Origin of the sequence: Delftia sp. ASV31, from assembly GCF_016428765.1 — a bacterium.
Classification (GTDB): domain Bacteria; phylum Pseudomonadota; class Gammaproteobacteria; order Burkholderiales; family Burkholderiaceae_C; genus Comamonas; species Comamonas acidovorans.
The window spans coordinates 1-51820 of the sequence record NZ_JAELTK010000041.1 but is presented as its reverse complement, the minus strand read 5'-3'; the positions used below and the strand labels follow the sequence as shown (position 1 = coordinate 51820).

General features: G+C 67.5%; 42 protein-coding genes. 25 read left to right on the top strand and 17 right to left on the bottom strand.

All coding sequences use genetic code 11. The annotated features are described in order from the left end of the window. From JHD82_RS16030 to rsmA, 3 genes are all read left to right on the top strand, one after another. Window positions 1-2241, top strand: a 2241-nt coding sequence (locus tag JHD82_RS16030) for an LPS-assembly protein LptD (RefSeq protein WP_199137391.1), incomplete at its 5' end; no start/stop codon positions are given. A gap of 41 nt (window positions 2242-2282) precedes the next feature. Next, the gene (locus JHD82_RS16025) at window positions 2283-3710 is read left to right on the top strand and encodes a peptidylprolyl isomerase (protein ID WP_199137389.1); all 1428 of its coding nucleotides are present in this window, start codon (window positions 2283-2285) and stop codon (window positions 3708-3710) included. A gap of 76 nt (window positions 3711-3786) precedes the next feature. Further along, on the top strand, window positions 3787-4554 hold the full coding sequence (gene rsmA, locus JHD82_RS16020) for a 16S rRNA (adenine(1518)-N(6)/adenine(1519)-N(6))-dimethyltransferase RsmA (RefSeq protein ID WP_034397468.1): 768 nt from the start codon (window positions 3787-3789) through the stop codon (window positions 4552-4554). A gap of 86 nt (window positions 4555-4640) precedes the next feature. Here rsmA and JHD82_RS16015 read toward each other — a convergent pair whose 3' ends face one another. The 10 genes from JHD82_RS16015 to JHD82_RS15970 form a co-directional block, all read right to left on the bottom strand. Continuing rightward, window positions 4641-5066 carry a barstar family protein gene (locus tag JHD82_RS16015; protein WP_013804792.1) on the bottom strand — a complete coding sequence of 142 codons (426 nt, stop codon included), beginning with the start codon at window positions 5064-5066 and terminating at the stop codon, window positions 4641-4643. 149 nt (window positions 5067-5215) lie between these two features. After that, window positions 5216-5635 carry a ribonuclease domain-containing protein gene (locus JHD82_RS16010; RefSeq protein WP_192368507.1) on the bottom strand — a complete coding sequence of 140 codons (420 nt, stop codon included), beginning with the start codon at window positions 5633-5635 and terminating at the stop codon, window positions 5216-5218. Window positions 5636-5951: 316 nt separating this feature from the next. Next, on the bottom strand, window positions 5952-8261 hold the full coding sequence (locus JHD82_RS16005; protein ID WP_012207827.1) for an NADP-dependent malic enzyme: 2310 nt from the start codon (window positions 8259-8261) through the stop codon (window positions 5952-5954). Window positions 8262-8455: 194 nt separating this feature from the next. Then, on the bottom strand, window positions 8456-9922 hold the full coding sequence (locus JHD82_RS16000) for a M81 family metallopeptidase (protein WP_199137387.1): 1467 nt from the start codon (window positions 9920-9922) through the stop codon (window positions 8456-8458). Continuing rightward, window positions 9919-11214, bottom strand: coding sequence for a Zn-dependent hydrolase (locus tag JHD82_RS15995; RefSeq protein WP_012207825.1), 1296 nt, complete (start codon window positions 11212-11214; stop codon window positions 9919-9921). The genes JHD82_RS16000 and JHD82_RS15995 overlap by 4 nt, the downstream gene beginning before the upstream one ends. A gap of 32 nt (window positions 11215-11246) precedes the next feature. Then, window positions 11247-11957 (bottom strand): ABC transporter ATP-binding protein, encoded by a 711-nt coding sequence (locus tag JHD82_RS15990; protein WP_013804788.1) that lies wholly within the window; start codon window positions 11955-11957, stop codon window positions 11247-11249. Next, window positions 11954-12733, bottom strand: coding sequence for an ABC transporter ATP-binding protein (locus JHD82_RS15985; protein WP_012207823.1), 780 nt, complete (start codon window positions 12731-12733; stop codon window positions 11954-11956). Before JHD82_RS15985 ends, JHD82_RS15990 begins: the two co-directional genes overlap by 4 nt. After that, window positions 12730-13722, bottom strand: coding sequence for a branched-chain amino acid ABC transporter permease (locus JHD82_RS15980; RefSeq protein ID WP_199137385.1), 993 nt, complete (start codon window positions 13720-13722; stop codon window positions 12730-12732). Before JHD82_RS15980 ends, JHD82_RS15985 begins: the two co-directional genes overlap by 4 nt. A gap of 5 nt (window positions 13723-13727) precedes the next feature. Then, a complete protein-coding gene (locus JHD82_RS15975) occupies window positions 13728-14588 on the bottom strand; it encodes a branched-chain amino acid ABC transporter permease (RefSeq protein ID WP_012207821.1) in 861 nt (286 codons plus the stop codon). Window positions 14589-14787: 199 nt separating this feature from the next. Then, entirely contained in the window at window positions 14788-15993 is a 1206-nt protein-coding gene (locus tag JHD82_RS15970; protein WP_096914536.1) for an ABC transporter substrate-binding protein, read from the bottom strand. A gap of 244 nt (window positions 15994-16237) precedes the next feature. On the opposite strand from JHD82_RS15970, the gene JHD82_RS15965 reads away from it, so the two are divergent. Together JHD82_RS15965 and JHD82_RS15960 are read left to right on the top strand one after the other, a co-directional pair. Next, the gene (locus JHD82_RS15965; RefSeq protein ID WP_199137383.1) at window positions 16238-17254 is read left to right on the top strand and encodes a FadR/GntR family transcriptional regulator; all 1017 of its coding nucleotides are present in this window, start codon (window positions 16238-16240) and stop codon (window positions 17252-17254) included. 112 nt (window positions 17255-17366) lie between these two features. Continuing rightward, on the top strand, window positions 17367-18383 hold the full coding sequence (locus JHD82_RS15960; RefSeq protein ID WP_012207818.1) for a tripartite tricarboxylate transporter substrate binding protein: 1017 nt from the start codon (window positions 17367-17369) through the stop codon (window positions 18381-18383). An 80-nt stretch (window positions 18384-18463) separates the two neighbouring features. On the opposite strand, the gene JHD82_RS15955 is transcribed toward JHD82_RS15960, so the two are convergent. Continuing rightward, on the bottom strand, window positions 18464-19822 hold the full coding sequence (locus JHD82_RS15955) for an aspartate aminotransferase family protein (protein ID WP_199137381.1): 1359 nt from the start codon (window positions 19820-19822) through the stop codon (window positions 18464-18466). 245 nt (window positions 19823-20067) lie between these two features. Between JHD82_RS15955 and JHD82_RS15950 the strand changes: the two genes are divergently transcribed. Next, the gene (locus JHD82_RS15950; RefSeq protein ID WP_199137379.1) at window positions 20068-21036 is read left to right on the top strand and encodes a LysR family transcriptional regulator; all 969 of its coding nucleotides are present in this window, start codon (window positions 20068-20070) and stop codon (window positions 21034-21036) included. Between the two features lie 427 nt (window positions 21037-21463). On the opposite strand, the gene JHD82_RS15945 is transcribed toward JHD82_RS15950, so the two are convergent. Next, window positions 21464-21724, bottom strand: a complete 261-nt coding sequence (locus JHD82_RS15945; RefSeq protein WP_013804781.1) for a DUF2061 domain-containing protein — start codon at window positions 21722-21724, stop codon at window positions 21464-21466. 150 nt (window positions 21725-21874) lie between these two features. On the opposite strand from JHD82_RS15945, the gene JHD82_RS15940 reads away from it, so the two are divergent. The 5 genes from JHD82_RS15940 to sigJ all read left to right on the top strand — a co-directional run bounded on the left by JHD82_RS15940 (window position 21875) and on the right by sigJ (window position 28872). Further along, window positions 21875-25645 (top strand): PAS domain S-box protein, encoded by a 3771-nt coding sequence (locus tag JHD82_RS15940; RefSeq protein ID WP_199137377.1) that lies wholly within the window; start codon window positions 21875-21877, stop codon window positions 25643-25645. Continuing rightward, the gene (locus tag JHD82_RS15935; RefSeq protein WP_012207812.1) at window positions 25642-26643 is read left to right on the top strand and encodes an HD-GYP domain-containing protein; all 1002 of its coding nucleotides are present in this window, start codon (window positions 25642-25644) and stop codon (window positions 26641-26643) included. The genes JHD82_RS15940 and JHD82_RS15935 overlap by 4 nt, the downstream gene beginning before the upstream one ends. Before the next feature lie 94 nt (window positions 26644-26737). Continuing rightward, window positions 26738-27262 (top strand): GNAT family N-acetyltransferase, encoded by a 525-nt coding sequence (locus JHD82_RS15930; RefSeq protein WP_013804779.1) that lies wholly within the window; start codon window positions 26738-26740, stop codon window positions 27260-27262. 88 nt (window positions 27263-27350) lie between these two features. After that, window positions 27351-27851 carry an NUDIX hydrolase gene (locus JHD82_RS15925; protein ID WP_012207810.1) on the top strand — a complete coding sequence of 167 codons (501 nt, stop codon included), beginning with the start codon at window positions 27351-27353 and terminating at the stop codon, window positions 27849-27851. A gap of 70 nt (window positions 27852-27921) precedes the next feature. After that, window positions 27922-28872: an RNA polymerase sigma factor SigJ gene (gene sigJ / locus JHD82_RS15920; RefSeq protein ID WP_199137375.1), complete on the top strand. Its 951-nt coding sequence runs from the start codon at window positions 27922-27924 to the stop codon at window positions 28870-28872. Window positions 28873-28880: 8 nt separating this feature from the next. On the opposite strand, the gene JHD82_RS15915 is transcribed toward sigJ, so the two are convergent. The 3 genes from JHD82_RS15915 to fur form a co-directional block, all read right to left on the bottom strand. After that, entirely contained in the window at window positions 28881-30095 is a 1215-nt protein-coding gene (locus tag JHD82_RS15915) for a DUF1501 domain-containing protein (RefSeq protein WP_199137373.1), read from the bottom strand. Between the two features lie 17 nt (window positions 30096-30112). Further along, window positions 30113-31690 (bottom strand): DUF1800 domain-containing protein, encoded by a 1578-nt coding sequence (locus JHD82_RS15910; protein WP_199137371.1) that lies wholly within the window; start codon window positions 31688-31690, stop codon window positions 30113-30115. Between the two features lie 143 nt (window positions 31691-31833). Next, window positions 31834-32259, bottom strand: a complete 426-nt coding sequence (fur, locus tag JHD82_RS15905) for a ferric iron uptake transcriptional regulator (protein ID WP_043783043.1) — start codon at window positions 32257-32259, stop codon at window positions 31834-31836. A 156-nt stretch (window positions 32260-32415) separates the two neighbouring features. Here fur and JHD82_RS15900 point away from each other — a divergent pair, with 156 nt between their 5' ends. The 4 genes from JHD82_RS15900 (at window position 32416) to JHD82_RS15885 (ending at window position 35228) form a co-directional block, all read left to right on the top strand. Beyond that, on the top strand, window positions 32416-32964 hold the full coding sequence (locus JHD82_RS15900; RefSeq protein ID WP_065345015.1) for an outer membrane protein assembly factor BamE: 549 nt from the start codon (window positions 32416-32418) through the stop codon (window positions 32962-32964). 124 nt (window positions 32965-33088) lie between these two features. After that, entirely contained in the window at window positions 33089-33925 is an 837-nt protein-coding gene (gene dapB / locus JHD82_RS15895; protein ID WP_199137369.1) for a 4-hydroxy-tetrahydrodipicolinate reductase, read from the top strand. A gap of 64 nt (window positions 33926-33989) precedes the next feature. Continuing rightward, window positions 33990-34724, top strand: a complete 735-nt coding sequence (locus JHD82_RS15890) for a MotA/TolQ/ExbB proton channel family protein (protein WP_199137367.1) — start codon at window positions 33990-33992, stop codon at window positions 34722-34724. Window positions 34725-34748: 24 nt separating this feature from the next. Then, window positions 34749-35228 carry a biopolymer transporter ExbD gene (locus JHD82_RS15885; RefSeq protein ID WP_199137365.1) on the top strand — a complete coding sequence of 160 codons (480 nt, stop codon included), beginning with the start codon at window positions 34749-34751 and terminating at the stop codon, window positions 35226-35228. Window positions 35229-35255: 27 nt separating this feature from the next. Here JHD82_RS15885 and JHD82_RS15880 read toward each other — a convergent pair whose 3' ends face one another. Continuing rightward, window positions 35256-36470, bottom strand: coding sequence for a mechanosensitive ion channel family protein (locus JHD82_RS15880; protein ID WP_043783749.1), 1215 nt, complete (start codon window positions 36468-36470; stop codon window positions 35256-35258). Between the two features lie 362 nt (window positions 36471-36832). Here JHD82_RS15880 and leuS point away from each other — a divergent pair, with 362 nt between their 5' ends. Genes leuS through holA form a run of 3 tightly spaced genes read left to right on the top strand, consistent with a single transcriptional unit; the run spans window position 36833 to window position 41177 of the window. Further along, entirely contained in the window at window positions 36833-39568 is a 2736-nt protein-coding gene (leuS, locus tag JHD82_RS15875) for a leucine--tRNA ligase (RefSeq protein ID WP_199137363.1), read from the top strand. Between the two features lie 44 nt (window positions 39569-39612). Continuing rightward, entirely contained in the window at window positions 39613-40119 is a 507-nt protein-coding gene (gene lptE / locus JHD82_RS15870) for an LPS assembly lipoprotein LptE (protein WP_012207799.1), read from the top strand. A 5-nt stretch (window positions 40120-40124) separates the two neighbouring features. Beyond that, entirely contained in the window at window positions 40125-41177 is a 1053-nt protein-coding gene (gene holA / locus JHD82_RS15865; protein WP_012207798.1) for a DNA polymerase III subunit delta, read from the top strand. Window positions 41178-41187: 10 nt separating this feature from the next. Here the strand turns inward: holA and JHD82_RS15860 are convergent, their stop codons facing one another. After that, entirely contained in the window at window positions 41188-41490 is a 303-nt protein-coding gene (locus tag JHD82_RS15860) for a hypothetical protein (RefSeq protein WP_013804767.1), read from the bottom strand. Between the two features lie 188 nt (window positions 41491-41678). Between JHD82_RS15860 and JHD82_RS15855 the strand changes: the two genes are divergently transcribed. From JHD82_RS15855 to gshB, 7 genes are all read left to right on the top strand, one after another. Beyond that, on the top strand, window positions 41679-42959 hold the full coding sequence (locus tag JHD82_RS15855) for a glutamate-5-semialdehyde dehydrogenase (RefSeq protein ID WP_199137362.1): 1281 nt from the start codon (window positions 41679-41681) through the stop codon (window positions 42957-42959). 74 nt (window positions 42960-43033) lie between these two features. Continuing rightward, on the top strand, window positions 43034-44491 hold the full coding sequence (gene trkA, locus JHD82_RS15850) for a Trk system potassium transporter TrkA (RefSeq protein WP_012207796.1): 1458 nt from the start codon (window positions 43034-43036) through the stop codon (window positions 44489-44491). 10 nt (window positions 44492-44501) lie between these two features. After that, window positions 44502-45968 carry a TrkH family potassium uptake protein gene (locus JHD82_RS15845; RefSeq protein ID WP_012207795.1) on the top strand — a complete coding sequence of 489 codons (1467 nt, stop codon included), beginning with the start codon at window positions 44502-44504 and terminating at the stop codon, window positions 45966-45968. Between the two features lie 81 nt (window positions 45969-46049). Continuing rightward, complete coding sequence (gene gshA, locus JHD82_RS15840; RefSeq protein ID WP_199137361.1) at window positions 46050-47345, top strand: glutamate--cysteine ligase; 1296 nt, start codon at window positions 46050-46052, stop codon at window positions 47343-47345. A 97-nt stretch (window positions 47346-47442) separates the two neighbouring features. Continuing rightward, window positions 47443-49311 (top strand): potassium transporter Kup, encoded by a 1869-nt coding sequence (locus JHD82_RS15835; protein ID WP_043783034.1) that lies wholly within the window; start codon window positions 47443-47445, stop codon window positions 49309-49311. Between the two features lie 50 nt (window positions 49312-49361). After that, window positions 49362-50543, top strand: coding sequence for a benzoate/H(+) symporter BenE family transporter (locus JHD82_RS15830; RefSeq protein ID WP_013804763.1), 1182 nt, complete (start codon window positions 49362-49364; stop codon window positions 50541-50543). 80 nt (window positions 50544-50623) lie between these two features. Then, a complete protein-coding gene (gene gshB, locus JHD82_RS15825) occupies window positions 50624-51574 on the top strand; it encodes a glutathione synthase (RefSeq protein ID WP_034397425.1) in 951 nt (316 codons plus the stop codon). The last annotated feature ends 246 nt before the right edge of the window (window positions 51575-51820 follow it).

Below are 51820 nucleotides of genomic sequence, written 5' to 3'. Positions count from 1 at the left end.
ACCTATCCCGAGGCGGTGCGCTCCCAGCAGCCCGTCTATGTGCGAGGTGACGCGCTCAGCGGCCAGCCGGACATCAACTCGGTGGTCGAGGGCAATGCCGAACTGCGCCGCGGCGACACCATGATCCGCGCCGACCGGCTCGAATACCAGGTGCCTGACGACCGCGTCAATGCCTCGGGCGCGGTGCACATCAACCAGGCCGGCAATGTCTACGAGGGCACGCAGCTGGACCTGGAGGTCGATGCCTTCAAGGGCTTTTTCGACAACGCCGGATATCGCTTCCTGGCCAATGGCGCCTACGGCAAATCCTCGCGCGTGGACTTCATCGACCGCGACCATGCCGTGGTCCACGATGCCACCTACACCACCTGCCAGCGCGACGACGAGGCCAGCTGGGAGCCGGCCTGGATGCTGCGCGCCCGGACCCTGCACATCGATATGGCCGAGGAAGTGGGCGTGGCCGAGGGCGCGGCCCTGCAGTTCAAGGGCGTGACCGTGCTGCCCGTGCCGCGCATGAGCTTTCCGCTGTCGGACAAGCGCAAGTCGGGCCTGCTGCCTCCCACCATGGGCCTGGACAAGCTCAGCGGCATCGAATACACGCAGCCCTACTACTGGAACCTTGCGCCCAACCGTGACATGACCCTGTATCCCTCGGTCATGAGCAAGCGCGGCGTCAACCTGGGCGCCCAGTTCCGCTACCTGGAGCCGACCTATTCGGGCGAGGCCTATGCGGCCTACATGCCCGGCGACCGCCAGCGCGACCGGGACCGCTGGGCCTACTCGCTGCAGCACCGGGGTGTCATCGACTCGCCCATCGGTGGCCTGGGGTTGAACATGAACCTCAACCGCGTCAGCGACGACAACTACTGGCGCGACTTCCCGCTGGCCGCGAAATCGCTGCGCGAGCGCCTGCTGCCCAACGATGTGAACCTGTCCTGGGCGCGGGGCGACAATGTGCTGACCTTGCGCACCCTGTACTGGCAGACCATGCAGGATGCATCGGCGCCCATTGCCCCGCCCTACGGCATGAAGCCGCAGCTGCAATGGCGCTACACGCCGCTGGACCTGCCGCACGGCCTGGACTTCAGCTTTGTGGCCGACACCACGCGCTTCGAGATCGACAAGCCGCTGGCCGGCATGACCTACAACAACGGCCAGCGCAGCTACATGCTGGCCCAGGTGAGCCGCCCCTTCCTGTCGCCGGGCGCCTTCATCACGCCCAAGATCCAGCTGCACACCAGCAACTACCAGGTGGACAGTCTGATGAGCAACGGCAGCCGCAATGCCTCGCGCACGCTGCCCACGGTCAGCGTGGACAGCGGGCTGGTGTTCGAGCGCGACACTACGCTGTTCGGCCGCCAGCTGCTGCAGACCTTTGAGCCGCGCGCCTTCTACACCTACACGCCCTACCGCGACCAGAGCTTTCTGCCGCTGTATGACACGGCGCGCAACGACTTCAACTTCGCGAGCATCTACTCCGAGAACGACTACAACGGCCAGGACCGCATTGCCGACAACCACCTGCTGACCCTGGGTGCGACCACGCGCCTGATCGACGGGACCACGGGTGCGGAAAAGGCGCGCTTCGGCATTGCGCAGCGCGTGCGTTTCTCCGACCAGAAGGTCATCCTGCCCGGCGAGGTGCCGGCCACCAGCCGCCTGTCCGACGTGCTGCTGGGCGCGGCCATCAACTGGACCGATGCCTGGTCCACCGAAGGCACGACCCAGTACAACCGCGACCTCAACCGCTCGGTGCGTACCACCTTTGGTGCGCGCTACAGCCCCAGCTCCTACCGCACGGTGAACGTGGCCTACCGTACCCAGTACGACACCGTGGCGCGTACCGACGCCAGCAAGCTGGTCGATGTGGGCTGGCAATGGCCCATCAACGACCTGTGGGGCGACAAGGGGCGCGATCTGGGCGCTGGCCGTGGCCAGGGCGGCGGGCGCTGGTACACGGTGGGCCGGCTGAACTACAGCCTGAAGGACCGCAAACTCGTCGATACCGTGGTCGGGCTGGAGTACGACGGCTGCTGCTGGATTGGCCGCGTGGTGCTGGAGCGCCTGCAAAGCTCCATCACCCAGTCCAACACCCGGCTGCTGTTCCAGATCGAGTTCGTCGGCTTCTCGCGGCTGAGCCTGGGTGCAGACCCGCAGCGCAGCCTCAAGCAGAATGTGCCGCGCTACCAGTACCTGCGCGAGTCCGTGACGCCTCCCAGCCGCTTCACCAACTACGATTAGAGCCAAGGCTCCAAACACGCTTTTTGCAAGGCATCTCTCCCATGCGTTTTCTTTCCCAGACCCATTGCTGCGCAGCTGCCGCTGTGGCGCTGGCCTTGCTGGCCACCACAGCCCAGGCGCAAGGCCTGCGTGTTCCGGGCCAGTCCAGGGCGCCCCAGGCCGGCGATGCCTCCGTCTCGCGTGCGCTGGACGCCACCAACCTGCCCTCGTCGCGCGATCGCGGCGCCAAGGCAGGCGTGCGCTCGGCCGACTACATCGTCGCCGTGGTCAACTCCGAACCGGTGACCAACAACGAAGTGCGTGCCCGCATGGCGCGCGTGGCGCAGAACATTGCCGAGCAGGGCGGCCAGATGCCGCCCGAGGCGCTGCTGGCCCGCGAGGTGCTCGAGCGCCTGATCGTCGAAAAGGCCCAGCTGCAGGAAGCCAAGGACACGGGCCTGCGCGTGGATGACTACGCCGTGGACCAGGCGCTGACCAATGTGGCGCGGCAAAACGGCCTGGACAAGGCTGGCCTGCAGTCCCGCCTGCGGGCCGAAGGCGTGAACGAAAAGCAGTTCCGCGAAGAGCTGCGCCGCCAGATCACGCTGCAACGACTGCGCGAGCGCGATGTGGACGGCCGCGTGCGCGTCACCGATGCCGACATCGATCGCTACCTGGCTGAGCAGCGCAGCGGCGGTGCCGACAAGGCACCGGCCGCCGTGAACCTGGGCCACATCCTGATTTCCGTGCCCGAGAACGCCAGCCCCGCCGAAGTGGCCGAGCGCGAGGCCCGCGCCAAGCAGGCCGCCGAGGCCGCCCGCACGCAAGGCGACTTCCTGGCCGTGGTCAAGGAGTTCTCCGATGTGCCCGACGGCCAGGGCGGCGGCGCCATGGGCATGCGCCCGCTGGACCGCTATCCCGAGCTGTTCACCAAGGCCGTGGGCCAGACGGCGCAGGGCGGCATCGTCGGCCCCTTCCGTTCGGGCGCGGGCTTTCACGTGCTCAAGGTGCTGGAGAAGTCGCAGACCGGCATGCCGTCCGTGGTCACGCAAAACCATGCGCGCCACATCCTGCTGCGCATTGGCGACCAGATGACCGAGGCCGATGCCGCCAAGCGCTTGGCCGACTACAAGCGCCGCGTGGACAGCGGCCAGGCCAGCTTCGAATCGCTGGCCCGCGAGTTCTCGCAGGACGGCAGCGCGCGCAACGGCGGCGACCTGGGCTGGGCCTCGCCCGGCCAGTTCGTGCCCGAGTTCGAGCAGGTGCTCAATGCGCTGCAGCCCGGCCAGGTCAGCGACCCGCTGGTCTCGCGCTTCGGTGTGCACCTGATCCAGCTCATCGAGCGCCGCCAGGCTGCGCTGACCCCCCGCGAGCAGCGCGACATGGTGCGCAACGTGGTGCGCGAGCGCAAGCTCGAAACCGACTACCAGGCCTGGCTTCAGGAGCTGCGTGGCCGCGCCTACGTCGAGTACCGCGAGCCTCCGCAATAAGACACCCCCCGAGCAGCTGCGGCTGCGGCAGTCCACAATGGAAGGCGGTGCCATGGCGCACCGCCTTGCTTTTTCTATGAAACACATTCCTCGCAAACGCTTCGGCCAGAACTTCCTGACCGATGACGGCATCATCGACGGCATCGTGAGCGCCATCGACCCCCGGCCGGGCCAGTCCATGGTCGAGATCGGGCCGGGCCTGATGGCCCTGACCCAGCCCCTGGTCGAACGCCTGGGTCGGCTCACCGTGATCGAGCTGGACCGCGACCTGGCCGTGCGCCTGCGCCTGCACGAGCAGCTCGACGTGGTCGAGTCCGACGTGCTCAAGGTGGACTTCCGTGCCATTGCCGCGCGCCTGGGCGTGCCCAAGCTGCGCATTGCGGGCAACCTGCCCTACAACATCTCCAGCCCCATCCTCTTTCACCTGCTCGAGCAGGTGGACGTGGTCGAGGACCAGCACTTCATGCTGCAAAAGGAGGTCATCGACCGCATGGTGGCGTCGCCCTCCACGGCCGCCTATGGGCGGCTGACGGTCATGCTGCAGTGGCGCTATGCGATGGAGAGCGTGCTGTACGTGCCGCCCGAGAGCTTCAATCCGCCGCCCAAGGTGGACAGCGCCGTCGTGCGCATGGTCCCGCGCGAGGCGCCGGCGGCCCTGGACGCGAAGCTGCTGGAGGAGATGGTGCAGGTGGCCTTCAGCCAGCGGCGCAAGATCCTGCGCAACACGCTGGGGCGCTGGCTGGAAGCCAAGGGCTTTGACGGGGAATTCGACCTGCAGCGCCGCGCCGAGGAAGTACCGGTGTCCGAATACGAGGCACTCGCCGCCCGGTTCACGCGCGCCTAGGCACAGGCGCCCAGCGACTGCAGCGCCGACAGAGCGCACAGCACCCGATTGGGCGCTGTGCGCTCTGGGCCATCAATGTCCTGCGCTTACAGGAACGAGTAGAAGCAGCGGAACGGAATCTTGCGCTCGGCCCAGTACTCGGCCGCGTCGCGGAAGCTGTCCAGCAGCTGCTCGCGCACTTCCTTGTCGAACTTGGGCGTGGTCGGGATCTGGTCGAGCACGAGCACGAAGCCCGGCTGCGGGCCGGCCTTGTGGATGGGGTCGGTCAGGCAGTCGTAGAGCGCGTCGAAGTTCTTGCCGAAATGCGCGGGGAAGAAGAACTGCGTGGCCAGCAGTTCCAGGATATCGGCCTTGGTCTGCGCATGGGCCAGGTTGGCATACAGAAAATGGCACCCCAGCGTCTCGGCCGCCTGTTGCAGATCCTCCACCCTGTAGGCGCGGATCGACTGCACGATGTTGGCGCGCACGTTCCGCAAAGGGGTGTCGGGGATCTTACGAAGTGGTGCATCCATCTCCGTGGCTCTTTCTCTAACGTGGATGTGGCCTGCGGGGACGGGCTCATGGCCTTCGGCATCCCTGGGCTGTGGATGAAATGCAGACCCCTGCCAGCGCACTGCGTCGGACACGGAGGGTCGAACTGGCTGTAGAGACTGGGTCGAGGTCATTCGATGATCTTGCGAAAGCTGCTGTAGTGGTCGCTGGTGTAGTAGCAGGCATCGGGCTGCTGGGGCTCTCCGCCGCAGACGATGCGGCGGGCTCCACGGTCACGCGAACCGGGCGTGCGCACCGTGTACTCACGGTAATAGCCGCGCGACTGGCGCGGCAGGATGCGCTCGCGGTTGCCGAACACCGTGCCGTCCTTGTCGTGGGCAAAAGGCCCGCCGCGCAGGATCAGCGTATACGTGGAACGGCCTTCGCGCGGTAACTCGGACAGGGGGACGGTGGCCACGGCCGCCGTCGTCTCCACGCTCTCGGGCGCCGAGCGGCGCGCATCAGCGAGCGAGGGCGACAGCACAAAGGCGGCCCCGACGATGAGCGCTAGACCGGACTGGTACGCCTTGGCGGCGGCTGCCTTCAGCATCAACTACACCTTTCAGAAATCCAGGGAAGCCCTGAAATCTCGACCCGCTAGTGTGACGGAACACCCCTCAAAATGCAAGTTCTGCCCAAAAAACAGGCAGCTTGACCAAGGAAATGTCTGGGGATTGAACAGTGAGAAGGCAACTCTGCGCCTGAGTTGCCTGCTATTCAATGCAAATGCCGCCCGTTGTCAAAAAAGCGCGCGCGGCTAAAAAACCAGGGGCGCCGAGCAAGAGCCGCCTCGCGGCGAGGGCGCCGTCCCCCTCCCCCGCGAAGCGGGTAGAGAGGGGGAAGCCGCGAAGCGGCTCAGGGGGTGCTTAACGGTTAGCGTTAGCGTCCGCCACCGTCAGCGCCGTCATGTTGACGATGCGGCGCACCGTCGTGCTCGGCGTGAGGATGTGCACGGGACGGGCGGCGCCCAGCAGCACGGGGCCGATGGCGATGCCGCCGCCAGCGGCCTGCTTGAGCAGGTTGTAGCTGATGTTGGCCGCGTCGATGTTGGGCATGACCAGCAGGTTGGCGTTGCCCAGCAGCGTGCTGTTGGGCATGAGCTGGGCGCGGGCCTTGCCGTCCAGGGCCACGTCGCCGTGCATCTCGCCGTCCACTTCCAGCCACGGGGCCTGCTCGCGCAGCAGCTCCAGGGTCTGGCGCATCTTGACGGCGCTGGGCTGGTTGCTGGAGCCGTAGTTGGAGTGCGACAGCAGGGCAGCCTTGGGCTTGACGCCGAAACGCATCATTTCCTCGGCGGCCATGATGGTGATCTCGGCCAGCTGCTCGGCCGTGGGGTCGTAGTTGACGTGGGTGTCCACCAGGAAGACCTGGCGGTCGGGCAGCAGCAGGCCGTTCATGCAGGCATAGGTCTGCACGCCGGCGCGGCGGCCGATCACCTGGTCCACATACTGCAGGTGGTGCGATGTCTGGCCCCAGGTGCCGGTGATCAGGCCATCGACTTCGCCCTTGTGCAGCAGCATGGAGCCGATCAGGGTCAGGCGGCGGCGCATCTCGATCCGGGCGATGGGCACGGTGATGCCCTTGCGCTCGGTCATGCGGTGGTAGGTCTGCCAGAAGTCGCGGTAGCGCTCGTCGTGCTCGACGTTGACCACGTCGTAGTCCGTGCCTTCCTTCAGGCGCAGGCCGAATTTCTCGATGCGCTGGGCAATGATGGCCGGGCGGCCGATCAGCGTGGGGCGCGCAATGCGCTCGTCCACCACGATCTGCGTGGCGCGCAGGATGCGCTCTTCCTCGCCCTCGGCGTAGGCCACGCGCTTCTTGGCGGCCTTCTTGGCCGCGGCGAACAGCGGCTTCATCATCGTGCCCGAGGCGTAGACGAAGGTCTGCAGGTGGGCGCGGTAGGCATCCATGTCCTGGATCGGGCGCTGGGCCACGCCGCACTCGGCGGCGGCCTGGGCCACGGCCGATGCGATCTTCATCATCAGGCGCGGATCGAAGGGCTTGGGGATCAGGTACTCAGGGCCGAAAGTCAGTTGCTCGCCCACGTAGGCGGCCGCCACTTCCTCGCTTTGCTCGGCCTGGGCCAGCTCGGCGATGGCGTGGACGGTGGCGATTTCCATCTCGGTGGTGATGGTGGTCGCGCCGCAGTCCAGGGCACCGCGGAAGATGTACGGGAAGCACAGGACGTTGTTGACCTGGTTGGGGTAGTCCGAGCGGCCCGTGGCGATGATGGCGTCGCTGCGCACGGCCTTCACGTCTTCGGGAATGATCTCGGGGTTGGGGTTGGCCAGCGCGAAGATCACCGGACGCGCGGCCATCTTGACCACCATGTCCTGCTTGAGCACGCCGCCGGCCGACAGGCCCAGGAAGACGTCGGCGCCTTCGATGACCTGGCCCAGCGTGCGCAGCTCGGTGGCGCGCGCGAACTGGGCCTTGTCCTCGTCCATCAGCTCGGTGCGGCCCTCGTAGACCACGCCGGCCAGGTCGGTGACGAACACGTTCTCGCGGCGCAGGCCGACCTTGAGCAGCAGGTTCAGGCAGGCCAGGGCGGCGGCGCCTGCGCCCGAGGCCACGAGACGGACCTCCTCGATCTTCTTGCCGGCCACCTTGAGCGCGTTGACCATGGCCGCTGCCACGGTGATGGCCGTGCCGTGCTGGTCATCGTGGAAGACGGGGATCTTCAGGCGGCGGCGCAGCTCGCGCTCCACGAAGAAGCACTCGGGTGCCTTGATGTCTTCCAGGTTGATGGCGCCGAAGGTGGGCTCCAGCGCGGCGATCACATCGACCAGCTTTTGCGGGTCCTTCTCGTTGATCTCGATGTCGAAGACGTCCACGCCCGCGAACTTCTTGAACAGGACGGCCTTGCCTTCCATCACCGGCTTGGAGGCCAGCGCGCCGATGTCGCCCAGGCCCAGAACGGCGGTGCCGTTGGAGATCACGGCCACCAGGTTGCCGCGCGCCGTGTACTTGAAGGCGGCGGCCGGGTCCTTGACGATCTCTTCGCAGGGCGCTGCCACGCCGGGCGAGTAGGCCAGGGCCAGATCATGCTGGTTGGCCATGGGCTTGGTCGGCACGATGGTCAACTTGCCGGGCTTGGGAAACTCGTGGTATTCGAGTGCGGCACGGCGCAGCTGGGCACGTTTATCGGAAGGGGTCGGGGCCGTGTTGTCGGACATCAAGCGTCTCCAGCGAAGGCATGGCCAACGCACGCGCGGATCAGCCCGCGTGCCGTCGGCCGAGGTAGGGGGGAACCGATTGTAGGCCGACAGGCAATAGCCGGGCCCTGCTGTGAAACTGTTGTGATGCCTGGTTGCCCAATGCCCCGCAGCGGCGGCGGTCTTTGCTTGCGCGCCGCCGCAAAGCCGGGCAATCAGATGGCGTCCAGCGGAAACACCGGGCGGCCGACCCGGGCGAACGGAAAGCGCGAATAGTCCGAGGTGGTCACGCCGGGGCTGTCGCACTCGACCAGGCCGGCGGACAGCGGCACGAAGACGGGTCGGCAGTACATGCGCGACTTGAGCAGCACGAAGCGAAAGCGCGTCGGGTCCATGCCCACGCAGTGGAACACGCCCAGGTCCCAGGGCTCGTGCGTCTGCTCGGTGATCACGATCTGCGCTGCGCCCGTGTCCAGGCAGACCGTGCGGCCCATGTGGCAGCGCTGGCCAGTGTAGATGGGGCCGCTGACCGTGTAGGCGCCGTCGCTGACGGCACGCACCGTGCCGCGCAGCCGCAGCGGCTGCTTGTGCAGGCCTATGCGCTCCAGCGATACCTTGTTGCCCAGCGCGATCTCCACCTCGGCGCCTTCGCCCGCCGCCGTGAGCGAGGCAACCGCTTCGGGGTCGCACAGCGGGCCTACGGCAATGCCTGACAGGCCCAGCTCCAGCGCGGTCTGCAGCACGTCCATGGTGTCGCAGGTGCCGCCGGACATGCAGTTGTCGCCGTGGTCGAGCAGCAGCACGGGGCGGTCGGCGCCTTCGGCCAGGGTTTGGGCGCGGCGCAGCGAATCGGCCAGCGGCTCGCTGCGGTAGATGAAGTCGGCGCGCCGCTGCCAGATCCGGGCGGCCAGCGCGTCCACGCTCGCCTGGGTGGCCGCGCGCTCCTCGGTGCGACAGGTGGCGACCACGCTCACGCAGGGCGCGGCGATGTCGGCCAGCGAGAAGCCGCCGAACACCGAGACCGCCGGCAGGCCCTCCGCTTCCAGGGCGCGCGCTGCGTTCACGGCGTCCAGCATGGGGCCGTCCAGCGTGGTGCTGCGCAGCGTGTGGCTCATCAGGGGCAGGCGGTGCCAGCACACGGCGTAGCGCGCGCGGCCTGCCAGCATGTCCAGCAGCAGGCGGCCCGCGTGCTCGCCGGTCTCGTACATGTCGATGTGCGGATAGGTCTTGAAGCCCACCATCACGTCGGCATTGCCCACCATTTTTTCGGTGATGTTGCCGTGCAGGTCCAGCGCCACGCCAACGGGCACGCCGGGCGCGGCGGCGCGCACGCGTTCGAGCAGGTCGCCTTCGCCATCGGCACTGTTCTCGGCCACCATGGCGCCGTGCAGGTCCAGCAAGATGGCATCGCAGCCCGGCGCGGCCGCCACGATGCGGTGCGTGAGTTCGTCGTAGGCGGCCGCATGCACGGGGCCGCTGGGATTGGAGGTGGCCGATACCGGCGTGACCAGGGTGGCGCCCGCCGCCTCGGCCAGGTCGATGAAGGCGGCCATGGCCGTGCGCATGCCCTTGTTGGCTGCGTAGGCCGCCTCGCCATAGGTGGGTGCAAACGCCTCGATGGGCGTGGGCACGGGCGAGAAGGTATTGGTCTCGTGGTTGAGCCGGGCGATCAGGATCTTCATGCCGGCACCCCGCCGTCCGCTGCCTGCACCACGCCCGCGGCCGCCAGCATGGCGCGCAGCAGCACGTTGCAGCCGGCCTCCAGGTGGGCGGGCTCGGCGTCCTCGATCTCGTTGTGGCTGATGCCGTCGGCGCAGGGCACGAAGATCATGGCCGCAGGCGCCACGCGGGCCAGGTAGACGGCATCGTGGCCCGCGCCGCTGACCACGTCCATGGCGCTGTAGCCCAGGTCGGCGGCATTGGTACGCACGGCCTCCACTAGGTGCGGCGTGAAGGGCTGGGGCGGGAAGTAGACGACCTGCTCCACGCCAATGGTCACGCCACGCGCGGCGGCAATGCGCTCGCAGGCCGCGCGCAGTGCGGCGTCCATGTCCAGCAACTGGCCGTCGTCCGGCGCACGCAGGTCCACGCTGAGCTTGACGCCGCCCGGGATCACGTTGCGCGAGTTGGGAAACACCTCCAGCGATCCCACGGTGCCGCGCGCATGCGGCAGGCGGTCCAGGGCGATGCGGTTGACCTCGGCCACGATGCAGCTGGCGGCCAGCAGGGCGTCGTGGCGCAGCTCCATGGGCGTGGGGCCGGCATGGGCCTCCATGCCCTGCACGCTGACGTCGTACCAGCGCTGGCCCAGCGCGGCGCTGACCACGCCGATCACGCGTTCATGGTTTTCCAGCACCGGGCCCTGCTCGATATGGGCTTCGAAATATGCGCCCACCGCAGGCGCCGGGCCGGCCGGCCCGGCATAGCCGATGGCGCGCAGCGCCTCGTCCACGCTCACGCCCTGGGCATCGCGCTGGGCCAGCGCATGCTCCAGCGTGAAGGCATTGACGAACACGCCCGAGCCCATCATCACGGGCACGAAGCGCGAGCCTTCCTCGTTGGTCCACACGGCCACTTCCACCGGGGCACGCGTGCGCACGCCGCCATCGTTGAGCGTGCGCAGCACCTCCAGCCCGGCCAGCACGCCGTAGTTGCCGTCGAACTTGCCGCCTGTGGGCTGGGTGTCGATGTGGCTGCCCGTCATCACGGGCGGCAGCGCATCGTCCAGGCCCGCGCGGCGCGCGAAGATGTTGCCGATGGCATCGACGCGGATGCTGCAGCCGGCCTCGCGCGCCCACTGCACGAAGAGATCGCGCCCCTGGCGGTCCAGGTCCGTCAGCGCCAGGCGGCACACGCCGCCCTTGGGTGTGGCGCCTATGCGCGCCAGGTCCATCAGCGATTGCCACAGGCGGGCGCCGTCGGTGCGCAGCCCGGCCGCAACGGCGGTGGCTGCAAGAGGGGTACTGAGATCCATGAGTGACTCCTGGGAATGCGAAAGGCGGTGGATCAGGCGATCCCTACACCGAGATACCGGTCCTTGATGGCGTCATCGGCCAGGAAAGCGGCATTGCCTGCCTCGTGCGCAATCGCACCCTGTTCGATGATGTAGTGGCGGTCGGCCAGCTGGGTGCAGACCTCCAGGTTCTGCTCCACCAGCAAGATCGCCACGCCAGCGGCCTTGATGGTCTTGAGCTGGGCCACGATCTCCTCCACGATCACGGGCGCCAGGCCCTCGACGGGCTCGTCCAGCATGAGCAGGCGCGGCGCGTTCATCAGGGCGCGGCCTATGGCCAGCATCTGCTGCTCGCCGCCCGACAGCTGGCCGCCGCCGTTGCCGCGCCGCTCCTTGAGGCGCGGGAAGATGCGGTAGATGTCGGCCAGTTGCCAGGGCGAGCGTTTGCGCTGGCCCAGCAGCAGGTTCTCCTCCACCGTGAGCAGCTTGAAGATGCCGCGGTGCTCTGGCACCAGGCAGATGCCGCGCTGGGCCACCTGGTGCGTGGCCAGCCTGTGCACGGGCTCGCCGCCGAAGCGGATCTGCCCCTGCGAGGGCTGCATCACCCCCGCGATGGACTTGAGCGTGGTGGTCTTGCCCGCGCCGTTGCGGCCCAGCAGCGTGACCAGTTCGCCGTCCTGCACCTGCAGCGACACGCCCTGCAGCACATGGCTCTTGCCGTAGTGGGCGTGTATGCCCTCGACCGAAAGCAGGGGACCGCTCATGCCTTTCCTCCCGTGATCATGTTGCCCAGATAGGCGCTGCGCACGCGCTCGTCGGCGCGGATCTCGTGGGGCAGTCCTTCGGCCAGCACGCGGCCTTGCTGCATGACGGTGATGGTGTCGGAGATGTCCATGACGATGTTCATGTTGTGCTCGATGAGGACCACGGTGTGCTCGTCCCTGAGGCCCTGGATCAGGCGCTTCATCTCGTCCAGGTCGTCGATGCCCATGCCCGAGGTCGGCTCGTCCAGGAAGATGGCCTTGGGCCGGGCGGCCAGGGCCATGCCCACCTCCAGCCGCCGCTGCTGGCCGTGCGAGAGGTTGCCGGCCGGCGTGTCCGCATGGCGCTCCAGGCCCAGGCGCGACAGCACGCTGGCCACGGTGTCGGCCAGGGCGCGAGCACCCACGGGCGCGTTCCAGCAGTCCAGGGCCCTGGCGGGCGCCACGCCCTGCGCGGCCAGGCGCAGGTTCTCGCGCACGGGCAGGGTCAGGAACAGGCTGGTGACCTGAAAGGACCGTGCCATGCCACGGCGCACGCGGCGGTGGTCGGGCTCGCGCGTCACGTCGTGGCCGTCGAACACGATGCGCCCGCCGCTCACGCTCTTGGTGCCCGTGAGCATGTGGAACAGCGTGGTCTTGCCCGCGCCGTTGGGGCCGATCACCGAGTGCACGGTGTGGGCGCGGACCTTGAGGTCCACGCCGCCCAGGGCGACGAACTTGTCATAGCGTTTCTCGACGCCCACGGCCTCGAGCAGGATGGGAGATGCTGCGGCGCTCATGCCTGGCCTCCTTTGGTTTCTGCAGCGGCCGCCTCGGCATCCGCCGGCCCTTTGCGGCGCACCAGGGCCCACAGGCTCTCGCCCAGGCCCCACAGGCCGCGCTGCAGGCCCAGGCTCACGATCATCAGCACCACGCCCAGCAGCAGCAGCCAGCGCGGCCACAGGGTGGACAGCCAGTCGCCCAGCAGCACATAGAAGGCCGCGCCCAGCACCGAGGCCAGCAGGTTGCCCGCGCCGCCGATCACGGTCATCACCAGGATCATTTCGCTGGTGTGGTACTCGGCGTTGGACAGCGGGGCGATGCCCGTCATCATGGCGTGCAGCGCGCCGGCCAGGCCCGTGACCGCGCCCGAGATCACGAAGGCCTGCAGCTTGAGCAGCCTCAGGTCGTAGCCCACGGCGGCGGCGCGCTCCTCGTTGTCGCGCACGGCCAGCAGGGTGCGGCCGAACATGGAGTCGCAGACGCGGCGCAGCAGCCAGAACACCACCAGAAAGAGCACGGCCACAAAGCCGTAGTACTGCCAGGGCGTGGCCAGCGGCCACAGCGTCTGGCCGGCCACCGCGAGGGCGGGGCGGGGCACATCGAGCAGGCCGTTGTCGCCGCCGGTGATGTCCGTGGCCGAGTAGGCCAGAAAATAGAACATCTGCGCAAACGCCAGGGTCAGCATCACGAAATAGGTGCCGCGCTGGCGTATGGCCACCCAGCCGACGATGGCCGCGCCCACGGCGCCCATGGCCGTGGCGGCCAGCAGGGCCAGCGGCATGGGCAGCGGCCAGCGCGTCAGCAGCAGGGCGATGGTGTAGCTGCCCAGGCCGAAGAAGATGCCCTGGCCGAAGGACAGCAGCCCCGTGTAGCCCAGCAGCAGATTGCAGCCCATGGCCGCGAGGCCGAAGATCAGCACCTCGCTGGCCAGCGAGCCCGACTGCATGCACAGCGGCATGGCGACCACGATGGCCAGCGCGAGAAGGAGATGGGAATGCCTGGTCATGGTCTTCATCCTTTGCGGCCCAGCAGGCCATGGGGTCGCAGCAGCAGCACGGCGGCCATGGCCACGTAGATCATCAGGCGCGCGCCCTCTGGCCACAGCGTGCTCATCACGCTTTGCACGATGCCGATCAGCAGGCCGCCGACCAGGGCGCCGCCGAAGCTGCCCAGCCCGCCCACGACCACGATCACGAAGGCCACGCCCAGCGCCTCCACGCCCATGAAGGGCTCGGCGCCGCGTATGGGCGCGGCCAGCACGCCGGCCAGCGCCGCCGTGGCCGCGCCCAGCGCGAACACCAGGCTGAAGATGCGCAGCACGTTCACGCCCAGCAGGGACACCATCTCGGTCGATTCGCTGCCCGCGCGCACCGCGCTGCCCAGCCGCGTGCCCTCCAGCAGCCACCACAGCAGCACGGCCAGCACGGCCGTGAAGCCGATCACGAACAGCCGGTACTTGGGATAGACGAAGCTGCCCCACATCACCACGCCCTGCAGCAGATCGGGCACGGCTACGCTGTCGCCCAGCGGGCCCCATTGCACGATCACCAGCTCCTGCACCACCAGGGCCAGGCCCACGGTGACGATGATGTGGAACTCATGCGCCTTGGCATACACATGGCGCAGCATGAGTTTTTCCACCAGCCAGCCCAGCGCGCCCACGGCCAGCGGCACCACGACCAGGGACAGCCAGAAACTCATGCCCCAGCGCGTCATCTGGTAGCAGAAATAGGCGCCCAGCAGGTAGAAGGCACCGTGCGCGAAATTCACGAAACGCAGCAGGCCGAAAACGATGGACAGGCCCACGGCCAACAGGAAATACAGCATGCCTATGCCGATCCCGTTGATGGTCTGAAGCAGATAGATGCTCATACAGGGTCCGAAACGATGGACGAAGGAGGCGGCGCGGAATGCGCGATGGTTTGAACCCCGTGCGACACAGGACTGAGCCCTTGAACTGGCACGGCCCAACTCAGGGACACCGAGCAAGGGCCGCCCCGCTGCGAGGGTGTCGTCCCCCTCCCGAAGGAGAGGGGGAAGGCGCGCAGCGCCTCAGGGGGTGCCTTCCATCTCAGACCAGCTTGCAGCCGGTCTGGTCTACGGGCAGGAAGGACTTGCCTGAGCTGACCACATCCACGTAGTCGTCCTTGTTCTTCATCTTGGACTTGGCCTTGCCCTTGAGCAGGTAGTAGCTCTTGAGCACCTGGTGGTCGGCCTTGCGCACCTCTTCCTCGCCCGTCAGGCCCTGGTACTTCATGCCTTCCAGCGCGGCGACCACGGCCTTGGGGTCGGCCGTGCCGGCCTTGATGATGGCGTCGATCATCAGCTTGGTGCAGATGTAGTGGCCGGCCAGGCTGTAGTTGGGATTGGCCTTGAACTTGTCGTTGCAGCGCTGCACCAGGTCGCGGTTGAGCGGCGTGTCCACCGTGTGCCAGTACTGGGCGCCGAAGTACACGCCGTCGCACAGGTCGGCGCCCAGCGATTCGAACTGCTCCAGCCCCGAGGCCCAGGCGATCAGGATGGTCATGTTCTTGTTCATGCCGAAGCTGATGGCCTGGCGCAGCGTGTCCGAAGACTGGGCGCCGAAGTTCAGCAGCAGCAGCACGTCGGGCTTGGCGGCCACGGCATTGGTCAGGTAGCCGCTGAACTCCTTTTCGGTCAGCGAGTGGTAGCTGTTGCCCACATGCTCGATGCCCTTTTCCTTGAAGATGTTCTTGGCCGCCGTCAGCAGGCCGTCGCCGAACACGTACTGCGGCGTGATGGTGTACCAGCGCTTGGCCTTGGGCAGGGATTCGACCAGCGGGCGCACGGTCTGCTCGATGGCGCCGAAGGTGGGCGCCGACCAGCGGAAGGTGGCGCTGTTGCAGTCCTTGCCCGTGATCTCGTCGGCGCCTGCGGTGGTGATGAAGATGCCGCCGGCCTTCTCGGCCTCCTTGCCCATGGCCAGCGCCTCCGACGACAGGATGCCGCCTGCGAAGAAGCGCGTGCCCTGCTGCTGCGAAGACTCCTGCAGTTTGCGCACGGCCGTGGCGGGCTTGCCCTCGGTGTCCAGCACGGTGTAGGCCAGCGGGCGGCCCAGCGCCTTGCCGTACTGCTCGATGGCCAGCTTCATGCCCAGATCCGCATACTTTCCGTTGGCCGCGAAGGCGCCCGACATGGGCACGGGGCAGGCGAACTGGATGCTGTCCTTGGACTGCGCCCAGACGCTGCGGCCCAGGCCCAGCGATGCGGGCAATGCGCCCAGTGCCGAGAGTTGCAGGAGGTGACGACGTTGCATGGGATCTCCGTGATGGGGACTGAAGGCGCGGCGGCCCGGGTACGCTTTTCAGAGCAAGTTGCATGCCAGTCGAAATGGGTGCGTGCAGGCTCCTTGATTCATATTTATAGTGATAAATAGAAGAAATAGGGCGCGTGCTAACCCTAGGCGGGCACGGCCACGCGCCATGGCGGTGCATACTGCACCAAACCCGCATGCAGACTGGGCGCGGACACGATCCGGTGCCCTTCCGGAGAACACAACAATGGATACACCCAAGTCGCCCTCCCTGGCCATCCGGCAGCTCAAGCGCCCGGATCTCGTGGCCCAGGAGATCAAGCGCCTGATCACCGAAAAGAACCTCAGCCCCGGCGACCGCCTGCCGCGCGAAAGCGAGCTGCAGGCACAGTTCCAGGTCAGCAAGGGCACGATCCGCGAGGCCCTCAAATCGCTGGAAGTGCAGGGGCTGATCACCATCTCCACCGGCCCTTCGGGCGGTGGCACGGTCGTCGAGGTGCCGTTGGACCGCACGCTGCAGTTCATGCAGAACTACCTGTTCTTCCAGGAGGTGACCATCGACGACATCTATACGGTGCGCCAGATGCTGGAGCCCGAGCTGGCGGCAGGCGCCGTGCCCCATCTGACCGAGGCGGATTTCGACGCGCTGGAGCACAGCATCGCCTGCTGCGACCCCACGCAAAGCAGCGAGGACCTGGTGAGCCAGCGGCGCGAGGACGTGAACTTCCACGACATCCTTGCCGCGGCCAATCCCAACCCCTTCCTGCGCTTCACCTGCGAGCTCATCAACGAGATGATTCGCCAGCTCATCGTCTTCGCCAACCGCACGCCCCAGTCCGAGCACCGGCGCTTTGGCGAGGCCAATGCCCGGATCCACCGCGACATCGTGCAGGCCGCACGCGAACGCGATGCCGTGAAGGTGCATGCGCTGATGCAGCAGCACATGCGGGATGCGGCCAGCAGCGTCAAGCGCATGAAGGGCCGCATCCAGGGGCGGCTCATCCTGGATGCCGACAGCCTGCGCAGTCCGCGTCCGCAACGCGCCGTGCAGCCGGTGGAAAAGCCGGCGATGGCAGTACCGAGGACTGCACCAAAAAAGGCACCGAAGCCGGCTGCAAAGGCGGCGCCAACAACAACGGCAAGGCCGGCCGCAAGGACCGCCGCAAAAGCCGTCGCGAAGACCGCCGCAAAGGCGGCTCCGAAGGCGCCCGACAAGCCACTGTCGGCGCGTCCCGCCGCCGCACGCAAGCGCGCGGCCTCCTGAACTGTCCCGCGCCGGTCATTGCCGCCCCGCGCCACGCGTTTCGCGCCGCCCGCTGCTGGTATGCTGCCGCGCGCTCGGCCTTCACGCATTCCACCCCCCACGAGACAACAGCATGAGACAAACCCCTTTCGCATCTTCCCGTACCCCTGCCCTGTGGCGCGCCCTGGCCGGCGGCCTGGCGCTGGCGGCCACGCTGGCGGCGCCCTTCGCCCATGCCCAGGGCGCAGGCAGCTATCCGTCCAAGACCATTCGCCTGGTCGTGCCCTTTGCGCCTGGCGGCTCCACCGACATCCTGGGCCGCCTGCTGGCGCAAAAGATGGGCGAGAGCATGCACACCACGGTGGTGGTGGATAACAAGCCCGGCGCCAACGGCACCATCGGCTGCGACCTGGTGGCCAAGGCGCCGGCCGACGGCTACACCGTGGTGCTGGGCGATGTGGGCTGCATGGCCATGGCCAAGGGCCTGTACACCAAGCTGCCCTATGACCCGCTGCGCGACTTCGCGCCCATCAGCCTGGTGGCACGCAGCCCGCTGGTGCTCACCGTGGGCGCGCAAAGCCCGTTCCACTCGCTCAAGGAGCTGACGGCGGCGGCCCAGGCCCAGCCCGGCAAGCTCAACTACCCCTCGTCGGGCACGGGCGGCCCCAACCACCTGGGCGCCGAGCTGTATGCCATGCAGGCCAAGGTCAAGATCGGCCACGTGCCCTACAAGGGCAGTGCGCCTTCCGTGGTGTCGCTGGCCGCCGGCGAGACCGACTTCGGCTTTCTCACGGCCGTGACGATTGCCGCGCAGCTCAAGGCCGGCAAGGTGCGCGCCCTGGCCGTGGCCCACAACGAACGCCTGCAGTCCATGCCCGACGTGCCCACCATGTCCGAGGCCGGCCTCAAGGACTTCACGGCCGATGCCTGGTTCCTCGCGGCCGTGCCCGCAGGCACGCCCAAGCCCATCGTGGACCGGCTCTACGCCGAGATCGCCAAGGCCCTGCCCGCGCCCGAGGTCAAGGAAAAGCTGGACGCCATGGGCGTGCTGCCCTCGGGCCTCAAGCCCGATGCCTCGGCCCAGTTCCTGCGCGTGGAAGTGGACAAGTGGCGCGATGTGATCAAGAACGCGGGCATCACGCTGGACTGATTTCGCAGCCTTGCCATTGCCATGTAAAAAAGCCCCTGCGGCCTCACGGCCCAGGGGCTTTTCTCATGTGCCGGAGATGCTCAGTTCGTTTCCGTCAGGGCATCGCCCAGGGCGCTGACCAGCCGCTCGATCTCGGCCTTCTCGCTGATGAAGGGCGGTGCGATCTGGATGGTGTCGCCGCCGTAGCGCACGTAAAAGCCCTTGTCCCAGCACTTCATGGCGATCTCGTAGGGACGGCGGGCCGGCTCGCCGGGCAGCGACTCGATGGTGAAGCCCGCCGCCAGGCCGAAGTTGCGGATGTCGGCCACATGCTTTGCTCCCTTGAGGCTGTGCACGGCCTGCTCGAAGAACGGGGCCAGCGCGCGCACGCGGCCCGGGCCGTCCTCGCGCTGCAGCAGGTCCAGCGCGGCCACGCCTGCTGCGCAGGCAACGGGGTGGGCCGAGTAGGTGTAGCCGTGCGGGAACTCCAGCATGTACTCGGGGCCGCCCGCTGCCATGAAGGTGTCGTAGATCTCCTTGCTGGCCACCACGGCGCCCAGGGGCTGGGCGCCATTGGTCACCTGCTTGGCGATGTTCATGATGTCGGGCGTGACGCCGAAGGCCTCGGCCCCCGTCATGGCGCCGCAGCGGCCAAAGCCCGTGATGACCTCGTCGAAGATCAGCAGGATGTTGTTCTGCGTGCAGATCTCGCGCAGGCGCTGCAGGTAGCCGGCCGGCGGAATCACCACGCCGGCCGAGCCCGAGAAGGGCTCGACGATGACGGCTGCGATGTTGCTGGCGTCATGCAGGGCGATCAGGTCCAGCAGCCGGTCGGCCAGCGCGCGGCCATCGGTGGCGGGCATGCCTTTGTGGAAGGACCCCAGCGCCGGCTGCGTGTGCGGCAGATGGTCGGCCTCCACGCCCTGGCCGAAGGTCTTGCGGTTGCCCACCATGCCGCCGACCGAGATGCCGCCGAAGTTCACGCCGTGGTAGCCCTTCTCGCGCCCGATCAGCCGGGTCTTGCCGCCCTGGCCCTTGGCACGCCAGTAGGCGCGCGCCATCTTCAGCGCCGTGTCGGCCGCCTCCGAGCCCGAGCCCGTGAAGAACACATGGTCCAGGCCTGCAGGCGTCAGCTCCTTGATCTTGTTGGCCAGCGCGAACGAGGCCGGGTGGCCGAACTGGAAGGCCGGCGCATAGTCCAGCTGCTGGGCCGCGCGGCCGATGGCTTCGGCGATCTCGCGGCGGCCATGGCCCAGGCCCGAGCACCACAGGCCCGACAGGCCGTCGAAGATCTTGCGGCCGTCGGCATCGGTGTAGTAGGCGCCCTGGGCGCTGGTGATCATGCGCGGGCGCGCCTTGAACTCGCGGTTGCCGGTGAAGGGCATCCAGTGGGCGTCAAGCCAGGCGGCATCGGTGCGCGTGGCGGCTGCAGCGCCTTGTTCGGTGGGAACCAGGGTCATGGTGATCTCCTCGGGCCGGGAAAGAAATAAAGGAACCGGCCCATTGTGATCGTGCCTTTTGATTTCTCGAAGTGCGTGATATCGAGGTTCACTTGCGGATTTCTGCAAGTGAGCAGGGGCTTGCCGATCCGGGCCCGGAGAGCGCGCATTGTGGGAATCCATGGCCGTCTCCGCCCTGGTGCTCGCCTATAGTGGCTCCCCTGTAGTGGTGGCCGGTTCAGGCGGGCACCGGGAGGCGAAGGGCGATGGCGGATTTTTCGATGGACAGCACCCCAGGCCGCCCGGCGCGGGACGGGCGTGCGCGCGCCGCGCTGGGCCAGTTGGGCGACATGGACCTGCGCCTGCTGCGCGTGTTCAAGGCCGTGGTCGAGTGCGGCGGCATGTCGGCTGCCGAGCTGGAGCTGAACATCGGCAGCTCCACGCTGAGCCGCCATATGAAGGACCTGGAGGAGCGCCTGGGCCTGACGCTGTGCCGGCGCGGGCGCGCGGGCTTCGCGCTCACGCCCGAAGGCCATCGCATCTATGAGGCCACCTTGCAACTGCTCGGTGGCGTGGAAGGCTTCCTGGGCCAGGTGGACGACATCCATGGCCGGCTGGCCGGCACGCTGGACGTGGCGCTGTTCGACAAGACCGTGGGCAATCCGCAGTCGCGCATTCCCGAGGCGATCGGCGTTTTGCACGACCAGGCGCCGCAGCTGCATCTGCGCCTGCATGTGGCCTCCATCCAGGCCATCGAGCGCGGGCTGATGGAGGGGCGCTGGCAGGTGGGCGTGCTGCCATCGGCACCCAGTTCGGGCGCGCTGGACAGCGCCCGGCTGTTTGGCGAGCGCATGCAGCTGTATTGCGCTCCCGGCCATCCGCTGCATGGCGCCGACCATGATGCGCTGGACTGGGACAGCCTGGGTGCGCATGCCTTCGCAGGCCTGGGCTACCAGTCGCCCAACATGGCGCTCAGCCACCAGGCCGGCCTGCAGCGCCAGGCCACCGGTTTTGACCAGGAGGCCATTGCCATGCTGGTGCGATCGGGCTGCTACCTGGGCTTTCTGCCCGATCACTATGCACAGGCCATGCAGGACCAGGGCCTGCTGCAGGCCGTGGCACCGCACCGCTTTTTCTATCTGTGTGATTTCTTCGCCGTCTGGCGCAATGCCGTGGCCCCTGGGCGTGCAGCCCGGGTGTTCATTGACGCGCTGTTGGCCGTGCACCATGGATGAACGGGTTCATCACAGCCTTGGAAAGAGGAAATTCACAGGTTTGATATCAGGATGTGCACAGGTTTTTGCACAGCTTGTGCTCAGGTTTTTGCAGCGTATGCGCTTGACAATGTTTGGCATTGTGGCCGGGGCCAGGGCTTCAGTCCGCCCCGATTGCGCCGACATGCATGCATGGATTCCGTGTCGGCCCTGGGCCGTACGAGCAGCGCCTTGATACCAACGATTTCGCATTTCCCGGGTTCTTGCCACCATGCGCCGCCATGTCCACCTCTCTTGCCGCCACGGCAGGGCCGGGTTTCAGCCCGTGCCGCCATCGACCATCCTGGCCAGGGTCTCGGCCAGCCATTTCCCGAATGAATCTGCGCCAAGGGGCTGCATGGGTGTCGGCATGGGCATGGGCATGTTCATCTCCGTGTTCCCGGCAGGCTCAGGCTGCAGCCGTGGGCGGCGCCATCGCGGCGGCGGCATCGGCACGGCGGCGCAGGCCCCGTTCCCAGAGCTTTTCATGGAAGAAGAAGGCCACGGCCTGGACGGTGGGCTCCAGCAGGCTGAGCGTCAGCGCGGCCCAGAGGTTGCGGGTCACGGCATAGGCCACGGCCGCCGCCACCGTGACGTGGATGACGTAGTAGCTGGCGGTTTTCATCAGCGTGTGGCGGTGGTGGTGCAGGGTCTGGCGGATGCGGGTCATGGGGCTTTCCTCGGGGCTTTTCTCGTGATGAGACTCCATGCTAGGTGTGATCAATAGCTGCGGCCAATCGAAAATGAATATCAAAGACATGAAGACTATCGATGGCGGGCAGGCAGGTGCCGTGGCCCTGTGCCATTCAGGGGGGGCGCCATGAATTGGGACGAGATCTTCGTGCTCGGATGGGCACCCCATCCGCAGTGGTTCCAGTGGCTGCATCCGGGCCTGGTGGCGCTGTCAGTGGTGGTGGCCGTGGCCACGTCGATGATGGCCATGCAGATCGCGGGGCTGGCGCGCAATGCCGCCTCGCCCCGGATACGCCGCACCGGCGTGCTGACCGGCGCCTTCTGCCTGGGCGCCGGCATCTGGGCCATGCACTTCATCGGCATGCTCGCCTTTGTGCCCTGCACCTTCGGCGACTACGACCCCTGGATCACCGCGCTGTCCATGCTGCCCAGCATGCTGGCGTCCTGGCTGGCGCTGACGCTGATGGTGCGGCCCCGGCTGTCCGCCCAGGCGCTGGTCGGCGGCGGCGTGCTCATGGGGCTGGGCATTGGCTCCATGCACTACATCGGCATGGCGGCGGCCCAGACCTGGAGCCTGATGCTCTACGACCCCTGGGGCGTGCTGCTGTCGGTGATCGTGGCCGCCACCATGGCCATGCTGTCGCTGTGGGTGCGCTTTCGGCTGGGCAACACGGGCCGCCTGTGGCCCACCCTGGTGGCCGGCATAGTCATGGGCCTGGCCATTTCCTGCATGCACTATGCGGGCCTGTACGCACTGCGCCTCAAGCCCGGTATCGATGCGCTGGCGCAGCAGCAGGCGCCCACGCATGCGCTGCTGGTGTTCTCCATCGTGGGCGTGGTGGTGCTGATCTTCGGCCTGGTGCTCGCGGTCAACATGACGCTGCGCTACCGCCAGATCTACCGGCAGGTCCAGCGCAGCGAGTCGCGCCTGCGCGCCGTGGTGGATACGGCGGTGGACGGCATCGTGATGATCGACGGGCGCGGCAGCATCGTCTCGTTCAACGGCGCGGCCGAGCGGCTGCTGGGCTGGACGGCGCAGGAGGTGCTGGGCCGCAGCGCCAGCCTGCTCATGCCTGCATCGGGCTGCGATGGTGAGGGCGGCTCGCTGGAAAAGCAGCTGGCCGCTGGCTTTGCAGGCCTGCTCGGCTCCAGCCGCGATGTCCATGCCCTGCACAAGGACGGCACGCAGATCGCCGTGCGCCTGGCCGTGGGCCGGGTGGCGATTGCGGGCGATCCGCTGTTCGTGGGCTTTGTGACCGACATCCGCGAGCGCCGCCAGATGCTGCAGTCGCTGCGCCGCAGCGAGGAGCAGTACCGCACCCTGATCAACAACGTGCCGGGCACCACCTTCCGCTGCCTGTACGACGGCAAGTGGACGCCGCTGCTGCTCAGCCGCTCCATCAAGGAGCTGACCGGCTGGACGGAGCAGGACTTCACGGACGGACTCACGGGCTGGGACCGGCTCATCCATGCCGAGGACCGCGACCGGCTGGAGGCTGCGGTCTCGCATTCGCTGTCACGGCGCCAGACCTACAACGCCGACTACCGCCTGCTGCACCGCGACGGCAGCACCCGCTGGGTGTCCGAGACCGGGCGCGGCGTCTTCAACGAGCACGACGAGCTGACCTGGATCGACGGCGTGATCATGGACCAGACGGCGGCGCGCGCGCGCAATGCCGAGTTCGAGGGCACGGTGCGCGCCATCGACCTGTCGCTGGCCACCATCGAGTACGACCTGCTGGGCCAAGTGCTGCGCGCCAACCGCAATTTCCTGGACCTGTTCGGCTACCGGCTCGACGAGGTCGCGGGCCGCCACCACGGCATGTTCTGCGAGCCCGGCTATGCCCACACGCCCGAGCATGTGCAGTTCTGGCGCCGCCTGGCCGAGGGCGAATTCCAGGCCGGCGAATTCCTGCGCTGCGGGCGCGAGGGGCGGCGCATCTGGGTGCAGGCCACCTACAACCCCATACGCGACGCCGACGGCCGGCCCTACAAGATCGTCAAGCTGCTCACCGACATCAGTGCCCAGCGCAAGCTGGCCCAGGAGCTGGTGCTGGCCAAGGAGCATGCCGAGGCGGCCGCCGCCGCGCGCAGCACCTTCCTGGCCAACATGAGCCACGAAATCCGCACGCCCATGAACGCCATCATCGGCTTCACCGAGGCGCTGCGCGAAACCGCCCTGCAGCCCACGCAGGCGCGCTATCTGGACACGGTGCACTACGCGGCGCGCTCCATGTTGCGCCTGCTCAATGACATCCTGGACACGGCCAAGCTCGACAAGGGCGCGGTGGAGCTGGAGATCGAGGATTTCTCGGTGCGCGAACTGTGCCAGCAGATCCTGGCGTCGCTGCGCATCACGGCGGACCGCAAGGGCCTGGACTTGCGCCTGGACTACGACCCGCACACACCGGCGGCCCTGCGTGGCGACGGCATGCGCGTGCAGCAGATCCTGGTGAACCTGCTGGGCAATGCCGTGAAGTTCACCGAGCGTGGCCATGTGCTGCTGCGCGTGCGCTACGAGCAGGGCGTGCTGCAGCTCGATGTGCATGACACGGGCATCGGCATCGCGCCCGAGAAGATCCACCGCATCTTCGACCCCTTCGCCCAGGCCGATGCCTCGACCACGCGGCGCTTTGGCGGCACGGGCCTGGGCACGACCATCTCGCGCCAGCTGGCCGAGCTCATGGGCGGCAGCATCCAGCTGCACAGCACCGTGGGCGTGGGCACGGTGTTCGAGGTGCGCCTGCCCCTGCCGGTCGGCGAGAGCCCGCTGTCCGAGCGCGGCGCGGCCAGCCGCGGCCTGCCGCCGCTGCACATCCTGGCCGTGGACGATGTGCCCGAGAACCTGGAGCTGCTGCAGATCAACTTCTCCAGCCAGAACCACCAGATGGCGCTGGCGCATGACGGTGCCGAGGCGCTGCGCCGCGTGCAGGCGCAGGAGCCGCCCTTCGACGTGGTGCTGATGGACCTGCAGATGCCGGGCATGGACGGCCTGGCGGCGGCGCGTGCCATCCGCGTCTGGGAGCGGCAACTGCAGCGCCGGCCCGTGCCCATCGTCGCGCTGTCGGCCAGCGTGCTGGAGAAGGACCGCAGCGACGCCAGCGCCGCCGGCATGGACGGCTTTGCCTCCAAGCCGCTGGACATGGCGCGGCTGCAGGCCGAGATCGCGCGGCTGCTGTCGCTGCAGGTGGCGCTCAAGGAGGCCAGGCCGCCCGCGCCCGCCAGTGCCCAGGCGGGGCTGCCCGATGTCACGGTGGACTGGGCCTCGGGCATTGCGCTGTGGGGTCGGGTCGATCCGCTGGTGGCCGCCATACGGCGCTTTCTGAACGAGCAGCTTGACCTGGCCGATCGCCTGCGCCGTGCCCTGCAGCGCCCGGGGACCGAGGCCCTGGTGGGCCTGGCGCACCGCGTGCGCGGCGCGGCAGGCAACCTGGGGCTGCAGGCCGTATACCGCCTGGCATCGCGCCTGGAAGGCCATGCGCAGGATGGCGCCCCGCAGCCCCAGCTGCTTGCCCTCATCGACCAGTTGCAGCAGGCGCTGGATGCCGTGACGCAGGAGCTGCGCCAGCGCCATCCGGCCGCCATGCCGGTGGCCGAGGTCGCGGGCCAGGCGCTGCCCGGTGGCACGGCACCGGCGCCGCCCGTGGCCGATGCCGGGCCGCAGGGCGGCGCGTCCTGCCTGCCGGCCGATGCCCGGCCCTGGCTGGAGCGCATCGTTGCCGCATTGCAAAGCGGGGAACTGGACGGGCAGGCCATGCAGGCCCTGGTGCGCATACTGACGGCCGAACAGCTGCAACCACTGCAGCAGGCACTGGATAATTTCGACTTCGAGCGTGCGCAGGAATGCGCCCAGCAGCTGCAGCAGCAACTGCCCTCGATCGATGGAGACAGAGCATGAATGCGCCCAATCTACTGGCAACGGACAAGCGCCCGCGCCTGCTGCTGGTCGATGACGACCCGACCAACCTGCATGTGCTGCGCCAGATCCTGGGCGAGGACTACCGGCTCTCGTTCGCCACGGACGGGCGCAAGGCATTGCAGCTGGCACAGCACCAGCCGGACCTGATCCTGCTGGACATCATGATGCCCGAGCTCGATGGCTACGCCGTGTGCCGCCAGCTCAAGGCACAGGCCGACACCGCCCGCATCCCGGTGATCTTCATCACGGCCCTGTCGGACGGGCAGGACGAGGCGCTGGGCTTTGCCTCCGGCGCGGTGGACTACATCGTCAAGCCCGTGCGTGCGCCCGTGGTGCGCGCGCGGGTGCGCAACCACCTGTCGCTGGTCAAGCTCGACGAGTTGCGCAGCACCCGCCTGCAGATCGTGCAGCGCCTGGGCCGCGCGGCCGAGTACCGCGACAACGAAACCGGCATGCACGTGATCCGCATGAGCCACTACGCAAAGACGTTGGCGCTGGCGGCCGGCTGCACCGACGAGTGGGCCGACGACCTGCTCAACGCCGCGCCCATGCACGACGTGGGCAAGATCGGCATCCCCGATGCCATCCTGCTCAAGAACGGCCCGCTGACGGCCGAGGAATGGACCGTCATGCGCCGCCATCCGCAGATCGGCGCCGAGATCATCGGCGAGCACGACTCCCAGGTGCTGCAGATGGCCTACAGCATTGCGCTGACCCATCACGAGAAATGGGACGGCACGGGCTACCCGCAGGGCCTGGCGGGCGAGGACATTCCGCTGGCCTCGCGCATCGTGGCCGTGGCCGACGTGTTCGACGCGCTCACCACGGAGCGCCCCTACAAGCACGCCTGGACCGTGGACGACGCCATGGAGCACATAGAGCAGCAGGCCGGCGCCCACTTCGACCCGCGCCTGGTGCCGCTGTTCATCGGCCTGCGCCCGCAGCTGGAAGACATACGCGAGCGCTGGAAGGATTGACTGCACCGGCAGCACCGATTCCGGCAGGGCATGCTGGGGCATGGGCCATCGCTTACCCTGGCGGGCCTGCCATCGGCGCTCAAATGACCTGTCCATGTCTTCTCCCCCGCCCCTCGCTGGCCGCTTCCATGTCCGCGCACTGACCGCTGCCGACCTGTCCGATCTGCTGCACATCCAGCTGGCCTGCTATGGCGCGGACTATGCCGAGAGCGGCGAGGTCTTTGCGCGGCGCCTGGCCAGCGCGGCGAACTGCTCGCTGGCGCTGGAGCAGGGCGGCCGGGTGCGCGCCTACCTTGCGGCCTACCGCAGCCGGATGGCCAAGATCACCCCGCTGCACGGTGACTTCGAAGCCGTGGAGCAGGCCGATACCCTCTACCTGCACGACATGGCCGTGCACCCCGACGCTGCAGGCCAGGGCCTGGCGCGCGCGCTGCTGGCGCCGCTGTGGGACAGGGCGCGTGCCGAGGGCCTGCGCCACACGGCCCTGGTCTCGGTGCAGGGCTCACGCGGCTACTGGGAGCGCCATGGCTATGCCGTGCAGGCGCTGGCGAACCCGCTGCAGCAGCAGCGCCTGGACAGCTATGGCGACGGTGCGCTGTACATGGTCCGGCCGCTATAGGCGCGGTGTCGCGCGGGTGGCCGGCAGGGCGTGTTGAGGGCGTGTTGATGGGGTTTTGGCCGGGACGTGGCGGCCGCCTCTGGTCATAATGCGCGCCATGCCCGATCGCTGGAAACCCAATGTCACTGTGGCGGCCATCATTGAGCGCGATGGCCGTTTTCTGCTGGTGGAAGAAGACACGGCCGATGGCGTGCGCTACAACACGCCCGCAGGCCATCTCGACCCGGCCGAGTCGCCCATCGCCGCCTGCGTGCGCGAGGTCGATGAGGAAACCGCGCACGACTTCGTGCCCACGGCCCTGGTCGGCATTTACCTGAACCGCTTCGTTCGCACGCGCACGGGTTCGGACATCACCTATCTGCGCTTTGCGTTCACGGGCGAGCTGGGTGACTTCCGGCCCGGCCAGCCGCTGGATGACGGCATCCTGCGCACGGTCTGGATGACGCTGGACGAACTGAAGGCCTGCGCAGCCCAGCACCGCAGCCCGCTGGTGATGCAAAGCATCGAGGACTACCTGGCCGGCCGCCGCTACCCGCTGGAGCTGATCCATACCGATCCCAGCGTGATGCAGGCTCCGCAGCCCCACTGAGTCACCAAGGCACCGAGCACCATGCCGGCCCTGTCTGTCACAAAACGCCACGCTCCCGCGTCTTGATGGCATGCAGACCTCCTCCGTCACCGACGATCCCCTGGCGCTGTTCGAGCGCCACCGCCCGCGCCTGTTCGGCCTGGCCTACCGCATGCTGGGCCAGCGCGCCGATGCCGAGGACCTGGTCCAGGAAGCCTGGCTGCGCTGGCATGGCGCCGAGCGCGCCGGCATAGAGCAGCCCGAGGCCTGGCTGGTCTCCGTGACCACGCGCTTGGCCATAGACCGGCTGCGCCGCCTGCGCGCCGAGCGCGAGCACTACCAGGGCTTCTGGCTGCCCGAGCCCCTGGTCCAGCCCTGGGCCGAGGAGGCCGCGCCCTCGGCCGAAGACCTGCTGGAGCGTGCCCACGACGTGTCCACGGCCCTGATGTTCGTGCTGGAGCAGCTCACCCCCGACGAACGTGCGGCCTTCCTGTTGCGCGAGATCTTCGATGCCGACTATGCCGAGGTGGCCCAGGCCCTGGGCCGCAGCGAGGCTGCCTGCCGCCAGCTCGTGCACCGCGCCCGCAGCCATGTGCAGGCCGGTCGCCCGCGCTTTGCGGCGCCGCCCGAGGCCCATGCCGCGCTGCTGCAGCGCTTTGCGCAGGCCGTGCAGGGCGGGAACTTCGCGCAGATCCAGGCGCTGTTCGCGCCCGATGCCGAACTCATCAGCGACGGCGGCGGCAAGGTGCCCTCGTTCGGCCGCGTGCTGGAGACGGGCCGGCGCCTGGCCCTGCTGTACTTCGCCACCACGCGCCGCATGCGGCGCAACGGCCAGCGCCAGACCCTGCACCTGGCGCGCGTCAACGGCCTGCCGGGCCTGCTGCGCTGCATCGACGGCGAGCTGGAGTCCGTGCAGACGCTGCTGGTCGAGGACGGCCTGATCCGCTGCATCTACACGCTGCGCAACCCCGACAAGCTGGCCGGCGTGGCCGTGCCGGCGCCACTGCCGTTCCCTGCAGGCCCGGCAGGCCCGGCAGCGTAGTCAGAGGGTCAGATGAACTGAAGATCGCGGGGTGTGACGCCCTCGAACACGCGCTGCAGCTGGGCCGGGCTCAATCCATACATGCGCTGGAACAGGCCGCCCAGCACGGCACGGTACTCGTTGAGCACGGGATGGTCGCGGTTCTGGAACAGGTTTTTCTGGTTGACCTCGACCTGCTCGCCCACGATACGCCCGCCAGCGCGCGAGGACAGCCCGCCGCCCAGCAGCCAATAGGTCGTGCCGTGGCCGTGGTCCGTGCCCTTGTTGCCGTTTTCGCGGAAGGTGCGGCCGAACTCGCTGATCACCACCACCACCGTATGCCGCCAGGCCTCGGGGCCGATCTCCTGGGCAAAGCCGGCCAGGCCCCGGCCCAGCTCGTCCAGCCGCCCGGCCAGCGCGCCCGTGGCGCCGCCCTGGGCCACGTGCGTGTCCCAGCCGCCCACATCGACAAAGCCCAGGTCGAAGCGCTCGCGCATCAGGGCCGCCATGCGCTGCGCCACCAGGGCAAAGCCGCGTGCGCTGATGGCATTGCGCCCGGCCTGGTCCATTTCCTCCTGCACGCTGCGCTGCACGGCATCACGCACCGCAAAGCCCTCCTGCACGGCCGGGCCCAGGGCAGTGCCCGCGTACATGGCGGCAATGGCCTGGCTGCGGCGATCGTCCAGGCCGCCCTTGCCCACGGATGCCAGCGCCATGTTGGCGGCCGGCAGGCTGCCGCGCAGCAGCAGCGGAAGCTGGGGCGTGAAGGCCATGGGCGATACCGCCGTGCGGCCATCCTGTCCCAGCACCTGGGCCAGCCGGTTCAGAAAGCCCGACTGGTAGCTGCGGCGCCCGTCCAGGCCCTGGCCCAGCTCGATGGAGTCCTGCGTCTCGAAATGGCTGCGCGACAGGTCGTGCGTGCCCGCAAAGGGCACAAAGCAGGCTTGGCCTGCCTGGAACAGCGGGTGGATGCTGTCCTGCAGCACCGGGTGCAGGCCCCAGCGGTCGTCCAGCGCCAGGGCGCCCCGGGCCTCGCCGGGCCGGGCAATGGCGATGCTGGGGCGGGCCTCGTAGTAGAAGTCGCTGTGCGTGGGCACGAGCAGATTGCTGCTGTCATAGGCGCCGCGCAGGAACACCAGCAGCAGGCGCGGCGTGGCTGGCCGGTGCGTGGCGGCCTGCAGCCGGCCCAGGTGGGCGGCAAAGGGCAGGGTGGAGGCCAGGGACAGAAAGTGGCGTCGCTGCATGGACAGTCTCCCGGGGGTCAGCGGAACATCATTTCGGGGGCGGACAGGAAGTAGGTATTCCAGTCCGCCGGATTGCGGGCCTGGGCCAGTGCCGCCTGCGTGGCCTGGCTCCACTGCGGCAGGCGCTGGCGCACGCTGGCCAATTCCGACAGCGTGGCGTAGGGCGGCTTCTCCAGCGCGTCTGCGGGGTCGGCGCGGAACAGCACGGCGCTGCGCGTGGCGATCTGTCGCGCCACCTCGAAGCGTGCCGCCATCTGGCCCGAGCTGGCCCAGTCGGACTGCATCTGCGGATAGCCGTCCGGCGTCTCATGCGCATAGAGGTTCTGCCCCAGCCGGTTGACCCAGCCCAGCACCGGCGCCACGTCGGCCGCCACGCGCTGGTCCACCGACAGCCGCGTGGCGGCCAGCACGTAGTGCAGCGGATCGCGGAACTTGCGGCCGAAGGGGGCGGCCTCGGGATCGGCCAGCAGCGTGGCCACGGTGGCCGCGATATCGCCCCGGCTGCGCGTGAAGGCCTGGGCCGTGCGCTGCACCAGGGCAGGCGGCGGATCGTCGGCAATGAAGAACACCGCCAGCTTGCGCGCGATGAACTGCGCCGTGGCCGGCGAGGCGACGATGCGGTCCAGCGCCTCCTGGACCTCGGCCATGCCGCGTGCGTGCAGGGGCTGGCCCAGGAAGGACTTGGGGCCGTAGTCGTGCCGGTTGGGGTTGAACTCGAAAAAGCCCGAGCGCAGGTAGTCGCCCTGGCGCTCGGGGCGCATGCGCGGCGGCGGCGTGCCGGCCGGCTGCAGGCTGATGCCCACGCCGGTCAGGATGCGCGCCATCTCCTGCACATCGGCCTGGGTGTAGCCGCTGCCGACGCCCATGGTGTGAAGCTCCAGCAGTTCGCGCGCGTAGTTCTCGTTGATGCGGCCTGCCGCATTGCTGGCGTTGTCCAGGTAGCGCAGCATGGCCGGGTGGCGCAGCGAGGCTTCCAGCAGGCTGCGAAAGCTGCCCAGCGCATGCGGGCGTATGGCCTGCTCCTCGTAGTCGCCCACCCAGGCGCGGATATCGGCCTTGCGCAGGCTGACGCTGAAATGGTTCATCCAGAACCAGGTCATTTGCTCCTGCAGCTGTGCCGGCGAGTACAGCGCGCGGATCACGAAGCGCTTCTGGGCATCGTTGCCCAACTGGTTCAGCGTGCGCTGGTAGGTCTGCTGCAGCGTGGCCTTTTCATCGGCCGATGCCGCCTCCTGCACGGCCTTGCGCTGGGTCTCCAGTTCCAGCAGCACCTCGTTCATGGGGCGCTGGCTGATGCCCAACTGGTCAATCCGCTGCTGTGCCTGCGGCGGCAGCGGCCGGGGGCCGGGCTGCAACTGCCGGGCCAGCCAGGCCTTCAAGCCCAGGCGCTGCAGCTGTGCATCCTCGCTGTCGGTGGCGCCCCAGGTCACGCGGTCCAGCCATTGCTGGCGCTGCGCGGCGGTGAGGGGTGCATCGGGCAGGGCCTGGAGTGCAGGCGTTGCGGAGGAGGGCGGCGCCTGCAGGGGCGCGCAGCCCGTGGCCAGGGCGATGGCGCAGAACGTGAGAGCGATGGCGAACGGCGATGTGCGGCGCATGGTGTCTCGGTGGGTAGGGGGCATCCATTGGACGCCAGCATCCTCCGCCCATGTGCTTCGCCCTGTAAAGCGCCGGTAGCAAAAAGTAAAAGGCAAAAAAAAGCGGAGTGTGAAGCACTCCGCTTTTTCCGAGGGACCCGGCCTTACTTGGTTGCCCGGCTTGCGCACTCCGCGCAGTGTCCGTACAGGGCCATCGAATGGTCCTGGATCACCCAGCCCTTGGCCTTGGCGATCAGGTTCTGGCGCTTTTCGATATCGGGATCGTAGAACTCCTCGACCTTGCCGCAGCTGGTGCACACGAAGTGGTCGTGGTGCTGGCCTTCATTGAGTTCGTAGACGGCCTTGCCGCTCTCGAAATTGCTGCGGATGAGGATGCCGGCCTGCTCGAACTGCGTGAGCACGCGGTAGACCGTGGCCAGGCCGATGTCCGAGCGTTCGTCCAGCAGCACGCGGAACACGTCTTCGGCCGTCATGTGGCGTTGCGCACCCGTCTGGAAGATCTCCAGGATCTTCAGGCGGGGAAGCGTGGCCTTCAGGCCGGTACTCTTGAGTTCGTCGATGTTCTTCATGTCTGGGTCTTTGGCAGAGACTGCCCGCTGGACTGCCACCATGGCAGGCGCGGGGCGGCGAACAAAATGGCCCTGGTGCCAGGGGCGTCGCATGATCGCAAGCCCTAGGGACCAGCCGCTACAATGATCCACGATCATATCCCTATGCTGATACCAATGCATGTTCAAGCCCGTTGCCGCACGAGTGCGGCCCTGATGCTGTCGATCGGGGTGGCGCTGGCAGGCTGCAGCAGCCTCGATGGCGCCGCGCACCGAGTCGCCAATGTCGTCACTCCCTACAAGGTCGAGGTCGTCCAAGGCAACTTCGTCTCCCGTGAACAGGTCGAGGCCCTGCAGCCCGGCATGAGCCGCCAGCAGGTGCGCGACATTCTCGGCACGCCGCTGGTCACCAGCGTATTCCACGCCGATCGCTGGGAATATGTGTTCACCATCAAGCGCCCCGGCGTCGATTCGCAGGTGCGCAAGCTGACCGTCTTCTTCAACGGCGACCTGTTTGCCCGCTCAGAAGGCGACGAGATGCCCACCGAGGCCGAATTCGTCGCCAGCCTGGGCTCCAAGAAGAAGCTGGGCAAGATTCCGCAGCTGGAAGCCAGCGAGGAGCAGCTGTCCAAGTTCCCGGCCGCCAAGCCTGTGGAGGAGCCCGTGGCCGCCGAGCCGCCGCCCGCAGCGGCCAGCTACCCGCCACTGGAATCCGGCGCCCGTTGATATCGCCGCCCGCGCGCCGCAAGGCATGCGGGCGTTTTTCCGTGGATGAAGGCCGCCGCAGCGCCTGTCTGGCGCCGCTTTTGCCTGCTGTCCATGCATTGAGCTTGTGCATCCCTTTCCCGACATGAACGCCACGACTGCCACTTCCTCCAGCAACAACCAGCGCCTGCGTGTGGCCGTGGCCGGCGCCTCCGGCCGCATGGGCCGCATGCTGATCGAGGCCATCGCGCAAAGCGATGACCTTGCGCTGGCCGCCGCGCTGGACCGCGCCGACAGCCCTTCGCTGGGCACCGATCCCTCGGCCTTCCTGGGCCAGCCCAGCGGCATCGCCATCGAAAGCGATGTGCGTGCCGCGCTGTCCAAGGCCGATTGCCTGATCGACTTCACGCGCCCCGAAGGCACGATGGACCACCTGGCCATCTGCGCCGAGCTGGGCGTCAATCTGGTCATCGGCACCACGGGCTTCAGCGACGAGGAAAAGGCCCGCATCGCCGAGTACGCCCAGCGCACGGCCGTGGTGCTGTCGCCCAACATGAGCGTGGGCGTGAACGTCACCTTCAAGCTGTTGGAGATGGCGGCCAAGGCGCTGTCCAGCGGCTATGACATCGAAATCGTCGAGGCCCACCACCGCCACAAGGTCGATGCCCCCTCGGGCACGGCCCTCAAGATGGGCGAGGTCATCGCCGAAGCCCAGGGCACGAAGCTGGCCGACCGCGCCGTCTACGAGCGCTTCGGCCACACCGGCGCGCGCGAGGACAACACCATCGGCTTTGCCACCGTGCGCGGCGGCGACATCATCGGCGACCACACGGTGCTGTTCGCGGGCACGGGCGAGCGCATCGAGATCTCGCACAAGTCCAGCAGCCGTGCCGGCTATGCGCAGGGCAGCCTGCGGGCGGCGCGCTTCCTGGCTGGCAAGGCAACGGGCCAGTACGACATGAACGATGTCCTGGGTCTGTGATGGCACAGACCCTGGGCCGTAGCGCCGCGTACCTCTCTTTGGCCATACGGGCGAGATAAAGACCATGACCGGCCCACTCTGGCTCTGGTGGCAGCAAGGCGACGCCGTGGCGCGCGGCACGGCGCTGCTGCTGCTGGCGCTGTCGGTGGCCAGCTGGGTGGTCATCGTCTGGAAGATCTGGTTCATGGCCGCCAGCCGCCGCCGCGTTCCACAGGCCATTGCGGCCTTCTGGAGTGCGCCGGACCTGGCCACGGGCCAAGCCCGCATGGCCGAGGGCGATCGCCAGCAACTGGTGGCGCCCATGGCCGGGGCCGTGTCCCAGGCCCTCGCGCCCACGGGCAGCAGCGGCATGGCGCTCTCGGGGCGCGCAGCGCGCTCCGTGCGCCTCACGCGCGGCCTGCGCCAGGCGCTGCAGTCGGCCAGCCACCAGCTTCAATGGGGCCAGACCCTGCTGGCCACCGTGGGCGCCACGGCGCCCTTCGTCGGCCTCCTGGGCACCGTCTGGGGCATTCACCACGCGCTGGCCACGCTGGCCGGCAGCGGACAGATCGGCATCGAGCAACTGGCCGGCCCTGTGGGCGAGGCCCTGGTGATGACGGCAGCCGGCCTGGCCGTGGCCCTGCCGGCCGTGCTGGCCTATAACCTGCTGGGCCGCGCCGCCGCCCAGATGGAAGCCCTGCTCGAAGGCTTTGCCCATGACCTGCAGGCCATGTTCGGCCTGGAGCAGCCCGGGCAGGCGCAGCCGGATGACGGCATGCCCGTCGCCGGCCTGCCGGCCGGCCCCATGGACGCGCCCTGACCGGGCGGCCAGGCAGGAGCGCACATGGCCTTCGGACGACTGAGCGGCAAGGAAAGCGCCCCCCAGCCCATGCACGCCATCAACGTCACCCCGCTGGTGGACGTGATGCTGGTGCTGGTGGTCATCTTCATTCTTGCGGCACCCATGCTGGCCGCCTCCCTGCGCGTGCAATTGCCCGAGGCCCAGGGCACCCAACCCATGGCGGCTGCGGGCGAGGACGATGCGCTGCTGCTGGAGGTCGATGCGCAGGGCGCGCTCTGGGTGCAGGGCCAGCCCACCACGCCCGAGGCACTGCGCGAGCGCCTGGCCCGGCTTGGCGCCCGCAATCCCCAGGCCGAGCTGCAATTGCGTGCCGACCAGGCCGTGCCCTATGGCCGCGTGGCCGAACTCATGGGCTGGGCCCACGCGGCGGGCCTGACGCGCATGGGCTTCGTGGCAGAGCCTGCGCGAAGCCAGGAGGGCCGGTCCGCCGCCGTCCTGGGCCCCTCCGGCGCCGGGCGCTGAAGCGCCGCCGGGCCTGCGTCCGCGAACCTATTCCTGCCCTTCGGGCCAGCGCTCGCTGCCCGCCAGCCGCAGATGCTGGCCATGGTCCGAGGAACGCTGGTACAGGCTGAGTCCGAACAGCGGCAGCATGCCGATCAGGTGGTCGAAGATCGCGCCCTGTATGGCCTCGTACTCCACCCAGACCGTGGTGCTGGTGTAGCAAAACAGCTCCAGCGGCACCCCCATGGGCGAAGGCTCCATGGTGCGCACCAGCAAAAACATGTTCGGCGTCTTGTGGATGTGCGGATGGCGCAGCAGGTAGGCGTATGCATAGGCCTTGAAAACGGCCAGATTGCTGAGTTGCTGCGCGGCCATCTCGCTGCCTGCAGGCGCGTCGGCCATGCGCAGGTCGCCGCTGCGGGTCCAATGGTCCTTCAGGGGCTCCAGCAGCGCCAGTTTCTGCCGCTGCTCGGGCGTCAGCAGGCGGATGGTGTGGGCGTCTATGTGCAGCGAGCGGCGGATGCGGCGCCCGCCTGACTCGAACATGCCGCGCCAGTTCTTGTAGCTGTCGCTCATCAGCCGCCAGGTGGGAATGGTGGTGATGGTCTTGTCCCAGTTCTGCACCTTCACCGTGTGCAGCGCGATGTCGATCACGAAGCCATCGGCGCCGACCTGGGGCATCTCTATCCAGTCGCCCACGCGCAGCATGTCGTTGGAGCCCAGCTGCACGCCGGCCACGAAGGACATGATGGTGTCCTTGAAGATCAGCATCAGCACGGCCGAGGCTGCGCCCAGGCCCGACAGCAGCAACAGCGGCGAGCGGTCCACCAGGGTGGCGACGATGAGCACGATGGCGATCAGGAACACCAGCAGCTTGCCCAGCTGCACATAGCTCTTGATCGAGTGGGCCTGCGTGGCCTTGCGCTCTTCCTTGAGCTCGTGCGCCTCGTTCATGGCGTTGAGCAGGGCGCTGATCACGCGGGCCACGTGGTAGATGGTGCAGGCGATGGCCAGGTTCAGGATCAGCGTGGCCCACTGCGGCTGCAGCTGCGGTATGGCCTGCACGCCTGACTGCATGACCAGCGAAGGCACGGCCTTGGCCAGCCGCTGCAGCACGCTGTCGTGCAGCAGCACCTGCGCCCATTCCATCTCCACCAGCGTGCTGCGCATGCGCGGAAGCACACGCAGCAGCAGCCATTGCACGACAAACCCCGCCGAGCGGGCCAGCAGCACCAGCGCGCACAGCGCGGCCAGGGCCTGCATGACGGGATCCCAGCCGGAAATCAAAGACCAGTTCAGCAAGAAAAACTCCAGGGCATTGCAGTGCCGGCCTGCCTGCGGCCGGCACCATGAGGCCGCGCGCGGTGGCGGCATGCCCGGGAGATGCGCATCGGTTCCTGCGCAAGCCCGGGCTGGCGATGGAGGAACGCCTGCGGCATGGCGCCGCAGAGTTGGCAAGCATACGCAGTGCGGCTTTTCCCCGTGCCACAGGCGGGCAAGCGGCCGCCGATGACGCAGTACCGCCTGCGGGCTTGTGGGCGGCTTCGGGCACGGCCGGGCCGGGGGCCTAAAATCGCCGGTTGATTCCGGCAATCCACCTTGTCAGGCCCCTGGGCCGCAGCACCATGCAAGAGAAATACAACCACATCGACGTTGAGCGCGCAGCGCAAGACCACTGGTCCGCCCGCGACGCTTACCGCGTGACCGAAGACCAGGCCAAGCCCAAGTTCTACGCCTGCTCCATGCTGCCCTACCCCAGCGGCAAGCTGCACATGGGCCATGTGCGCAACTACACCATCAACGACATGCTGACGCGCCAGCTGCGCATGAAGGGCTACAACGTCCTCATGCCCATGGGCTGGGACGCCTTCGGCCTGCCGGCCGAGAACGCTGCGCTCAAGAACAAGGTGCCGCCCGCGCAGTGGACCTACGACAACATCGCCTACATGAAAAAGCAGATGCAGGCGATGGGGCTGGCCATCGACTGGAGCCGCGAGATCGCCACCTGCGACCCCGACTACTACAAGTGGAACCAGTGGCTGTTCCTGAAGATGCTGGAAAAGGGCATTGCCTACCGCAAGACCCAGGTCGTGAACTGGGACCCGGTGGACCAGACCGTGCTGGCCAACGAGCAGGTCATCGACGGCCGCGGCTGGCGCACGGGCGCGCCGGTCGAAAAGCGCGAAATCCCCGGCTACTACCTGAAGATCACCGACTACGCCCAGGAGCTGCTGGACCATGTCCAGGTGGGCGGCGACAAGGCCACGCTGACCGGCTGGCCTGAAAAAGTCCGCCTGATGCAGGAAAACTGGATCGGCAAGAGCTCCGGCGTGCGCTTTGCGTTCACCCACGACATCCGTGGCGCCGACGGCCAGCCCATCCAGGACGGCCGCCTGTACGTGTTCACCACGCGTGCCGACACCATCATGGGCGTGACGTTCTGCGCCGTGGCGCCCGAGCATCCGCTGGCCCTGCACGCCGCCGCCACGAGCCCCAAGCTGGCCGCCTTCATCGAAGAGTGCAAGAAGGGCGGCACCACCGAGGCCGAACTCGCGGTCAAGGAAAAGGAAGGCCTGCCCACGGGCCTGTTCGTCACGCATCCGCTGACGGGCGCCCAGGTCGAGGTCTGGGTCGGCAACTACGTGCTCATGAGCTACGGCGACGGCGCCGTCATGGGCGTGCCCGCACATGACGAGCGTGACTTCGCCTTTGCGAAGAAGTACGGCATCGCCATCCGCCAGGTCATCGCGGCCGAAGGCGAGACCTTCAGCACCGAGGCATGGGCCGACTGGTACGGCGACAAGCAGCGCGCTGTCTGCATCGAATCCGGCGAACTCGACGGCCTGCCCCATGTGGCGGCCGTGGACAAGGTGGCCGAACTGCTGGCCGCCAAGGGCCTTGGCGAGAAGAAAACCACCTGGCGCCTGCGCGACTGGGGCGTGAGCCGCCAGCGCTACTGGGGCACGCCGATTCCCATCATCCACTGCGAGGACTGCGGCGCCCAGCCCGTGCCCGCCAAGGACCTGCCCGTGGTCCTGCCCCAGGACCTGGTGCCCGATGGCTCGGGCAACCCCCTGATCAAGAGCGAAGCCTTCCACGCCGGCGTGGTCTGCCCCTGCTGCGGCAAGAGCGCGCGCCGCGAGACCGACACCATGGACACCTTCGTGGACTCGTCCTGGTACTTCATGCGCTATTGCGACGCCAGGAACGGCGAGCAGATGGTGGCGGAAGGTGCCGAGTACTGGATGCGGGACCAGAATGCCGCCACCGGCGGCAGCGGCATGGACCAGTACATCGGCGGCATCGAGCACGCCATCCTGCACCTGCTGTACGCGCGCTTCTGGACCAAGGTCATGCGTGACCTGGGCCTGGTCAAGGTCGATGAGCCCTTCACCAAGCTGCTGACCCAGGGCATGGTGCTCAACCACATCTACAGCCGCCGCACGGCCAAGGGTGCCAAGGAGTACTTCTGGCCCAAGGATGTCGAGCATGTGTTCGACGAGACCGGCAAGATCGTGGGCGCCAAGCTCAAGGCCGAGGTGGACAGCGCCGATGGCCTGCTGCCCGTGGGCACGGACATCGACTACGAGGGCGTGGGCACCATGTCCAAGTCCAAGAACAACGGCATCGATCCGCAGGAGCTGATCGAGAAGTACGGCGCCGACACCGCGCGCCTGTACACCATGTTCACCGCGCCGCCCGAGCTGACGCTGGAGTGGAACGATGCCGCCGTCGAAGGCAGCTACCGCTTCCTGCGCCGCGTCTACAACTTCGGCGCCAAGCTGTCGCAGATGGACATGGCCGGTGCCGTGCAAAGCGTGGCCGGCGCCAAGTCGCTGGACGACGTGGAGTTCGGCAAGGCCGCCAAGTCCCTGCGCCTGGAGATCCACACCGTGCTCAAGCAGGTGGAATACGACTACCAGCGCATGCAGTACAACACCGTGGTCTCGGGCGCCATGAAGATGATCAACGCGCTGGAGGACTTCAAGTCCTTCGACGACGCGGGCGCCCAGGTGGCGCTGATCGAAGGCTTCGGCATCCTGCTGCGCGTGCTCTACCCGGCCACGCCCCACCTGGCCCATGCGCTGTGGAGCGAGCTGGGCTACGCCGCCCACCTGGGCGACGTGCTGGATGCGCCCTGGCCCCAGGTCGATCCGCAGGCACTGGTGCAGGACGAGATCTCTCTGGTGCTGCAGGTCAACGGCAAGCTGCGCGGGGCCATCCTGGTGTCCTCGACGGCCGACAAGGCCGAGATCGAGCGCATCGCCCTGGCCAACGAGGAATGCCAGAAGTTCACCAACGGTGCCGTGCCCAAGAAGGTGATCGTGGTGCCTGGCCGCCTCGTGAACGTCGTGGTCTGACCCCCTGGGCGCCGGGCCTGCCCGGCGCCCGCAAGGAACCAAGCATGCAAAAACGTACCCTGCTCACCGCCCTGGCCCTGGCTCCGCTGCTGGGGGCCTGCGGCTTTCGCCTGCGGGGGGTGCCGACCTTCGTGTTCCGCTCGCTGTACATCCAGGCGGGCCGGGGCTCTCCGGTAGCGCGGGAGCTGTCGCGCAATCTGGCCAGTGCCAGCGACAAGCTGACCGTGCTGCGCGATCCGGCATCGCCCGACGATGCCGAAGCGATCTTCCAGATCGTCAGCGAGCGGCAGGAGCGGGTCATCGTCGGCATGAACGCGCTGGGCCAGGTGCGCGAGTTGCAGCTGCGCCTGCGCGTGCGCTTCAAGCTGCGCACGCCCAATGGCGACGAGCCGATTCCCGAGACCGAAATCCTGCAGCAGCGCGATGTGACGTACAACGAAACCAACGCGCTGTCCAAGGAAGCCGAGGAAGCCATGCTCTACAAGGACATGCGCACCGACATCGTGCAGCAGTTGCTGCGCCGTCTGGCCGCCGTCAAGAGCCTGACCTGAGCCCCATGCAGCTTGCCCTGAACCAGCTCGGCGGCCATCTGGCCAAGGGCCTGCGCCCGCTCTATGTGCTGCACGGCGACGAGCCGCTGCAGCAGCAGGAGGCGGCCGATGCCATCCGCGCCGCCGCGCGCGCGGCCGGCTATACCGAGCGCAGCAGCTATACCGTGGCCGGCGCGCATTTCGACTGGAGCGCCGTGCTGGCGGCCGGTGGCTCGCTGTCGCTGTTCGCCGACCGGCAGATCGTCGAGATCCGCATTCCCTCGGGCAAGCCCGGCAAGGACGGCGGCGCCGCGCTGCAGCAGATCGCCGAGTCCGCGCGTGGCAACGACAGCACGCTCACCCTGGTCCTGCTGCCGCGCCTGGACAAGGCCACCAAGACGGGGGCCTGGTTCAGCGCGCTGGAGGCCCAGGGCATGACGCTGCAGATCGATCCCATCGAGCGCGCCCAGTTGCCGGCCTGGATCGCCCAGCGGCTGGCGGCCCAGGGCCAGCGCGTGGCACCCGGCGAGGAAGGGCAGCGCACGCTGCAGTTCTTTGCCGACCGCGTCGAAGGCAACCTGCTGGCCGCGCACCAGGAAATCCAGAAGCTGGCGCTGCTGCATCCCGAGGGTGAACTGAGCCAGGCCCAGGTCGAGCAGGCCGTGCTCAATGTGGCGCGCTACGACGTGTTCAAGCTGTCGGAGGCCGTGCTGGGCGGGCAGCTGGCGCGCGTCTCGCGCATGCTCGATGGCCTGCAGGCCGAAGGCACGGCCGAGGTGCTGGTGCACTGGACCCTGGCCGAGGACATCCGCGCCATCTGCCGCGTGAGGGACGCCATGGCCGCAGGCCAGCCCCTGCCGATGGCGCTGCGCGCCCAGCGCATCTGGGGCGTCAAGGAACGCTTGTTCGAGCGCCTGCTGCCGCGCATCACCGACGCCCAGGCCGCGCGCCTGCTGCAATCGGCCCACGCGGTGGACGGCATCGTCAAGGGCCTGGCCTTCGAAGGCTGGCCGCGCGACGGCTGGCAGGCCCTGCGCCGCCTGGCCGTGGACCTGGCCCAGGCCGGCGCCAAGGGCTGACGTACCGTTCCTAGCGCGTCTTTTCCAGCTGCGCCTGGGCCTTGGTGGCCCAGGTCTCAAGGTTGTCCAGCAGGTCCTTCTGGCTGAAGGAGCAGCTTTCCTCGCTGAACAGCGCGCTGGACTCCAGTCGGTCCAGCAGATTGAGCAGCACTTCGCCGTAGCGCGGCGGCAGGGCCTGCAGCAACTCCGATGAGGCCCTGGCCTGCTGTCCGAGCACGGCGGCCGACAGCTGCTGCTGTGCCAGTTGGGCGAAGCCGGCATGCAGCTGGGCGAGCTGCTGGGCGGCGAGAAGAGTGTCGTGGCTGGTGGACATGGCGGGAAACCTCTGCGTACTGGGCAGCAGTGTAGGGTGGCCGCGACATCCTGCCGGCCGCCGCAACGCGGGGTTTGCCCTCTGGCGGCCGTGCGCAGACGCATCCCGGCCTCATCGCAGCCGCATGTCGGCGCGGGGCATGCCCGGTCCCGGTGCGCAAATGGGCGCAACTCGGCGAGAATCTCGGAATGAACGCGCTCAATATCGTCGAATACACCCACAACCTGGGCGTTCAGGCCAAAGTGGCCTCCGCCCAGATGGCCCGAGCCTCGGCTGCCGTCAAAAGCCGCGCCCTGCTGGCGCTGGCGCGCCTGCTGCGGGAGAACGTGGAGCCGTTGCAGACCGACAACGCCCGTGACCTCGACCGCGCCGTGGCCAACGGCCTGTCCGCACCCATGGTGGACCGCCTGCGCCTGACGCCCAAGGTGCTTGAAACCTGTGCCCAGGGCTGCGAACAGCTGGCATCCATGGCCGACGTGATCGGCGAGATCATCGGCATGAAGCAAATGCCCAGCGGCATCCGCGTGGGCCAGATGCGCGTGCCCATCGGCGTGTTCGGCATGATCTACGAGAGCCGTCCCAACGTGACCATCGAGGCGGCCAGCCTCAGCATCAAGAGCGGCAACGCCTGCATCCTGCGCGGCGGCTCCGAGGCCATCGACTCCAACAAGGCCCTGGCCGCCCTCGTGGCCAGGGCGCTGGCCGAGGCCGGCCTGCCCGAGCACGGCGTGCAACTGGTGCAGACCACGGACCGCGAGGCCGTGGGCCAGCTCATCGCCATGCCCGACTACGTGGACGTCATCATCCCGCGCGGCGGCAAGGGCCTGATCGAGCGCATCAGCCGCGAGGCCAAGGTGCCCGTCATCAAGCACCTGGACGGCAATTGCCACACCTATGTCGATGATCCCTGCGACATCGCCATGGCCGTCAAGGTGGCCGACAACGCCAAGACCAACAAGTACAGCCCCTGCAACGCCAGCGAGAGCCTGCTGGTGGCGCGCGGCGTGGCGGCCGAGTTCCTGCCGCAGATCGGTGCCATCTACGCCGCCAAAGGCGTGGAGATGCGCGGCTGCCCCGAATCGCTGGGCATCCTGAAGTCCGTGGCCGGTGCCCAGCTGGCCGAGGCCACCGAGCAGGACTGGAGCGAGGAATACCTGGCGCCCATCATCAGCGTCAAGATCGTCGCGGGTGTGGACGAAGCCATCGCCCACATCAACCGCTACTCCAGCCACCATACGGATGCCATCCTCACGCGCGACCACATGCATGCCCAGCGCTTTCTGCGCGAGGTGGACTCGGCCAGCGTCATGGTCAATGCCAGCACGCGCTTTGCCGATGGCTTCGAGTACGGCCTGGGTGCGGAAATCGGCATCAGCACCGACAAGTTCCATGCGCGCGGTCCTGTGGGCATCGAAGGTCTCACCTCGCTCAAATACGTGGTGCTGGGTGAAGGCGAAGTCCGCACCTGACCGGACCTTGCTGCGCGCCGGCAGGCACCCTGCCGGGACGCCCCGCGCCGGCACCGCAGCACCGCAATGAACCCATGAAAATCATCATTCTTGGCGCCGGCCGTGTGGGCTACAGCGTGGCCGAAAGCCTGGTGTCCGAACGCAACGACATCACGGTGATCGACACCGATGCGCGTCGCCTGCGCGAGCTGGAATCGCGGTTCGACCTGCGCGGCGTGGTGGGCAACGGTATCGATCCCCAGGTGCTGGCCGAGGCCGGAGCCAAGGACACGGACCTGCTGATCGCCTGCGCCGCGCTCGACGAAACCAACCTGGTGTGCTGCAAGCTGGCCCAGGTGCTGTTCGAGATTCCCACCCGCATCGCGCGCGTGCGCTCCTCGGGCTTTGGCGATGACGAGACGCTGCTGGGCAAGGAAGGCTTCGGCGTGGACCGCATCATCTGCCCCGAGGAATCGCTGACCAACTACATCAGCAAGCTCATCGAGTTCCCCGAAGCCATGCAGGTGCGCGCCTTCGCGGGCGGACGCGCCGCGCTGGCCTCGGTGCGTGCGCGCGACGGCGCCCCTGCCGTCGGCAAGCACATCGGCGAGCTGCGCGACTGCATGCCCGAGCTGGCCATGCGCATCGTGGCCATCTACCGGCGTTTCCTGGAGGAGCCCGACCGCTTCGTGCGCTGCGACGGCAACACCCGCATCGAGCCCGGCGACGAAGTCTTCATCCTTGCCGCGCGCGAGCATGTGGCCGAGGTGCTGCGCGCCATCCACCAGCCCGCGGGCCGGCCTTCGCGCCCCGTCTACCGCATCATGATCGCCGGTGGCGACCAGGTCAGCCTGCGCCTGGCGCTGCAGCTGTCGCGCGTGCCGGGCCGCTTTCACATCAAGATCATCGAGCCCGACGAGCAGCGCTGCCAGGACCTGGCCTCGCTGCTGCCGGCCGAGGTGCTGGTGCTGCACGGCGATGCCACCGACGAGGACCTGCTGGCTGATGAAAGCGTGGAGGACGTGGACCTGTTCCTGGCCCTCACCGACGACGACGAGAACAACATCATGGCCAGCCTGCTGGGCAAGCGCATGGGCGCGCGGCGCGTGCTCTCGCTGATCACGCGGCGCGCCTATGCCGACCTGATGCACGGCACGCAGATCGACATTGCGCTGTCGCCGGCCCAGGCCATGCTTGGCGAGCTGCTGGCCTATGTGCGCCGCGGCGACGTGCAGGCCGTGCACAGCCTGCGCAGGGGCGTGGCCGAGGCGCTGGAGATCGTGGCGCGCGGCGATCGCAAGAGCTCGCGCGTGGTCGGCCGCAAGGTCGAGGACCTGCGCGTGCCCGAGGATGCGCACATCGGCCTCATCGTGCGCGGCATTCCCGAAGGCGTGCCGGCCGACGAGATCGCGGCCGGCGCCGAGCCCGAGGTCATCATCCCGCGCGGCAACACCGTGATCGAGAGCGGCGACCACGTGGTCTTCTTCCTGCCCCACAAGCGGCTGGTGCGGGACGTGGAAAACCTGTTCCGCGTCAGCGCCACCTTCTTCTGAGCCCATACCCATGCGCGACCTGTTCCCCGTCCTGCGCGTGCTTGGCATGCTCATGGTCATGTTCGCGCTGTCCATGCTGCTGCCCTTTGCCGTGTCCTGGTTTGCCGACGACGGCATCTGGCGCATCTACCCCTGGGCCATCGGCATCACGGCGGCGGTGGGGCTGTCGCTGTGGGTAGGCCTTGACCATTTCCGGCGCGAGCTGCAGCCGCGCCACGGCGTCATCCTCGTCACCCTGGTCTGGGTGGTGCTGCCGCTGTGCGCCATGCTGCCGCTGGTGCTGGGCCTGGGCCATGTGGGCCTGAGCATCAGCTTCACCCATGCCTATTTCGAGGCCGTCTCGGGCCTGACGACGACGGGCGCCACCGTGCTCACGGGGCTGGATGCATTGCCTGTGTCCATCAACGTCTGGCGCACCTTCCTGCAATGGCTGGGCGGCATGGGCATCCTGATCCTGGCCGTGGCCATCCTGCCGCTGCTGGGCGTGGGCGGTGCCCAGCTGTTCCGCGCCGAGGCCGCCGGCCCCATCAAGGACACCAAGCTGACGCCGCGCATGACCGAGACCGCCAAGGGCCTGTGGGGCGTCTACGGTGTGTTCTCGCTGGCCTGTGCACTGGCCTTCTGGGCCGCGGGCATGGAGCCGCTGGATGCGCTGATGCACATGTTCGCCACGGTGAGCCTGGGCGGCCTGTCCTCGCACGACGCCAGCTTCGCCTACTTCGACTCGCCGCTGATCGAGCTGATCGCCCTGGTCTTCATGCTGCTGGCCAGCTGCAACTTCGCGCTGTACTTCGTGGCCATGCGCAAGGGCCGCTGGGACGGCTTCTGGCGCGATCCCGAAATGCGCGCCACGCTGGCCGTGCTGCTGGGCGGCGGGCTCATCGTCGCGCTGCTGCTGTGGGCCAAGGGCGTGTACGGGCCTGTCGAGGCGCTGCGCTATGGCATCTTCCACGTGGTCTCGGTGGCCACGACCACGGGCTTCACCACCGTCGACTACCTGAGCTGGCCCGTCTTCGCGCCCGTGCTCATGCTGCTGCTGTCGGGGGTGGCCACCAGCGCGGGCTCCACGGGTGGCGGCATCAAGATGGTGCGCATGCTCATCCTGCTCAAGCAGGCGCGGCGCGAGCTCACGCGGCTCGTGCACCCGCGCGCCATGCAGCCCGTGCGGCTGGGCAACGGCGTGGTGGACGACCGCATGATCTTCTCGGTGCTGGCCTTCATGCTGGTCTATGGCGCCACCGTGATCACGCTCAGCATGGTGCTGCTGCTCACCGACCTGGACCCGGTGACCGCCTTTTCCGCCGTGCTGGCCAGCGTGCACTGCACGGGACCGGGCCTGGGCGCGCTGGGGCCGAGCTCCAACTATGCTGTGCTCACCGACTTCCAGACCTGGATCTGCACCCTGGCCATGCTGCTGGGGCGCCTGGAAATCCTCAGCTTCATGGCGCTGCTTTCCCCGGCTTTCTGGCGCCGATGATGCCGAAGAAACTAGGGAAAACACTTAGACCATGGTCCAATCTCTACAATTGCCCCCCACCGCCGTACCCAGAGGGTCTTTATGGTTCCACATCTCATCACGGCCCTGACAGGCCCGATCAACGAGCTTGAGCAGCGCATCCTCGACTCCATGCCGGCGATCGAGCGCTGGTTCCGGCTCGAATGGATGGAACACACGCCGCCTTTCTATTGCTCGGTGGACATCCGCAACGCCGGCTTCAAGCTCGCGCCCGTGGATACCAACCTGTTTCCTGGCGGCTGGAACAACCTGACCGACGAAATGCTGCCGCTGGCCGTGCAGGCGGCCATGGCGGCGATCGAGAAGATCTGCCCCGAAGCGCGCAACCTGCTCATCATTCCCGAGAACCACACGCGCAACACCCATTACCTGGCCAACGTGGTGCAGCTCAAGCGCATCTTCAACATGGCCGGTCTGAATGTGCGCATCGGCTCCATCAGCCCCGATGTGAAGAAGACCACCAGCGTCACCCTGCCGCATGGCGACACGGTGACGCTGGAGCCGGTGATCCGCAGCAAGCGCCGCATCGGCCTCAAGGATTTCGATCCCTGCACCATCTTGCTCAACAACGACCTGTCCTCCGGCGTGCCGGGCATCGTCGAGGAGCTGTACGAGCAATACCTGCTGCCGCCCCTGCATGCAGGCTGGAGCGTGCGCCGCAAGAGCCGCCATTTCCAGAGCTACGAGGAAGTGGCCAAGCGCTTCGGCAAGCTGCTGGGCATCGATCCCTGGCTGATCAACCCGTTGTTCGGGCGCAGCGAAGGCATCGACTTCGCCAATGGCGTGGGCATGGAAGGCCTGGCCGAGCAGGTCGATGTGCTGCTGGCCAAGGTGCGCCGCAAGTACAAGGAATACGGCATCAAGGAAAAGCCGTTTGCCATCGTCAAGGCCGACAACGGCACCTATGGCATGGGCGTGATGACCGTGCGCGACGCCAAGGAACTGGCCGAGCTGCCGCGCAAGAGCCGCAACAAGATGGGCATGATCAAGGACGGCCAGACCGTGCACGACGTGATCATCCAGGAAGGCGTGCTCACCCAGGAGCGCATGAACAACGCCGTGGCCGAGCCCGTGGTCTACATGATGGACCGCTACGTGGTCGGCGGCTTCTACCGCATGCACCCCGAGCGCGACGTGGACGAAAACCTCAACGCGCCCGGTGCCGGCTTCGTGCCGCTGGCCTTCCAGCACAGCACCCAGCTGCCCCAGATCGGCGCCCGCCCGGGTGCCAGCATGCCCAATCGCTTCTACATGTACGGCGTGGTGGCCCGGGTCGCCATGCTGGCGGCCAGCTATGAGCTGGAGGCGACCAACCCCAACGCGGAAATCTACGACTGATCGGGGTGCTGTCCGATGCGCTCGTCATCAGGACAGCGGACAATGCCGGCATTTCAATTGACTGAAGCCATCTCCCCACGGGATGGCGCATAGACCTGTGCAGAAAACCAAATCTTCGTTGGCCGCGCTCACCCTGGGCGCCATCGGCGTGGTCTATGGCGATATCGGCACCAGCGTGCTGTATTCGGTCAAGGAGGTGTTCGGCTCCGGCCATGTGCCGTTCACCCAGGAGAACGTCTACGGCGTCCTGTCGCTGCTGTTCTGGACGCTGACGGTCATCGTCTCGCTCAAATACGTGGTGCTGGTGCTGCGCGCCGACAACAACGGCGAAGGTGGCCTGGTCGCCATGCTGGCCCTGGCCTCGCAGACCGTCAAGGACAAGCCGCGCCTGCGCAGCGTGCTGCTGCTCATCGGCATCTTCGGCACCTCGCTGTTCTATGGCGACGGCGTGATCACGCCGGCCATCTCCGTGCTTTCGGCCGTCGAGGGCCTGGAGGTGGTGTCCCCGCACTTCACCAAGGCGGTGATCCCGCTGACCCTGGTCATCCTGTTCCTGCTGTTCTGGTTCCAGAAGCACGGCACGGCAGGGATAGGGCGTTTCTTCGGCCCCATCACCCTGGTCTGGTTCGCCACCATCGCCGCGCTGGGCATACACCAGATCGCCGGCCATCCGGAAATCCTGGCGGCCATCAGCCCGCACTTCGCGGTGCGCTTCATCTGGGACAACCCCGGCACCAGCTTCATCATCCTGGGCGCCGTCGTGCTGTGCGTGACCGGGGCAGAGGCGCTCTACGCCGACCTGGGCCACTTCGGCAAGAAGCCCATTCGCCTGGCCTGGTTCTCCGTGGCCATGCCTGCCCTCACGCTCAATTACTTCGGCCAGGGTGCGCTGCTGCTGGCCAACCCGGCCGCCGTGAAGAATCCCTTCTACATGATGGCCCCGGCCTGGGCCCTGCTGCCCCTGGTGCTGATGGCCACCATGGCCACGGTCATCGCTTCGCAGGCCCTGATCACGGGCGCCTTCAGCGTCACGCGCCAGGTCATACAGCTGGGCTATCTGCCGCGCCTGGAAGTGCGCCACACCAGCGTGCGCGAGGCCGGCCAGATCTACATGCCCCTGGTCAACTGGAGCCTGTTCGTGGCGATTGCGCTGGCCGTGGTGCTGTTCCGCTCCAGCGGCAACCTGGCGGCCGCCTACGGCATTGCGGTGACTCTGGACATGCTGATCACCACCACGCTGACCTTCTTCGTGATCCGCTACCGCTGGAACTACCCGCTGGCCCTGTGCATTGCCGCCACCGGCTTCTTCTTCCTGGTGGACCTGGCCTTCTTCTCGTCCAACCTGCTCAAGCTGTTCGATGGCGGCTGGTTCCCGCTGCTGATCGGCGGCACGGTGTTCTCGCTGATGATGACCTGGCGCAAGGGCCGCGAGCTGCTGCACCAAAAGCTGCAGGCCGATGCCATCGACCTCAAGAGCTTCCTCGAATCGGTCTGGCGCCATCCCCCTGCGCGGGTGCCGGGCACGGCCGTCTTCCTGTCCGGCGAGCCTGGCACCGTGCCCAATGCCCTGCTGCACAACCTCAAGCACAACAAGGTGCTGCACAGCCAGAACATCTTCGTCACGGTGCGCAACCACGAAATTCCCTGGGTGGGCCTGGACAAGCGTACCGAGATCGAGGCCCTGGGCAGCGACTGCTGGCAGGTCATCATCAACTACGGCTTCAAGAACGAACCCGATGTGCCGGCGGCGCTGTCTCTGCTGCGCCCCCGGGGCTGCCAGCTCGACGCCATGGAGACCAGCTACTTCCTGTCGCGCGATGTCATCATCCCGCGCATCAGCCACCGCATGGCGCCCTGGCGCGAAAAGCTGTTCGCCCAGATGCACCGCAACGCCAGCCGTGTCTCCGACTTCCTGCACCTGCCCAGCAACTCCGTGGTGGAGCTGGGCTCCAAGATCGAGCTGTAGGCGTCGCCCGCGCATCGCACGATCCGCGACTGTGGTGACAGAATCGCGCGATGCGCTTTCTCCGTGACTTGAGTCCCTCCGCCTTTGCGGCCGGCTTCGTGGCCGTGCTCGTTGGCTTCACCAGCTCGGTGGCCCTGGTCTTCCAGGCCGCCCAGGCCTTCCATGCCACGCCCGAGCAGATCACCTCCTGGGTCTGGGCGCTGGGGCTGGGCATGGGCCTGTGCTCCTTGCTGCCCTCGCTGATACTGCGCATGCCCGTCATGGTCGCCTGGTCCACACCAGGCGCTGCCGTGCTGGCCACGGCGGGGCTTGCCGGAGGCTTTTCCATGGGCGAGGCCGTCGGCGCCTTCATCATCAGCGCGGGGCTGATCATCCTGGTGGGTGCCACAGGCTGGTTCGAGCGCGTCATGAACCGCATCCCCATGGAAATCGCTGCCGCCCTCCTGGCGGGCGTACTTGCCAACTTCGGCATGCAGGCCTTTGCCGCCGCCAGGCACGCGCTGCCCCTGGTGCTGGTCATGCTGCTGACCTATCTGCTGTCGCGCCGCCTGGCACCGCGCTATGCGGTCATCGCCACGCTGGCGGTCTCCATCGCCTGGGTGGCGCTCACCGGCCAGATGCAATGGTCTGCCGTGCATGCAGGCCTTGCCTGGCCGGTCTTCACCATGCCCGAGTTCTCCGTGCCCGCCCTGGTGAGCCTGGCCTTGCCCCTGTTCGTCGTCACCATGGCCTCGCAGAACCTGCCCGGCGTGGCCGTCATCCGCGCCACGGGCTACAACCTGCCCATCTCCCGCATCATCAGCATGACGGGCATCGCCACCCTGGTGCTGGCCCCCTTTGGCGGATACGCGCTCAACCTCAGCGCCATCACCGCCGCCATCTGCATGGGGCCCGAGGCCCATGAGGACAAATCACGCCGCTATACGGCAGCGGCCGTCTGCGGCCTCTTCTATATAGTCATCGGCATCTTCGGCGCCGTGGTCACAGGGCTGCTCACCGCCTTCCCCAGGGAACTGGTGGTCTGCATTGCGGGACTGGCCTTGCTGGGCTCCATCGGCAGCGGCCTGGCCACGGCCCTGCAGGGAGAGGAGCACCGGGAGGCGGCGCTGATCACCTTCCTGGTCACGCTCAGCGGCGTGGTGATAGCCGGAGTCGGCTCGGCGTTTTGGGGCGTGGTCGCAGGCAGCCTGGCGCTATTTGTGCAACATTACCGACGTGCACGGGCCAGCTGACATGCGGCCCAGGCCCGGGCACCCCCTTTTGCTTCCTATATATAGGCGAGGCACGGGCCGCCGCCTTCCGCACACAAGCCATGCAAATCCTCTTCGTTGCCGATCCGCTCGAATCGTTCCAGACCTACAAGGACACCACCTTCGCCATGATGAGGGAGGCACAGCGGCGCGGCCACTCCATCGTGGCCTGTGAACCCAGGCAGCTTTCCTGGCAGCGTGGCGGCAAGGTCGTCGCCCATGTACGGCACATCCAACTCACGGGGGATGCGCAGCAGTGGTTCGAGACAACCCAGGAGGGGCTGGCTGAACTGGCAGGCTTTGACGCCATCCTCATGCGCAAGGACCCGCCCTTCGATTCCGAGTACTTCTATTCCACGCACCTGCTCGAACAGGCCGAGCGTGAAGGCGCCAAGGTCTTCAACAAGCCCAGGGCGCTGCGGGACCATCCGGAAAAGCTGGCCATCCTCGAATTCCCGCAATTCATCGGCCCCACCCTGGTCACCCGCAGTGCACAGGACATCCGTGCCTTCCATGAAGAGCACCAGGACATCATCCTCAAGCCGCTGGACGGCATGGGCGGCATGGGCATCTTCCGGGTCGGCGCCGATGGCCGCAACCTGGGCAGCATCATCGAAACCCTGAACCAGGGTGGCTCCAGCAGCGTCATGGTGCAGAAGTTCCTGCCTGAGATCACCCAGGGCGACAAGCGTGTGCTCGTCATCGGAGGCAAGCCGGTTCCCTATTGCCTGGCACGCATTCCCCAGGGCAACGAAGTGCGTGGCAACCTGGCAGCGGGCGGCAAGGGCGTGGCCCAGCCGCTGAGCGAGCACGACAAGGCCATGGCCGAAGAGATCGGTCCCATCCTCATGGAGCGTGGCCTGCTGCTGGCGGGCGTCGATGTCATCGGGCAATGCATCACCGAGATCAATGTGACCAGCCCCACCTGCTTCCAGGAGATCTACGACCAGACCGGCTGCGACGTGGCCAGCCTCTTCGTCGATGCCCTGGAACAGGCTCTGGCGACGGCCTGAAAAAATCCTGGCGGATGACGCCAGTCATCCGCCAGGATTGGTGCTAGAATTGCGCCCCTGCACTCGATGACATGCAAATGTCTGAAAAGTGAAGCTTCCAGGGTTTTGCAAGAACGTCAAAAAACGTGCTACAATGCAAGGCTCTGCTGAAGAGAAGCGATGCAGATCGCTGGTGTTGAGAAGATCGAAGAAATTTGATTGCAACGACGCTAAAAACTGTGCTAGAATTCAAGGCTTCGCTGATCG

Coding starts and splice junctions, on each gene's coding strand:
- JHD82_RS16025 (WP_199137389.1), top strand. CDS start 2,283: ATGCGTTTTCTTTCCCAGACCCATTGCTGCGCAGCTGCCGCTGTGGCG.
- rsmA (WP_034397468.1), top strand. CDS start 3,787: ATGAAACACATTCCTCGCAAACGCTTCGGCCAGAACTTCCTGACCGAT.
- JHD82_RS16015 (WP_013804792.1), bottom strand. CDS start 5,066: ATGGATGCACCACTTCGTAAGATCCCCGACACCCCTTTGCGGAACGTG.
- JHD82_RS16010 (WP_192368507.1), bottom strand. CDS start 5,635: ATGCTGAAGGCAGCCGCCGCCAAGGCGTACCAGTCCGGTCTAGCGCTC.
- JHD82_RS16005 (WP_012207827.1), bottom strand. CDS start 8,261: ATGTCCGACAACACGGCCCCGACCCCTTCCGATAAACGTGCCCAGCTG.
- JHD82_RS16000 (WP_199137387.1), bottom strand. CDS start 9,922: ATGAAGATCCTGATCGCCCGGCTCAACCACGAGACCAATACCTTCTCG.
- JHD82_RS15995 (WP_012207825.1), bottom strand. CDS start 11,214: ATGGATCTCAGTACCCCTCTTGCAGCCACCGCCGTTGCGGCCGGGCTG.
- JHD82_RS15990 (WP_013804788.1), bottom strand. CDS start 11,957: ATGAGCGGTCCCCTGCTTTCGGTCGAGGGCATACACGCCCACTACGGC.
- JHD82_RS15985 (WP_012207823.1), bottom strand. CDS start 12,733: ATGAGCGCCGCAGCATCTCCCATCCTGCTCGAGGCCGTGGGCGTCGAG.
- JHD82_RS15980 (WP_199137385.1), bottom strand. CDS start 13,722: ATGACCAGGCATTCCCATCTCCTTCTCGCGCTGGCCATCGTGGTCGCC.
- JHD82_RS15975 (WP_012207821.1), bottom strand. CDS start 14,588: ATGAGCATCTATCTGCTTCAGACCATCAACGGGATCGGCATAGGCATG.
- JHD82_RS15970 (WP_096914536.1), bottom strand. CDS start 15,993: ATGCAACGTCGTCACCTCCTGCAACTCTCGGCACTGGGCGCATTGCCC.
- JHD82_RS15965 (WP_199137383.1), top strand. CDS start 16,238: ATGGATACACCCAAGTCGCCCTCCCTGGCCATCCGGCAGCTCAAGCGC.
- JHD82_RS15960 (WP_012207818.1), top strand. CDS start 17,367: ATGAGACAAACCCCTTTCGCATCTTCCCGTACCCCTGCCCTGTGGCGC.
- JHD82_RS15955 (WP_199137381.1), bottom strand. CDS start 19,822: ATGACCCTGGTTCCCACCGAACAAGGCGCTGCAGCCGCCACGCGCACC.
- JHD82_RS15950 (WP_199137379.1), top strand. CDS start 20,068: ATGGCGGATTTTTCGATGGACAGCACCCCAGGCCGCCCGGCGCGGGAC.
- JHD82_RS15945 (WP_013804781.1), bottom strand. CDS start 21,724: ATGACCCGCATCCGCCAGACCCTGCACCACCACCGCCACACGCTGATG.
- JHD82_RS15940 (WP_199137377.1), top strand. CDS start 21,875: ATGAATTGGGACGAGATCTTCGTGCTCGGATGGGCACCCCATCCGCAG.
- JHD82_RS15935 (WP_012207812.1), top strand. CDS start 25,642: ATGAATGCGCCCAATCTACTGGCAACGGACAAGCGCCCGCGCCTGCTG.
- JHD82_RS15930 (WP_013804779.1), top strand. CDS start 26,738: ATGTCTTCTCCCCCGCCCCTCGCTGGCCGCTTCCATGTCCGCGCACTG.
- JHD82_RS15925 (WP_012207810.1), top strand. CDS start 27,351: ATGCGCGCCATGCCCGATCGCTGGAAACCCAATGTCACTGTGGCGGCC.
- sigJ (WP_199137375.1), top strand. CDS start 27,922: ATGCAGACCTCCTCCGTCACCGACGATCCCCTGGCGCTGTTCGAGCGC.
- JHD82_RS15915 (WP_199137373.1), bottom strand. CDS start 30,095: ATGCAGCGACGCCACTTTCTGTCCCTGGCCTCCACCCTGCCCTTTGCC.
- JHD82_RS15910 (WP_199137371.1), bottom strand. CDS start 31,690: ATGCGCCGCACATCGCCGTTCGCCATCGCTCTCACGTTCTGCGCCATC.
- fur (WP_043783043.1), bottom strand. CDS start 32,259: ATGAAGAACATCGACGAACTCAAGAGTACCGGCCTGAAGGCCACGCTT.
- JHD82_RS15900 (WP_065345015.1), top strand. CDS start 32,416: ATGCATGTTCAAGCCCGTTGCCGCACGAGTGCGGCCCTGATGCTGTCG.
- dapB (WP_199137369.1), top strand. CDS start 33,089: ATGAACGCCACGACTGCCACTTCCTCCAGCAACAACCAGCGCCTGCGT.
- JHD82_RS15890 (WP_199137367.1), top strand. CDS start 33,990: ATGACCGGCCCACTCTGGCTCTGGTGGCAGCAAGGCGACGCCGTGGCG.
- JHD82_RS15885 (WP_199137365.1), top strand. CDS start 34,749: ATGGCCTTCGGACGACTGAGCGGCAAGGAAAGCGCCCCCCAGCCCATG.
- JHD82_RS15880 (WP_043783749.1), bottom strand. CDS start 36,470: ATGCAGGCCCTGGCCGCGCTGTGCGCGCTGGTGCTGCTGGCCCGCTCG.
- leuS (WP_199137363.1), top strand. CDS start 36,833: ATGCAAGAGAAATACAACCACATCGACGTTGAGCGCGCAGCGCAAGAC.
- lptE (WP_012207799.1), top strand. CDS start 39,613: ATGCAAAAACGTACCCTGCTCACCGCCCTGGCCCTGGCTCCGCTGCTG.
- holA (WP_012207798.1), top strand. CDS start 40,125: ATGCAGCTTGCCCTGAACCAGCTCGGCGGCCATCTGGCCAAGGGCCTG.
- JHD82_RS15860 (WP_013804767.1), bottom strand. CDS start 41,490: ATGTCCACCAGCCACGACACTCTTCTCGCCGCCCAGCAGCTCGCCCAG.
- JHD82_RS15855 (WP_199137362.1), top strand. CDS start 41,679: ATGAACGCGCTCAATATCGTCGAATACACCCACAACCTGGGCGTTCAG.
- trkA (WP_012207796.1), top strand. CDS start 43,034: ATGAAAATCATCATTCTTGGCGCCGGCCGTGTGGGCTACAGCGTGGCC.
- JHD82_RS15845 (WP_012207795.1), top strand. CDS start 44,502: ATGCGCGACCTGTTCCCCGTCCTGCGCGTGCTTGGCATGCTCATGGTC.
- gshA (WP_199137361.1), top strand. CDS start 46,050: ATGGTTCCACATCTCATCACGGCCCTGACAGGCCCGATCAACGAGCTT.
- JHD82_RS15830 (WP_013804763.1), top strand. CDS start 49,362: ATGCGCTTTCTCCGTGACTTGAGTCCCTCCGCCTTTGCGGCCGGCTTC.
- gshB (WP_034397425.1), top strand. CDS start 50,624: ATGCAAATCCTCTTCGTTGCCGATCCGCTCGAATCGTTCCAGACCTAC.